52 protein-coding genes (1 of these 52 running past the window's edge) are annotated in these 57,671 nt (G+C 70.2%); 18 read left to right on the forward strand and 34 right to left on the reverse strand.

Translation table 11 applies throughout. The annotated features are described in order from the left end of the window. The 4 genes from HWD93_RS06455 to HWD93_RS06470 all read right to left on the reverse strand — a co-directional run. The coding region (locus HWD93_RS06455) for a hypothetical protein (RefSeq protein ID WP_261646394.1) at positions 1 to 430 on the reverse strand (430 nt) is incomplete at its 3' end. Beyond that, positions 427 to 795, reverse strand: coding sequence for a hypothetical protein (locus HWD93_RS06460; RefSeq protein ID WP_071294428.1), 369 nt, complete (start codon positions 793 to 795; stop codon positions 427 to 429). The genes HWD93_RS06460 and HWD93_RS06455, both read right to left, overlap by 4 nt. Next, positions 792 to 983: a hypothetical protein gene (locus HWD93_RS06465; protein ID WP_070417057.1), complete on the reverse strand. Its 192-nt coding sequence runs from the start codon at positions 981 to 983 to the stop codon at positions 792 to 794. The genes HWD93_RS06460 and HWD93_RS06465 overlap by 4 nt, the downstream gene beginning before the upstream one ends. After that, positions 980 to 1,426, reverse strand: a complete 447-nt coding sequence (locus HWD93_RS06470; RefSeq protein WP_070419251.1) for an Asp23/Gls24 family envelope stress response protein — start codon at positions 1,424 to 1,426, stop codon at positions 980 to 982. The genes HWD93_RS06465 and HWD93_RS06470 overlap by 4 nt, the downstream gene beginning before the upstream one ends. 143 nt (positions 1,427 to 1,569) lie before the next feature. Between HWD93_RS06470 and HWD93_RS06475 the strand changes: the two genes are divergently transcribed. Continuing rightward, complete coding sequence (locus tag HWD93_RS06475) at positions 1,570 to 2,406, forward strand: exodeoxyribonuclease III (RefSeq protein ID WP_070417058.1); 837 nt, start codon at positions 1,570 to 1,572, stop codon at positions 2,404 to 2,406. A gap of 96 nt (positions 2,407 to 2,502) precedes the next feature. Next, positions 2,503 to 2,760, forward strand: coding sequence for a hypothetical protein (locus HWD93_RS06480; protein ID WP_070417059.1), 258 nt, complete (start codon positions 2,503 to 2,505; stop codon positions 2,758 to 2,760). A 4-nt stretch (positions 2,761 to 2,764) separates the two neighbouring features. On the opposite strand, the gene HWD93_RS06485 is transcribed toward HWD93_RS06480, so the two are convergent. Further along, positions 2,765 to 3,172 carry an aldehyde dehydrogenase gene (locus tag HWD93_RS06485; RefSeq protein WP_071294427.1) on the reverse strand — a complete coding sequence of 136 codons (408 nt, stop codon included), beginning with the start codon at positions 3,170 to 3,172 and terminating at the stop codon, positions 2,765 to 2,767. A 62-nt stretch (positions 3,173 to 3,234) separates the two neighbouring features. After that, complete coding sequence (locus HWD93_RS06490; protein WP_070419252.1) at positions 3,235 to 4,158, reverse strand: AEC family transporter; 924 nt, start codon at positions 4,156 to 4,158, stop codon at positions 3,235 to 3,237. 73 nt (positions 4,159 to 4,231) lie between these two features. On the opposite strand from HWD93_RS06490, the gene HWD93_RS06495 reads away from it, so the two are divergent. The 3 genes from HWD93_RS06495 (at position 4,232) to HWD93_RS06505 (ending at position 6,180) form a co-directional block, all read left to right on the forward strand. Further along, a complete protein-coding gene (locus tag HWD93_RS06495; protein WP_229085370.1) occupies positions 4,232 to 4,828 on the forward strand; it encodes a nitroreductase family protein in 597 nt (198 codons plus the stop codon). A 78-nt stretch (positions 4,829 to 4,906) separates the two neighbouring features. After that, entirely contained in the window at positions 4,907 to 5,341 is a 435-nt protein-coding gene (locus HWD93_RS06500; RefSeq protein WP_083295084.1) for an acyl-CoA thioesterase, read from the forward strand. Positions 5,342 to 5,421: 80 nt separating this feature from the next. Next, entirely contained in the window at positions 5,422 to 6,180 is a 759-nt protein-coding gene (locus tag HWD93_RS06505) for an HAD-IIB family hydrolase (protein WP_071294424.1), read from the forward strand. Positions 6,181 to 6,212: 32 nt separating this feature from the next. Here HWD93_RS06505 and HWD93_RS06510 read toward each other — a convergent pair whose 3' ends face one another. Together HWD93_RS06510 and HWD93_RS06515 are read right to left on the reverse strand one after the other, a co-directional pair. After that, positions 6,213 to 6,836, reverse strand: coding sequence for a phosphoribosylanthranilate isomerase (locus tag HWD93_RS06510; protein WP_070417063.1), 624 nt, complete (start codon positions 6,834 to 6,836; stop codon positions 6,213 to 6,215). 76 nt (positions 6,837 to 6,912) lie between these two features. Next, entirely contained in the window at positions 6,913 to 7,965 is a 1,053-nt protein-coding gene (locus HWD93_RS06515) for a serine/threonine-protein kinase (protein ID WP_071294423.1), read from the reverse strand. Between the two features lie 198 nt (positions 7,966 to 8,163). On the opposite strand from HWD93_RS06515, the gene HWD93_RS06520 reads away from it, so the two are divergent. Next, complete coding sequence (locus HWD93_RS06520; protein WP_070417065.1) at positions 8,164 to 8,367, forward strand: DUF2945 domain-containing protein; 204 nt, start codon at positions 8,164 to 8,166, stop codon at positions 8,365 to 8,367. 4 nt (positions 8,368 to 8,371) lie between these two features. On the opposite strand, the gene HWD93_RS06525 is transcribed toward HWD93_RS06520, so the two are convergent. Together HWD93_RS06525 and HWD93_RS06530 are read right to left on the reverse strand one after the other, a co-directional pair. Further along, positions 8,372 to 9,121, reverse strand: a complete 750-nt coding sequence (locus HWD93_RS06525; RefSeq protein WP_254789382.1) for a DedA family protein — start codon at positions 9,119 to 9,121, stop codon at positions 8,372 to 8,374. 51 nt (positions 9,122 to 9,172) lie between these two features. Next, entirely contained in the window at positions 9,173 to 10,315 is a 1,143-nt protein-coding gene (locus HWD93_RS06530; RefSeq protein WP_261646395.1) for an ROK family transcriptional regulator, read from the reverse strand. A 36-nt stretch (positions 10,316 to 10,351) separates the two neighbouring features. On the opposite strand from HWD93_RS06530, the gene HWD93_RS06535 reads away from it, so the two are divergent. After that, positions 10,352 to 12,064, forward strand: coding sequence for a beta-N-acetylhexosaminidase (locus HWD93_RS06535; RefSeq protein ID WP_261646396.1), 1,713 nt, complete (start codon positions 10,352 to 10,354; stop codon positions 12,062 to 12,064). A 249-nt stretch (positions 12,065 to 12,313) separates the two neighbouring features. Here the strand turns inward: HWD93_RS06535 and HWD93_RS06540 are convergent, their stop codons facing one another. The 3 genes from HWD93_RS06540 to HWD93_RS06550 form a co-directional block, all read right to left on the reverse strand. Then, the gene (locus tag HWD93_RS06540) at positions 12,314 to 14,440 is read right to left on the reverse strand and encodes a fructose-specific PTS transporter subunit EIIC (protein ID WP_092384662.1); all 2,127 of its coding nucleotides are present in this window, start codon (positions 14,438 to 14,440) and stop codon (positions 12,314 to 12,316) included. 68 nt (positions 14,441 to 14,508) lie between these two features. Beyond that, entirely contained in the window at positions 14,509 to 15,531 is a 1,023-nt protein-coding gene (locus tag HWD93_RS06545; RefSeq protein ID WP_261646397.1) for a 1-phosphofructokinase family hexose kinase, read from the reverse strand. After that, a complete protein-coding gene (locus tag HWD93_RS06550) occupies positions 15,528 to 16,316 on the reverse strand; it encodes a DeoR/GlpR family DNA-binding transcription regulator (protein WP_070417069.1) in 789 nt (262 codons plus the stop codon). The genes HWD93_RS06545 and HWD93_RS06550 overlap by 4 nt, the downstream gene beginning before the upstream one ends. A gap of 103 nt (positions 16,317 to 16,419) precedes the next feature. Between HWD93_RS06550 and HWD93_RS06555 the strand changes: the two genes are divergently transcribed. Further along, positions 16,420 to 18,429, forward strand: coding sequence for an acyltransferase family protein (locus HWD93_RS06555; protein WP_071294418.1), 2,010 nt, complete (start codon positions 16,420 to 16,422; stop codon positions 18,427 to 18,429). A gap of 7 nt (positions 18,430 to 18,436) precedes the next feature. On the opposite strand, the gene HWD93_RS06560 is transcribed toward HWD93_RS06555, so the two are convergent. The 9 genes from HWD93_RS06560 to HWD93_RS06600 form a co-directional block, all read right to left on the reverse strand. Beyond that, complete coding sequence (locus HWD93_RS06560; protein WP_254790681.1) at positions 18,437 to 19,240, reverse strand: carbohydrate ABC transporter permease; 804 nt, start codon at positions 19,238 to 19,240, stop codon at positions 18,437 to 18,439. 131 nt (positions 19,241 to 19,371) lie between these two features. Further along, positions 19,372 to 20,382 (reverse strand): carbohydrate ABC transporter permease, encoded by a 1,011-nt coding sequence (locus HWD93_RS06565; protein WP_083295087.1) that lies wholly within the window; start codon positions 20,380 to 20,382, stop codon positions 19,372 to 19,374. A 4-nt stretch (positions 20,383 to 20,386) separates the two neighbouring features. Beyond that, positions 20,387 to 21,712: a sugar ABC transporter substrate-binding protein gene (locus tag HWD93_RS06570; RefSeq protein ID WP_071294417.1), complete on the reverse strand. Its 1,326-nt coding sequence runs from the start codon at positions 21,710 to 21,712 to the stop codon at positions 20,387 to 20,389. A gap of 199 nt (positions 21,713 to 21,911) precedes the next feature. Continuing rightward, entirely contained in the window at positions 21,912 to 22,466 is a 555-nt protein-coding gene (locus HWD93_RS06575) for a DUF2231 domain-containing protein (RefSeq protein WP_071294416.1), read from the reverse strand. A gap of 83 nt (positions 22,467 to 22,549) precedes the next feature. Then, the gene (locus HWD93_RS06580; protein WP_083403134.1) at positions 22,550 to 24,718 is read right to left on the reverse strand and encodes an ATP-dependent Clp protease ATP-binding subunit; all 2,169 of its coding nucleotides are present in this window, start codon (positions 24,716 to 24,718) and stop codon (positions 22,550 to 22,552) included. A gap of 48 nt (positions 24,719 to 24,766) precedes the next feature. Beyond that, a complete protein-coding gene (locus HWD93_RS06585) occupies positions 24,767 to 26,185 on the reverse strand; it encodes an MFS transporter (protein ID WP_071294415.1) in 1,419 nt (472 codons plus the stop codon). Positions 26,186 to 26,315: 130 nt separating this feature from the next. Further along, the gene (tatA, locus tag HWD93_RS06590) at positions 26,316 to 26,591 is read right to left on the reverse strand and encodes a twin-arginine translocase TatA/TatE family subunit (protein WP_306577014.1); all 276 of its coding nucleotides are present in this window, start codon (positions 26,589 to 26,591) and stop codon (positions 26,316 to 26,318) included. 205 nt (positions 26,592 to 26,796) lie between these two features. Then, a complete protein-coding gene (locus tag HWD93_RS06595) occupies positions 26,797 to 28,284 on the reverse strand; it encodes a sugar transferase (protein WP_071294414.1) in 1,488 nt (495 codons plus the stop codon). Positions 28,285 to 28,392: 108 nt separating this feature from the next. Next, positions 28,393 to 31,176, reverse strand: coding sequence for a glycoside hydrolase family 2 protein (locus HWD93_RS06600; RefSeq protein WP_261646398.1), 2,784 nt, complete (start codon positions 31,174 to 31,176; stop codon positions 28,393 to 28,395). A gap of 218 nt (positions 31,177 to 31,394) precedes the next feature. On the opposite strand from HWD93_RS06600, the gene HWD93_RS06605 reads away from it, so the two are divergent. Both HWD93_RS06605 and HWD93_RS06610 read left to right on the forward strand, forming a co-directional pair. Beyond that, positions 31,395 to 31,793 carry a pilus assembly protein CpaE gene (locus HWD93_RS06605; protein WP_261646399.1) on the forward strand — a complete coding sequence of 133 codons (399 nt, stop codon included), beginning with the start codon at positions 31,395 to 31,397 and terminating at the stop codon, positions 31,791 to 31,793. An 82-nt stretch (positions 31,794 to 31,875) separates the two neighbouring features. Beyond that, positions 31,876 to 32,706: an aldo/keto reductase gene (locus tag HWD93_RS06610; RefSeq protein ID WP_071294412.1), complete on the forward strand. Its 831-nt coding sequence runs from the start codon at positions 31,876 to 31,878 to the stop codon at positions 32,704 to 32,706. An 80-nt stretch (positions 32,707 to 32,786) separates the two neighbouring features. Here the strand turns inward: HWD93_RS06610 and HWD93_RS06615 are convergent, their stop codons facing one another. Further along, positions 32,787 to 35,282 (reverse strand): hypothetical protein, encoded by a 2,496-nt coding sequence (locus tag HWD93_RS06615; RefSeq protein WP_306577016.1) that lies wholly within the window; start codon positions 35,280 to 35,282, stop codon positions 32,787 to 32,789. A 181-nt stretch (positions 35,283 to 35,463) separates the two neighbouring features. Between HWD93_RS06615 and dnaK the strand changes: the two genes are divergently transcribed. The 7 genes from dnaK to HWD93_RS06650 all read left to right on the forward strand — a co-directional run bounded on the left by dnaK (position 35,464) and on the right by HWD93_RS06650 (position 42,593). Further along, entirely contained in the window at positions 35,464 to 37,326 is a 1,863-nt protein-coding gene (gene dnaK, locus HWD93_RS06620; protein WP_070417079.1) for a molecular chaperone DnaK, read from the forward strand. 2 nt (positions 37,327 to 37,328) lie between these two features. Further along, complete coding sequence (locus HWD93_RS06625; protein ID WP_083295090.1) at positions 37,329 to 37,988, forward strand: nucleotide exchange factor GrpE; 660 nt, start codon at positions 37,329 to 37,331, stop codon at positions 37,986 to 37,988. A 23-nt stretch (positions 37,989 to 38,011) separates the two neighbouring features. Further along, a complete protein-coding gene (locus HWD93_RS06630) occupies positions 38,012 to 39,016 on the forward strand; it encodes a DnaJ C-terminal domain-containing protein (protein WP_261646400.1) in 1,005 nt (334 codons plus the stop codon). A gap of 126 nt (positions 39,017 to 39,142) precedes the next feature. Beyond that, the gene (locus HWD93_RS06635) at positions 39,143 to 39,553 is read left to right on the forward strand and encodes a heat shock protein transcriptional repressor HspR (RefSeq protein ID WP_070419260.1); all 411 of its coding nucleotides are present in this window, start codon (positions 39,143 to 39,145) and stop codon (positions 39,551 to 39,553) included. Between the two features lie 35 nt (positions 39,554 to 39,588). Beyond that, positions 39,589 to 40,731: a class I SAM-dependent methyltransferase gene (locus tag HWD93_RS19430; protein WP_071294409.1), complete on the forward strand. Its 1,143-nt coding sequence runs from the start codon at positions 39,589 to 39,591 to the stop codon at positions 40,729 to 40,731. 179 nt (positions 40,732 to 40,910) lie between these two features. Beyond that, positions 40,911 to 42,125: an acyltransferase gene (locus HWD93_RS06645; RefSeq protein WP_071294408.1), complete on the forward strand. Its 1,215-nt coding sequence runs from the start codon at positions 40,911 to 40,913 to the stop codon at positions 42,123 to 42,125. Between the two features lie 42 nt (positions 42,126 to 42,167). Then, on the forward strand, positions 42,168 to 42,593 hold the full coding sequence (locus HWD93_RS06650; RefSeq protein ID WP_071294407.1) for a DUF3060 domain-containing protein: 426 nt from the start codon (positions 42,168 to 42,170) through the stop codon (positions 42,591 to 42,593). 56 nt (positions 42,594 to 42,649) lie between these two features. On the opposite strand, the gene HWD93_RS06655 is transcribed toward HWD93_RS06650, so the two are convergent. Genes HWD93_RS06655 through HWD93_RS06670 form a run of 4 tightly spaced genes read right to left on the reverse strand, consistent with a single transcriptional unit; the run spans position 42,650 to position 48,251 of the window. Further along, the gene (locus tag HWD93_RS06655) at positions 42,650 to 43,930 is read right to left on the reverse strand and encodes a hypothetical protein (protein ID WP_071294406.1); all 1,281 of its coding nucleotides are present in this window, start codon (positions 43,928 to 43,930) and stop codon (positions 42,650 to 42,652) included. 57 nt (positions 43,931 to 43,987) lie between these two features. Continuing rightward, a complete protein-coding gene (locus HWD93_RS06660) occupies positions 43,988 to 45,409 on the reverse strand; it encodes a polysaccharide biosynthesis tyrosine autokinase (RefSeq protein ID WP_071294405.1) in 1,422 nt (473 codons plus the stop codon). Positions 45,410 to 45,465: 56 nt separating this feature from the next. Then, positions 45,466 to 46,926, reverse strand: coding sequence for a hypothetical protein (locus HWD93_RS06665; RefSeq protein WP_071294404.1), 1,461 nt, complete (start codon positions 46,924 to 46,926; stop codon positions 45,466 to 45,468). Beyond that, entirely contained in the window at positions 46,923 to 48,251 is a 1,329-nt protein-coding gene (locus HWD93_RS06670) for a lipopolysaccharide biosynthesis protein (protein WP_261646401.1), read from the reverse strand. The genes HWD93_RS06665 and HWD93_RS06670 overlap by 4 nt, the downstream gene beginning before the upstream one ends. 67 nt (positions 48,252 to 48,318) lie before the next feature. Here HWD93_RS06670 and HWD93_RS06675 point away from each other — a divergent pair, with 67 nt between their 5' ends. Then, entirely contained in the window at positions 48,319 to 49,215 is an 897-nt protein-coding gene (locus HWD93_RS06675) for a hypothetical protein (protein WP_261646402.1), read from the forward strand. 62 nt (positions 49,216 to 49,277) lie between these two features. Here HWD93_RS06675 and HWD93_RS06680 read toward each other — a convergent pair whose 3' ends face one another. The 7 genes from HWD93_RS06680 to HWD93_RS06710 form a co-directional block, all read right to left on the reverse strand. After that, complete coding sequence (locus HWD93_RS06680; protein WP_374115147.1) at positions 49,278 to 50,465, reverse strand: glycoside hydrolase family 1 protein; 1,188 nt, start codon at positions 50,463 to 50,465, stop codon at positions 49,278 to 49,280. Positions 50,466 to 50,473: 8 nt separating this feature from the next. After that, complete coding sequence (locus tag HWD93_RS06685; protein WP_261646403.1) at positions 50,474 to 51,346, reverse strand: alpha/beta fold hydrolase; 873 nt, start codon at positions 51,344 to 51,346, stop codon at positions 50,474 to 50,476. Beyond that, positions 51,343 to 53,127, reverse strand: a complete 1,785-nt coding sequence (locus HWD93_RS06690; RefSeq protein WP_261646404.1) for an ABC transporter ATP-binding protein — start codon at positions 53,125 to 53,127, stop codon at positions 51,343 to 51,345. Before HWD93_RS06690 ends, HWD93_RS06685 begins: the two co-directional genes overlap by 4 nt. Next, complete coding sequence (locus tag HWD93_RS06695) at positions 53,124 to 54,056, reverse strand: ABC transporter permease (protein ID WP_070417090.1); 933 nt, start codon at positions 54,054 to 54,056, stop codon at positions 53,124 to 53,126. Before HWD93_RS06695 ends, HWD93_RS06690 begins: the two co-directional genes overlap by 4 nt. After that, on the reverse strand, positions 54,053 to 55,033 hold the full coding sequence (locus tag HWD93_RS06700; RefSeq protein WP_070417091.1) for an ABC transporter permease: 981 nt from the start codon (positions 55,031 to 55,033) through the stop codon (positions 54,053 to 54,055). The genes HWD93_RS06695 and HWD93_RS06700 overlap by 4 nt, the downstream gene beginning before the upstream one ends. Further along, entirely contained in the window at positions 55,030 to 56,760 is a 1,731-nt protein-coding gene (locus HWD93_RS06705; protein ID WP_254789384.1) for an ABC transporter substrate-binding protein, read from the reverse strand. Before HWD93_RS06705 ends, HWD93_RS06700 begins: the two co-directional genes overlap by 4 nt. A gap of 262 nt (positions 56,761 to 57,022) precedes the next feature. Then, on the reverse strand, positions 57,023 to 57,671 hold the 3' portion of the coding sequence (locus tag HWD93_RS06710) for a LacI family DNA-binding transcriptional regulator (RefSeq protein ID WP_261646405.1). It continues 458 nt past the right edge of the window; only the last 649 of its 1,107 coding nucleotides appear in the window; its start codon lies off the right edge, out of view; the stop codon is at positions 57,023 to 57,025.

Raw genomic sequence — 57,671 nt, forward strand, 5'->3', positions numbered from 1 at the left:
CGTCCGGACCGAGCCGGGTGGCCGACCGCGCGGCCCGCGCGGCGGCCGACGCGAGCACCTCGTCGTCGACGACCACGGCGAGCCGCGACGACGACATCGCGTGCCGGGGCCGACGCTGCGGCAGGAGGCCCTGCGCGAGGAACACGAGACCGACCAGCGCGACGATCGCCGCGATGCCGACCACGACGGTCGCGTCGAGTCCGCGGGGCGCCCGGGCGGCGGCGTCCACGACCGCGCGGGGGTCGACACCGAGCGCACGCTGGTCGAGGAACACGAGTGCGGCGGCGAACACGGCGGCCGCGGCGAGCACGAGGGTGACGAGCATCGCCACGACGACCGCTCCCGACCGCGAGGCGTTCGTCTCGCGGCGGACGATCCGGCGGTACACCCGGTCGTGGGTCGGGCCGGGCGGCAGGGAACGCTCGGTCACCGGACCCTCCTCGGGGTGTCGACGACGGACGACGAGAACGTCACGGTCACCCGTTCGACCTGTCGGCCGGTGATGGTGCGGAGCCGCTCGGCGATCGTGCCGCGGGCGCGGTGCGCCGAGGTGGTGACGGGTTCGTCGGGGACCGCGTGGCTCCCCAGTACGGGCACGGCGAGCGGTGCGGTGATCTCGACCGCCAGCCCACCGCGGCCGTCGTCGGCGACCCGGGCACGCGCCTCCTGGAACGGCACCCGGAGCGCTTCCGCAGCGACCGCCTGCGCGGTGTGCACGAGGGCTGCCGAACCGATCCGGTCGGAGCCGGGGACCCGTCCGCCGCTGCCGGGACCGGCGACGGCGGGCGTGCTCACGACGAGCTCCGGCGTCCGCGCAGCACGTCGAGGAGTCGGCGCACGTCGACGTCGCCGGTGACGATGCGGGCGACGATCCCGCCCACGAGCATGCAGACGGCGACCACGACGAACGCCCAGGCGCCGAGCGTCACGGCGACGATCGCGAGCAGTGCGCCGACGCCCATGCCGACGACGGTGGCGTTCACCGGACGCGGCCCTCGGCGTCGTCGGCGACACCGTTGAGGGCAGGGATGTTCACGTCGTTGATGGCGATGTTGACCTCGGTGACCTCGAGCCCGACGAGCTCGGTGACCGCGGTCGTGACGGCCGCGCGCACCGCGGTGGCGACGTCCATCATCGGCGTCGGGTAGTCCACGACGATCGTCAGGTCGACCGCGACCTGTGTCTCGCCGACCTCGACGCGGACGCCCTGGCCGAGCGCGCTCGAGCCGATCGCGTCACGGATCGCGCCGAACGCCCGGGCCGCGTTGCCGCCGAGCGCGAAGACGCCGGGGACGTCCCGGGCGGCGATGCCGGCGACCTTCGCGACGACCGTGTCGTCGATGATCGTCCGACCCTTGGTGGTGACCTGCGTCGTCGTGGTGCCGGTCGTCGCGGTCCCGTCGACGCGGTTCGTCGTCGATGCCATGAGTGCCTCCGATGCAGTCTCGTCCTGGTGTCCAGCGAACACCATCGTGCCGTGCTCCGCCCGGGAGCACGGCCCGGCGCGCGGAGCCCCGCCGGGCCGGCGCGGGGAGCCCCGCCGGGCCGGCGCACGGTAGGTTCGGACCCATGCGCGTGGCGACCTGGAACGTGAACTCCGTCCGCACCCGAGTGGGTCGGATCGTCGACTGGCTGGTGCGCGAGGACGTCGACGTCCTCGGCATGCAGGAGATCAAGTGCAAGCCGGAGCAGTTCCCGGTCGAGGCGTTCGAGGCCGCTGGGTACCAGGTCGAGGCGCACGGCCTGAACCAGTGGAACGGGGTGGCCTTCGCCAGCCGACTCCCGCTCGAGGACGTCACCCGCGACTTCCCCGGCCAGCCCGGGTTCCTCAAGGGGCACGAGGGGCCCGACCTCCCGGTGGAGGCCCGCGCCCTCGGTGTCACGGTCGACGGCGTCCGCCTGTGGAGCCTCTACGTGCCGAACGGGCGCGAGGTCGGCGACCCGCACTACACGTACAAGCTCGACTGGCTCGGGCAGTTGGCCGACCGCACCTCGGAGTGGCTCACGGCGCACCCCGAGCAGCCGCTCGCGCTGATGGGCGACTGGAACGTGGCGCCGCTCGACTCCGACGTGTGGGACGTCTCGGTCTTCGAGGGGCACACGCACGTCACCGAACCCGAGCGCGCGGCCTTCCGGGAGTTCGAGGCGCGTGGGCTGCAGGACGTCGTCCGCCCGATCGTGCCGGACGGCTACACCTACTGGGACTACAAGTCCCTGCGCTTCCCCCGCAACGAGGGCATGCGCATCGACTTCATCATGGGCTCGCAGGCGTTCTCGGACGTCGTGACGGACGCCCGCATCCACCGCGACGAGCGGAAGGGTGACGCGCCGAGCGACCACGTCCCGGTGTCGGTCGACCTCGACCTCGAGACCTCGCTCGACGACGACCGGCCGATGATCTTCTGACGCATTCTGTTACTCCCCGCGTCCGCCCTCGTTGAGCGGGGCGGACCCAGCGACGTACGTTGCCTGCACCGAACCCCTTCGAGAGCAGGTGAAGCCATGTCCCGCACGACCCCGTCGACGATCCTTCCGATCCAGCGCGTCATGGCCGACGCCACGCCCCGCGCCTGGAGGGACGGCATCGTCGTCGAGACACGCCCCGCCGACGTGGTGGTCGCGTTCCTCGACGGCGGCGTGACGCAGCTGCGGGTGGCGGACGCCGACACGCTCGTGTCGGTCGGCGACCCGGTCGCCCACCACCCGGCCGCGGAGATCCTCAGCGCCGGCGGTCGGAAGACCACCGCGCGCACCGCGTGACGCGTCAGGCGGTCATCGAGGCCATCATCGCCTCGCACTTCGCGACCATCTCGTCGCACGCCATCGCGCAGTAGCGGCACGACTCGTCCATGTCCGCGTGGCTGCGGCACTCGGCTGCACACGCCGTGCCCATCGCGACGCAGGCCGTGAGCATCGCGCGCATGCTGTCGGCGTCCATGCCCATCGGACGCATCATCATCCGCATGCCGGTGTCGGCCATCATCGCCGTGTTCGAGCACATCGCGGCACAGGTGGCCATGTCGGCACCCATCTGCATGTCGCTCGCGGAGCACATCGTCGCGGCCATCGACGCGGCGTTCATCGCCATCATCGTGTCCTGCATGAGCTCAGCGTCCATCGCCACGGGCATCTCGCTCGTGGACATGGTCTTCATCATCGCCATGGTGTCCATCGGGGACCTCCTCTTCCGTTCGGTGGCGCCCACGGTACGCGCCGCCCCGATGCGTCACGCGACTACGGGTGCAGGAGCGCGGCGACCGCGACCAGCACCGGCACGGAACCGATCGTCGAGATGAGCACCACGTCCCGCGCGACCGGCACCGCCGCCCCGTACCGCTGCGCGTAGTTGAAGACGTTCTGCGCTGCCGGCAGCGCCCCGAGGGTCGTGAGCACGAAGACGTCCTGGTCCCCCAGCCCGAACACGAACCGGGCGAACACGAACGCCACGGCCGGCATCACGACGAGCTTGATCGCCGACGCGACGATGACGTCCGTCCGGATCGCCGGGTCGCGGAGCGGGGTCGCACCGTGCAGGCTCATCCCGAAGGACAGCAGGACCACGGGCACGGCGGCTGCCCCGACGAGCGAGAACGGCTCGAGCACGGGCGTCGGCAGGTCGATGCCCGTCGCCGAGAAGACCAGGCCCACGAGCGAGGCGATGATGATCGGGTTCCGGAACGGCCCCGAGACCCGGCGCCACCAGCTCCCGCCCGCCGAGGTCGCGGTGTCCAGGATCGTCAGCGCGATCGGCGCGAGCACGATGAGCTGCAGCAGGATGACCGGCACGACCGCGGTGGCCTGCCCGAGGACGTACACGGCGACCGGCAGCCCGATGTTGTTCGCGTTGACGTAGCTCGCGGCGAGCGCCCCGACCGTCGTGGTCGTGAGCGGCCGGCGCAGGACGACCCGGAAGACCACGCCGGCGCCGATGGCCACCACGACCGCGCTGAGCAGGGACACCCACAGCATCGGCGACAGCAGGACGTGGATGTCCGCCGTGGCGATCGTGTGGAAGAGCAGGCAGGGCATGAGCACGAAGAACGCGAGTCGGCTCATCACGAACTGGGCGTGCTGGCCGAGCAGTCCGATGCGTCCGACGACGTACCCGGCGGCGATGATCGCGCCGATGATCGCGAACCCGGTCAACACGCCACCCATCGGCTCCATCCTTGCACCATGTGACGTTGCTCAGGCCGGAAATGCGAACGCATCGAATACCGTTGTGCCCACCATGACCTCGACGAACTCCAGCACGCTCACGCGTTCGACCGACTCCAGCCAGCCCCTCGTCCCCCTGCTCGAGGAGCGGTGGAGCCCCCGTTCGTACGACGAGACCGCGACGATCGACGACGCGGCGTACGACGCGGTCCTCGAAGCCGCTCGCTGGGCCCCGTCGGCCATGAACTTCCAGCCGCGCCGCTTCGTCGCCGGCCGCCGTGGCACGGAGACGTTCCGGAAGATCAACGAGAACCTGCTGGGCTTCAACGCCGCCTGGGCCTTCCGCGCCAGCGCCCTGGTCGTCGGTGTGCTCGAGACCGTGACCGAGGACGGCGACGAGCGTCCCTTCGCCCAGTACGACCTCGGCCAGTCCCTCGCGGCCCTGACCGTCCAGGCGCACGCCGAGGGTCTGCACGTGCACCAGATGGCGGGCATCGACGCCGAGGGCCTCCGTGCCGCGTTCGACCTGCCGGAGCGGTTCCTGCCCTACACGGTCACCGCGATCGGCACCGTGGCGGACCCGTCGCAGCTCGACGACAAGGCCGCCGAGCGCGAGGTCGCCCCGCGCACCCGTCTCCCCCTCGACGAGGTCGTGCTCGTCAAGGAGTAGTCCTGCACCACCGCACGCGGCCGCATCCCACCGGGGTGCGGCCGCTGCCGTGTGCGGCGGGGCGTAGCATGTACTGACATGCAGCACGACGCGAACACCCCCGGCCCCGAGATGAACTTCTACACCCGCAAGTGGGTCCGTCCGGAGGACCTCAACGCCAACGGCACCCTGTTCGGCGGCAGCCTCCTCCGCTGGATCGACGAGGAAGCCGCCGTCTACGCGATCATCCAGCTCGGCAACGGCAAGGTCGTCACGAAGTACATGTCCGAGATCGTGTTCGTGTCGTCGGCGCGCGAGGGCGACATCGTCGAGATCGGTCTCGTCGCCACCCGCTTCGGCCGCACCTCGCTGACGATGCGGGCCGAGGCACGGAACCTCTTCACGCACCGCAGCATCCTCACCATCGACGAGGTCGTGTTCGTCAACCTCGACGAGGACGGCTCCCCGGCGCCGCACGGCTACACCGACATCACGTACGACCGCGACCGGGTGCCCGCCACGCACCGCGCGTGACACCGCAGACATCGCGCAGCGCCGTCCGGGCAGGGCATCGCACCCGGCATGTGATCGGGGGCCTCTGGCAGGATCGGGGCATGACCACGCCCCGCCTCGTCGCCTTCGACCTGGACGACACCCTCGCCCCCTCGAAGTCCGCGCTCGACCCCCGGATGCTCGAGACCTTCGCGTCCCTGCTCGAGGTCGTGCCGGTCGCGGTGATCTCCGGCGGCAACTTCCAGCAGTTCGAGCAGCAGCTCGTTGCACCCCTGCGGCGTCGCGACGGGCTCGTGCTCGACGACCTGCACCTCCTGCCGACCTGCGGCACCGCCTACTACCGGTGGACCGGCGACGACTGGGCGCTCCAGTACGCCGAGGACCTCACCGACGAGCAGAAGGCGCGCGCCCTGGCCGCGGTCGAGGCCGAGGCAAAGGCCGCCGGCTTCTGGGAGTCCGAGACGTGGGGCCCCATCCTCGAGGACCGCGGGTCCCAGATCACGTTCTCCGCGCTCGGGCAGTCCGCTCCGGTCGACGTGAAGAAGCAGTGGGACCCGACGGGCGCGAAGAAGGACGAGCTCCGTCGGCGCGTCCAGGCCGAGCTGCCCGACCTCGAGGTCCGTTCCGGTGGCTCGACGAGCGTCGACATCACCCGCAAGGGCATCGACAAGGCGTACGGCATGCAGCGCCTGGCCGAGATCACGAGCGTCGCGCTCGACGACATGCTGTTCGTCGGCGACCGCCTCGACCCCGAGGGCAACGACTACCCGGTGAAGGCCCTCGGCGTCCCCTGCCACGCGGTCGAGGGCTGGGAGGACACCGACGCGTTCCTCACGGAGCTGATCCCCACCCTGCGCTGACGCGCCGACGGACGGGAGGCGCGGCGAACCACTCAGGGGATGCTGCGGACCGCCTCGACGAACGCCCGGATCTTCGCCTCGTCCTTCACGCCGCGCTCGGACTCGACACCGCTCGACACGTCCACGCCGTCCGGGTCGAGCGACTCGATCGCCGCGACAACGTTGGCCGGCGTCAGCCCGCCCGCGAGGATCCACGCTTCGTCGACCTTCCCCGTGATCGAGGCGGGGTCGATGAGCCGCCCACTGCCCGGCACCGCGGCGTCGAGCAGGAGCAGGTCGTGGTCGTAGGACGCGCGCTGTTCCGGCGTCTCGGCCAGGTAGTCCTCGGCCGCGACCGCCCGGATCGTGAAGAACCCGGCGTCACGGGCGCGCGCGAAGTCCGTGGCTGACTCGCCGCCGTGCAGCTGCAGCGTGGTGAGCCCCACGGCCGAGGCGATGCCGACGACCTCGTCGATCTCCTGGTCACGGAAGACCCCGACCGCGTCGATGCCGTCCGGCACCCGTTCGACGAGCTCCTTCGCGAGGTCCGCCGTCACGGTCCGGGGGCTGCCGGCGGCGAAGACGAACCCGACCGCGTCCGCACCCGCGTCGATGGCGGCGTCCACGGTCGCAGGGGTCGACAGTCCGCAGATCTTGATCCATCGCTGGTCGGTCATGCCGTCCATCCTGCCAGGGACCCCGGAGGTGCGGAGCGGCCGCCGGTACGGGGTGCGCGGCGGCCGTGCGACCGGCCTAGTGCAGGGTGCCGGCGACGTAGGACGCCCCGCAGGCGACCAGGACGCCGAAGGCCGCGAACGACCCGACGAGCACGTTCCGCCGCCGCCAGCGCCGCACGGTGACGAACGTCCCGCGCTTGGCGTGCCGGTGCGCGGCACGGTGCAGGCGGTGGTCGCGCTTGTGCTTCACGCGCTGCGGTCCCAGCGGCACCGGACCGGTGATCTGGGCCGAACCACCGCGGAGGGCGTTCGCGATCGCCACCGCGGTCGGGCGGCGGTCGGGGTTGCGCGCGGTCATCTTCGCGAGGAGGTCCCGCCACTCCGGCGCGATGCCGTCCGGGATCTCGGGGTCGTGGCGGAGCCGTGCGAGTGCCGCCTCGATGAGGGTGCCGGAGTACTCCTGCTTGCCGGTGAGGGCCTCGAGCAGCACCAGTCCGAGCGAGTAGACGTCGGTGGCGAAGCCGATCGGTTCCCCGGCGACCTGCTCGGGGCTGAGGTACGCGGCCGTGCCGATGATGGTGCCGTCGTTCGTCAGGCGCGAGCCGTCGACGAAGTGGGCGACGCCGAAGTCGGTGAGCTTCACGGTGCGCGCGAAGCCCGACGAGCCCTCGTCGCTGATGAGGATGTTCGCTGGCTTGACGTCGCGGTGGACGATGCCGCGCGAGTGCACGTACGCCAGCGCGTCGGCCAGCTGGGCCCCGAGGTCGGCCACCTCGTAGTTGTGCAGGGCGCCCCCGGCGAGCCGACGCAGGAGCGTGGTGTCCGCGATGAGCTCCATCACGATGTACCGGTGCGGACCGTCCTCGAAGTCGTGGGTGCCGGCGTCGTACAACGGGATGAGCCCCGGGTGCGACAGCATGCTGAGCAGCCGGATCTCGCGCTCTTGGCGGACCCGGTCGGCCGTGGTCATCGACTCGGGCGTGGCGAAGAGCTTCACGGCGACGGCACGGTAGGTGTGCTCGTCACGTGCTTCGTAGACGGATCCCATGCCGCCCGTGCCGATGAGCTTCACGAGGCGGTAGCGGCCCGAGAGGACCGTTTCCGACCGTGTGTCGTTCAGCAGGGTCATGGCTGATGTCGTTCCGTCCGGAGCCGGTGTTCCGTGGCAGTTGCCAACGTGGTGACTCACCCACTACGGTACGCGGCCGCCCCGTGATCCGCGCGGACGTTATGACATCGTGATCGGCCTACTTCCCTGTGTTCATGCGGATGCATCGGGGTACAGTCCGACGTCCGAACAGGTGCGCGATCACGCAAGGAGGACACCATGGCGCTGTCGAAGGGCGACACCGTGCACTGGAACACGTCGCAGGGGAAGACGACCGGCACGCTCGTGCAGAAGCGGGTCTCGGACTTCGAGTTCGACGGCCAGTCGTTCAAGCCGAGCGACGACGACCCGTACTGGATCGTCGAGTCGGAGAAGTCCGGCAAGCGCGCCGCCCACAAGGAGTCGGCGCTGACGAAGGCGTGAGCGCTCAGTCGCCGGCGGGCTCGGCGCGACGACGGCCTCGGGCAGCCACTGCGCCGTGCTCGGTGCGCTGGTTCCGCTCGGCCCGGATGCGTCGGACCCGCCGGACGACGAACGTCACCACGACCACGGCGATCGCCACGTAGAGGACCCGGTCGATCCACTCGGTGTACTGCTCGACCTTGTCGTACTGGGTCCCGAAGGCCGCTCCGAGCAGCACCAGGGCGCTGTTCCAGATCCCGCTCGCGATGATCGTGAACACCGAGAACGTCCCGAGGTGCATCCGGTCCGCTCCGGCCGGCAGCGAGATGAGGCTGCGGACGATCGGGACGAACCGGCCGAAGAAGACCGCGCTCTTGCCGTGCCGGTGGAACCAGTCCGCCGCCTTGCGGAAGTCGTCCTCGTCGACGAGGGGCAGCTTGCCGAGCCAGCGCGTCGTCCGCTCGAAGCCGATGACGGCGCCGAGCCAGTACAGCACCAGCGCGCCGAGGTAGGAGCCGAGCGTCGCGAGCAGGAGGACCAGCACGAGGTTCATCCGGCCGGCACCCGCCAGGAACCCGGCCAACGGCAGGATCACCTCGGACGGGATCGGCGGGAAGACCGTCTCGACGAAGAGCATCAGCGCGACGCCCCACTCCCCCAGGGCGTCGATGAGCTGCAGCACGAGGCCGGAGAGCCCGCCCATCTCGGGGTCCGCGGCGGAGTCGCCGGCGGCGACGGTCATGGTGTGGGCAGGCGCAGCCACGGCAGTCGTCATCCCCCGATGGTGCCTGAGTGCCCTGTCAGGACCCGGCACGCAGCCTGGACGTCAGCCGAGTCCCATGTGCGTCGTCCGGACGTGGGTCAGGGAACGGGCGAGGGCGCCGCGGGCCACGGCGTCGCGGCCGACCGTCGACGGGACGATCTCGACGGGGTGCCGGAGCTGCGGCGTGACGATCTCGGTCAGGGCCTCGCAGAACACCGGGGCCGCGGGCAGGACCTCGCCCCCGACGACGACCACCTCGGGGTCGATCGTCGCGATGAGCTGCACGACCCCGGGCGCGACGTCCGCGGCGAGCGCCCGCACGGCCGCGGCGGCGTCCGGGTCGCCTTGCCCGGCCGACGCCATGACGGACTCGACGTCCGTACCGGGGGCGATCCGCGCCTCCAGTCGGGCGGGTGCGCCGGGCCAGCCGGTCGATGCCAGGCCGCCCATCTCGCCGGCCGCCCCGCGCGCACCGCGTGCGAGGGAGCCGTCGACCAGGTAGGCCGCGCCGATCTGGCGACCCATCACCAGGTACAGGCCGTCCCGCACGCCGCGGAAGCGTCCCCACATCGCCTCGGCGGTGGCGGCGAGCTTGGCGTCGTTGTCGAAGAACGTGGTGGCCGTGGGGAACAGGTCGCCGATCCGGCCGGGGACCCGTCGCTCGACCCACTGCGGGACCGCGACGGTGTAGTCGATCTCGCCGGAACGGTCCACGACGGCCGGGACCCCGAAGGTGGCGGCGAGGAGCCGTGACGGGTCGGTGCCCTCGACCAGACGACGGACGACGTCCTGCACGCTCTCCCACGCCTGCTCGGCGGAGGCGAGGTCGGTGTAGACCTCCTCGACCCGGGCGAGCTGCCGACCGCGGAGGTCCGAGCGGAGCCCCACGATGCCGTGCAGCCCGAGGTCGACCCCGAGCACCGACCCGGCCCCGGCGTCCGCGCGGAACCGCTTCGCGCGGCGACCCGCCTTGTTCGGCGTGGCGATCGCCTCGGCCTCGGTGACCCACCCCTCGTCGACGAGGTCGGCCAGCGCCGCCTCGACCGTGGGGCGTGACAGGCCCACGGTCTGCCCGAGCTCGGTGACGGTGTGCGAGCCGTCGTCACGGAAGAGCTCCGCGAGGAGCGCACGCGAGTTGATGAGTCGGAGCATCCCCGGTGTGCTGCCGACGACACCGTTCGGAAGCGTTGACACGGTCTCGTCCACGGCCATAGCCTCCATATTACGAAAGATCATTGAGGAATGGTGGACTCCGACATGCTCATCCCACGGCCGCGCCGCACCGAACCGGGTGCCGGCGCCTTCGCGATCACCCCGTCGACCCGCATCGCCGCAGACGCCGCGAGCGAGTCGGTCCGACTGTACCTGCAGCAGACCCTGCGGGGGTCGACCGGGCTGCCGGTGCGCGACGCCGACGACGCGGCCGGGGTCGACACCGTGCGCACGGACGTGATCGCACTCCGTGTCGCCGACGACGACACGCTCCCCACCGGACCGGCCGGTGACCGCTCCGAGTCGTTCCGGCTGCTGGTCACGGCCGACCGCGTCGAGATCACCGGCGGGGGCCCGGCGGGCGTGTTCTACGGCGTCCAGGCGCTCCTGCAGTCGCTGCCGGCCGACGTCTACCGCAAGGGCCGGGTCGGCACCGGCCCGTGGACGGTCCCGGCGGTCACCGTCGAGGACGCCCCCGCGTTCGCCTGGCGCGGCGTCATGCTCGACGTCGCCCGGCACTTCCGCACCAAGCACGAGGTCATGCGGGTGATCGACCAGCTCGCCGCGCACCGGCTCAACCGACTGCACTTCCACCTCACCGAGGACCAGGGGTGGCGCATCGAGATCCGGAAGTACCCGCGCCTGACCGAGGTCGGCTCGTGGCGGAAGGAGTCGCAGGTCGGGGCGCACGTGCCGGACGCCGACGGGGTGCTGCACCCGGCGGCGTTCGACGGCCGTCCGCACGGCGGCTACTACACCCAGGACGACATCCGCGAGATCGTCGCCTACGCGGCCGACCGGTTCGTCACCGTCGTCCCCGAGATCGAGACGCCCGGGCACGTCCGCGCCGCCCTCGCCGCCTACCCGTCGCTCGGCGTCTCGGGCGAGCCGATCGACGTGTGGACGGAGTGGGGCATCGCCGAGGACGTCCTCAACGCCGAGGAGTCCACGATCACCTTCTTCCAGGACGTCCTCGACGAGGTCATCGCCCTGTTCCCCTCCGAGTACATCGGCGTCGGCGGCGACGAGTGCCCCAAGGTCCAGTGGGAGGACGACCCCCGCACGCAGGAACGCATCCGCGAGCTCGGCCTCGACGACGAGGAGCAGCTCCAGGCGTGGATCATCGGCCGGCTCGCCGCGCACGTCGAGTCGCACGGGCGGCGGGCGTTCGGGTGGGACGAGATCCTCGAGGGCGGCACGCTCTCGAAGTCCGCGACCGTGCTCTCGTGGCGCGGGCTCACCGGCGCCCGGACCGCGGCGAAGCGGGGCCACGACGTGATCTCCGCCCCGGACGACCAGGTGTACCTCGACTACCGACAGAGCGACCTCGAGACCGAGCCCATCCCGGTGTCGATCGTCCTGTCCGTCGACGACGTGTTCGCCTTCGACCCGGTGCCGGCGGACCTCACCGACGCCGAGCGCGCCCACGTGATCGGCGGCCAGGGCAACATGTGGACCGAGCACGTGGACACCGCCCGCAAGCTCGACTACCAGCTCTTCCCGCGGGTCGCCGCCCTCGCCGAGGCGCTCTGGTCGGCCGACGTCACCGGGCCCCGAGACGTCGCCGAGTTCCGCGGGCGGCTCGCCGAGCACCTCGCACGGCTCGAGGCGATGGGGATCGAGTACCGGCACGACGCCGGGCCGTTCCCGTGGGAGCAGCGGCCGGGGGTGCCGGGGCGGCCGCACTCGCGCGAGGAGCGTGCGGCCTACATCGACGCCGTCACGGCGAACATCGCGGACTGAGGCCCGGCCGCCCGCGCAGGCGCGCTGGCGCGCGCTGGCGCGCGCTGCGTTTCGTGAGCAGAAACGGTCGGGTCCCGCCTGCCCACCCGACCATTCCTGCTCACGAAGTGCGGTGGTCGCGACCACGGATGGACGGGAGGCGCGGTGCCAGCCGGCACCCCTCCCTCGCAGGCTCGGTCGGCGCGCCCCGCGCAACGCTTCGCGTTGCCGCTGAGCGGGGCGCGCCCGTCAATCAGGCGGTGACGACCACTACACGGCGACGGCCACGCGGTCGTCCGCCGTCTCGGACACGGCGGCGTCGGCCGCCGGCGCCCGCCGCACCCACTTCTTCAGCCCGACGAGCACGAGCGCCGACACCACGGTGCCCGCGAGGATCGCGACGATGAACATCGCCACGTCCCCGATCGCGAAGAACACGAAGATCCCACCGTGCGGCGCCCGCGAGGTCACGCCGGCAGCCATCGAGATCGCTCCAGTGACCGCAGCACCGACCATCGACGCCGGGATGACGCGCAGCGGGTCGGCGGCGGCGAACGGGATCGCACCCTCGGAGATGAACGAGGCACCGAGCAGCCACGCGGCCTTGCCGTTCTCGCGCTCGGGCTTCGTGAACCCCTTGCGGTAGAGCACGGTCGAGGCGAGCGCCAGGGCCAGCGGCGGGACCATGCCCGCGGCCATCACGGCCGCCATGATCTCGAACGGGACGACGTTCGTCGCGGATCCGGCGCCGAGGCCGGCGACGGCGAACGCGTACGCCACCTTGTTGACCGGGCCGCCGAGGTCGAATGCCATCATCAGGCCGAGGATGATGCCGAGCAGGATCGCCGAGGCACCGGACAGCGAGTTGAGGAACTCGGTCAGCTGGGTCATCAGCCAGGCGATGGGACCGCCGAGCACGAGCAGCATGAGCCCCGAGGCGATGATCGACGCGAACAGCGGGATGATCACGACGGGCATCAGGCCACGCAGCCAACGCCAGGTCGGGATGCGGCCGATCCAGTAGGCGGCGGCACCGGCGATGAGACCACCGATCAGGCCACCGAGGAACCCGGCGTTCATGAAGACGGCGATCGAACCGGCGACGAAGCCGGGCGCGATGCCGGGTCGGTCGGCCATGGCGTAGGCGATGTACCCGGCGAGCGCTGCCACCAGGAACCCGAGCGACACGCCACCGATCTGGAACGCGGCGGCACCGAGGTAGTACGCCAGACCCTCCGGCGGCAGGTTCAGGAGCGTGTAGTTCGTCAGCGTGTAGACCGCGTTGTTCTGCCCCGAGTCACCGTGGGTCAGCGCGATGCCGTACCCGGCGAGCAGGAAGCCGAGCGCGATGAGCAGCCCGCCGCCCGCGACGAACGGGATCATGTAGCTCACACCCGTGAGCAGCCAGCGCTTGAGCGCCTGCCCGAAGTGCTCGTCCTTGGCGGTGCTCGAGCCGGCCTCGGCCGCGTTGCCGTGCACGCGTGCGGCGTTCGGGTCGTCGGCGGCACGGAGGGCCTCGGCGATCATCTTGTCCGGCTCGTCGACACCGCGCTTGACCGGGCCGGCCACGAGGGGCTTGCCGGCGAAGCGGCCACGGTCGCGGACGTCCACGTCGACCGCGAAGACGACGGCGTCGGCACGGGCGATGAGGGCCGGGTCGAGCGGCTCGACCTGCGAGGACCCCTGCGTCTCGATGTGCATCTCGGCACCCGCGCGCTGGGCCGCGGCGACGAGGGCGTCGGCTGCCATGTAGGTGTGCGCGATGCCGGTCGGGCAGGCGGTGACGCCGACGAGCACCTTGCGTGCTCCGGCGGTGGACCCGGCCGCGTCGCCGTCCGCGGCGTGCGTGGCGGCGGCGGGTCGCGCCTCCTGGCCGGTGGCGGTCGCACTGGAGGCGCTGCTCGCGGTGCCGACGCCGGCCTGCGCGACCTCACCGCTCACCTCGCGGTCGACGAGGTCCACGATCTCCTGCGGGGTGGCGGCGGCGCGGAGGGCGGCGGTGAAGTCCTCGCGGATGAGCGCACGGGCCAGGGTCGAGAGGACCGTGAGGTGGTCCTTGTCGGCCCCTTCGGGCACGGCGATCATGAAGACGATGTCGGCGTCGCCGTCCGGGGCGCCGAACGACACCGTGCGGGCGAGGCGGCTCATCGCCAGGGTCGGCTCGGAGACCGACGCGGACCGGGCGTGCGGGATCGCGATGCCACCGGGGACGCCGGTGCCGACGCTGGCCTCGCGCTTGATCGCGTCAGCGGCGAGGGACGCCCCGTCCGCCGCGCGGCCGGTCGCGGCGACGCGGTCGGCGAGGACGCGGATGACGTCGCTCGAGGTGGCGCCGAGGTCCTCGTCGAGACCGACGAGCTGGACGCTGATGAGGCGTGGACTCGTGTTGACGGACATGGGTTGCTCCTTTGCAATGGCGCTGGGGGCGCGGGTGCTGCGGGGTTGAGTGTGTGTGCGGGGGTGGGTCAGGCGGGTTCGGGCGCTCGCTCGAGCGCTCGGACCTCGATGCCCGACGGGTCGGTGTGGTCGAGGGCGGGGACGTCGCTGCCGGGGAGGGCGGCGGCTGCCGCTCCGGTGGCGACGGCCTGGGCGAGGCGCTGCTCGGGCGACTGCCCGGCGACCTCGGCGAGCAGGTAGCCGGCGAGGGAGGAGTCCCCCGCGCCGACGGTCGAGCGCGCCACGATCCGGGGTGCTGCGGCCGCGTAGCTCCCGTCCTCCGTCACGAGGACGGCTCCGGCGCTGCCGAGCGTCAGGAGCACGGTGCCGACGTTCTTGTCACGAAGGCGCTGCGCCGCGATCGCTGCCGCGTCGACGTCCCGCTCGAACTCGTCCGGGTCGCCGCCGACGACCTCGGCGAGCTCCTCGGCGTTCGGCTTCACGAGGTCGATCCGCTCGCCGGACTGCAGCAGCGCGGTGAAGGGCACGCCCGAGGAGTCGACCGCGATCCGGACGTCGCCGCCGTGGCGCTGCCGGACGGCTCGGACGAGGACCGCGAGGGCATCGTCCGGCAGCCCCGGGGGCAGGGAGCCGGCGAGGACCACCCAGCGTGCGACGGGTCCGGTCGCGGTGGCACCGGCGGTGTCGGCGACGAGTGCCGCGAGGTCCTCGAGGCGACCCGCGAGCGACGGACCGGGCTCGTTGAGCTTCGTCGTCGTGCCGGTCGGCTCGGTCACCGTGACGTTCGAGCGGAGCGGTGCACCGATCGGGAGTGCCGCGGTCGGGATCCCGCGCGTCGCGAGGCCGAGCAGCACCGGGTCGAGCTCGTCGCCGGGCAGCACCGCCACGGTGTCGCCGCCGCTCGCGACGACGACGCGGGAGACGTTGACGCCCTTGCCGCCGGGCTCGGCCGTGGAGCGGGTGGCGCGCTGGACGGCGCCGCGCTGGAGTTCGCCGGCGAGCTCGATCGTGCGGTCGAGGCTCGGGTTCGGGGTGACCGTGACGATGCGGGTGCTCATGGTGCTGCGTGTCGTGTTCGTGTTCGTGGTCATGCGACGACCACCTCGACGTCGGCTTCGGCGAGCGCTCCGGCGAGGTCGGCCGGCGGCTCCTGGTCGGTGACGATCGTGTCGATCTCGTCGAGCCGGGCGAACCGCATGAGCGCCTCGACCCCGTGCTTCGCCGCGTCCGCGAGCACCACGCTGCGCCGGGCCGCGAGGACGTACGCCCCCTTCACCGCCGCCTCGTACTCGTCCGGCGTGCTCAGGCCGAAGCCCGCGGACAGGCCGTTCGTCCCGACGAAGGCGATGTCCGGACGCAGCGCGCCGATCTGCTCGACCGTGGCCGTCCCGACGGCGGCGCTCGTCACCCCGCGGACACGGCCGCCGAGCAGGTGCAGCTCGACGTGCTCGCTGTGCTGCAGGGTCGCGGCGATCGGGACCGAGTTCGTGATGACCGTGAGGGTCGCCCCGGCCGTCGCGGGCTCCCACCGGGCGAGCTCGGCGGCGACCGCGGCGCAGGTGGTGCCGGCGTCGAGGGCGATCGAGCCGGTGAAGGTCGGCGGGACGAGGCGCATCGCGGCCCGGGCGATGGCGGACTTGGCGGAGTTGTGCTGCCCCTCGCGCTCGGCGACGGAGAGTTCGACGACGCTCGATCGGCCGACCGGGACCGCTCCCCCGTGCACGCGGCGCAGGAGGCCGGCGGACTCGAGGGCGTCGAGGTCACGGCGGACGGTCTCGGTCGTGACGTCGAAGTGCTCGGCGAGGTCGGCCACGGACACGCGGCCGGCGTCCTGCAACGCTGCTGCGATCGCGTCGTGCCGCTCGGTTGCGTACATGCCCGAACTCCTTCGTTCCCGTGGGTTTTGAGAAGCGTACGTCCGGATGCCACACAAACGCAACCATGCTTGTCAGTATTTCAACATTTGATATGCTGTTATTATGCACGCACCTGCAGGCACCCATTGGCGGACGGACATCCAGGGCCTCCGCGCCGTCGCCGTGCTCGGCGTCGTGCTCTTCCACGCAGGTGTGCCGTGGCTGGACGGCGGCTACACCGGAGTCGACGTGTTCTTCGTCATCTCCGGGTTCCTCATCACCCAGAACCTCCTCCGGGAGCGCGCGGGCTCGGGCACCATCCGTCTCGGTCGGTTCTTCGTCGGGCGCCTGGTGCGCCTCGGCCCGGCGGCTGCGGCCACGGTGCTGTGCACGGTCCTCGCCGTCCACTTCCTCCTTCCGCCGCTCGACCGGACCGGCGCGCGGACGAGCGCCTGGGCCGCGCTGTTCGGGGCCGAGAACCTCAAGCTCGCCGCGACCGGCACGGACTACCTCGCCGCGCACGCACCGAGTCCGTTCCAGCAGTTCTGGTCGCTCGGCGTCGAGGAGCAGTTCTACGTCGGGTGGGCGCTCGTGCTCGCCCTCCTCTGCTCGGTCCCGGTGCTCCGCCGCGTCCTGCTGCCGATCGCCGTCCTCCTCTTCGTCCTGAGCTTCGTCACGATGATCGTGGTGAGCGACATCAGCGGCCCCTGGGCGTTCTTCGGCGTGCACACGCGGACGTGGGAACTCGGTGCGGGAGCGCTCACCGCGATCGTCGCTCGTTCCGGCCGCCGTCGGGCCAGCGGGGACGCACGACTCCCCCGCTGGGCGGGTCGTCTCGCCCGGCCCGTCGGGCTCCTCGCGATCGTGGTCTCGTACGTCGGGTTCGACGAAGCGACCCCCTTCCCCAGCGCTTGGACCCTACTCCCGGTCCTCGGAGCAGTCCTCGTGGTGGCACCGCTCCCGGCGGACCGCACGGCGGCGCTCCTCTCGACCGCCCCGCTGCGATGGCTCGGAGACCGCTCGTACTCCCTGTACCTGTGGCACTGGCCGGTCCTCCTGCTCCCGACCCTCGCCTGGGGGCGGCCGCTCCGTCCGTTCGAGGTGGTCGCGGCGTGCGCCGTCACCGTCGCGCTCGGCTGGAGCAGCCACCTGCTGCTCGAACGCTGGACCAGTCACTGGGCTCGGCGCACCCGACTCCGTCCGGTCGCGCTCGTTGCGGGAACCGTCGTCGTCGCTGCTGCAGTGGCGCCGCTCACCGCACTCCCGACGCTCCGCGGCGAAGTGGTGGCGAGTACGCCGTCACCCACCGACGTGCTCGGCGGGCCGCGATCACCCGCGGGCGTCCCAGCCAACCTGACGCCCGCCGTGGCATCCGCGGAGGACGACCTCCCGGCGCTCTACGCGGACGGCTGTCATGCAGAATCGACCGCCACCGCACCCACGTCCTGCACGTACGGCGACGACGACAGCAGCCGGACGATCGTGCTCTTGGGAGACTCCCACGCCGCACAGTGGTTCACGCCGGTCGTCGAAGCGGCCGATGCCTCGGGCGCACGTGTCGTACCGATGACGAAGTCCGCCTGCCCCGCGGCGAGCATCCCCGTGACCTCCGAAGCACTGGGCCGCGAGTACCGCGAGTGCGATCAGTGGCGAGCAGCCGCACTCGAGCGGATCGCCGAGCTGGAGCCGGACCTCGTCGTGCTGTCCAGTGCGGCCGCCGGCTACGAACCGACACGGATCGGCACCGGTTCGTTCGAGCGAGCATGGGAAGACGGACTCCGCCGGACGATGTCGACGATCACCGAGCGCACCGGCGCTCGGATCCTCCTCGTCCACGACACCCCTCGGTGGACGGAGAGCCCGAACCGATGTCTGTCCGGAGCGATCGACGACGTCGGCTCGTGCGCCCGCTCGCAGGTCGACCTGCACCGCCCGGAGATCGCCGAAGCCGAGCGTCGTGCCGTGAGCGCGGTGGGCGGCACCGCGGTCGACCCGTTCCCCTGGCTGTGCACAACGACGTGCTCCCCGGTGGTGTGGAACGTGCTCGCTTACCGTGACGCCGACCACATCACGGACACCGTCGCGACCGTGCTCACGCCGAGGGTCGCCGAGGCGATCGGCTCGGCGGGCTGAGCCTGCGTCAGCCCTTGACGGCCCCCGCGGTCATCCCGCTCACGAGCCGCCGCTGCACGATGAGGAAGAACATCACCACCGGGATCGAGAACAGCACACTCGCCGCCATGAGCCCGCCGAAGTCCGTCCCCTTGTTCGTCGAGAACCCCGCGAGCCACACCGGCAGCGTGTACATCCCCTGGTCCTTGAGCATCACGTAGGCCGTCAGGTAGTCGTTCCACGCAGCGATGAAGGCGAACACACTCGTGGCGATGACCCCCGGCATCACCAGCGGGAACAGCACGCTCCACAGGATCCGGAACGTCCCCGCACCGTCGACCTTCGCGGCTTCCTCGATCTCGACCGGCACCGCGACGAAGAACCCCCGCATGACCCAGATCGAGAACGGCAGCACGCTCGCGACGTAGGCGAGGATCAGCCCGATGTAGCTGTTGAGCAGCCCGAGCGACTGGAACGACAGGAACAGCGGGATGAGCAGAGCACCCGACGGGATCATCTGCACGAAGAGGATCGCCACGAGGATCGCCCGCCGGCCACGGAACCGGAAGCGCGACAGCGCCGCCGACGCCAGGAACCCGACGACGATCGACAGCAGCACGGCCGCCACGACCACGATCGCGGAGTTCCGCAGGTACACGAGGAACCCGTCCTGCGTCAGCGCCCGCGTGAAGTTCTCGAGCGTCGGCCGCAGCGGCAGCCAGATCGGCGTGAGGGTCGTCACTTCGTCCGACGGCTTGAACGCCGTGTTCACCATCCAGTAGATCGGGAACACCCAGACCAGGCAGAAGACCACCGCGATCGTGTTCGCCACGACCCGCGGCCTGCGTCGGCGCGCGCGCACCGGCGCGATCGGACCGGGCCTGGAGGCGCGACCCGCCCCCGTCACGTCCGGTTGCGTCTCGGAAGCGGTCGCCCCGGTGACACCGGGGGTGGTCGTCGTCGTCACAGGTCTTCCTCCCCGCTCCGGACGAGCCGGCGGATGTAGTAGCTGGTGAGCGCCCCGAGGATCAGCGTCGAGATGACGGCGATCGCCGCGCCCTGCCCGTACGCGTTCGACACGAAGGACTTCACGAACGTCCAGATGCCGAGGGTGAGCGTGGTGTCCTCGGGGCCGCCCTTGGTGAGCAGCCAGATCTGGTTGAAGACGTTGAAGTCCCAGATCACCGAGAGGATCGTGACGAGCAGCAGCGTCGGCACGAGCGCCGGCAGGGTGATCGAGCGGTACATCGCCCACGCGGACGCCCCGTCGAGCGCCCCGGCCTCGTAGTACTCGGGCGCGATCTGGGACTGCGCGGCGTACAGCGTCAGCGCGACGAACGGCACCGCCTGCCAGATCACGAGCGAGAGCACGATCGTCAGCGCCTGCCCGGGGCTCGACGCCCAGTTGTCCTGCGTGTGGTCGCCGAACACCCCGAGTTGAGTGATGAGCCAGTTGAGCACGCCGTAGAAGGGCTGGAAGAGCCATTGCCAGACCAGGCTCGACGCGACGTTCGGCATCGCCCACGCCAGCACGAGCACGACACTCACGACCGTGCGCATGACGACACCGAGCCGGGTCAGCAGCTGGGACACCGCCATGCCGATGCCGATGGTCCCGATCACCATCGCGCCCGTGACGAGCACGGTGCGCAGCATGACCGGCCAGAAGCTGGCGTCGGTGAGGACGTTCGTGTAGTTCGTGAAGCCGGCGAACCCGGCCTGCCCGGTGAAGATCGCCCGCAGCCCGTAGTCCTGGAAGGAGATGACGACCAGGCGGACGAGCGGGTAGACGACGAGCGCGAGGAGCAGCAGCGCAGCCGGTGCGAGCAGGACCAGCGGCGCTCGTGACGAGGTGAGCGATCGACGTCCTGCGCGGCCGCCCGGCCCGGTGGGACCGCGACGCCCCGTCGACCCACGCCGGGTCCCCGGCTCGGCCTGCGCCGAACCGGGGACCCGCTCCGCAGTGGAGGTCATCGAACTACTGCTGCGCGTTGAGCGCGGTCGTGAGGTGCTCCGAGAAGCCCTCGGCTGCCTGCTTCGGCGTCTTCCGACCGGTGGCGACGTCCGCGAACATCGTCTGGAACGTCGAGTCGCCTTCGATCGTCGCCCAGCCCGGGGTCGCCGGCGTCGGACGGCTGGTGGAAGCGGCCGCGAAGTACGGCTTGTGGAGCTCGTCCACGTCACCGGCGACCGCGTCGAGCAGCTGCGTGGAGTTCGGCTCCCAGCCGTCGACCCCGAACACCTGGTCCTGCTGGAACTTCTTCGAGGTGAGGATCTTCGTGTAGTACAGCGCGAGGTCCTGGTTGGCGGACTTCGACGGGATGCCGAGGTCCGAGCCACCGAGGAACACCGGCTGCGTCTTGCCCGCGGTGCTCGACGGCATCGCGAAGGTGCCGATCTGGTCCTTGAGCTCGGGCTTCGCCGTGGTGATCGAACCGATCTCCCACGCGGACCCGAGGATCGCCGAGGTGTTGCCCTGTGCGAAGACGTCGGACTCGGCCGGCTTGTCGGTGTTGATGTCCTGCGTGGACTTCGCCGAGTACGAGTTCTGGAAGTCCTTCCACGCGGTGAGGCCCTTCACGGCGTCGGCGGAGTCGATCGCGCCCTTCCACTTGCCGTCCTTCTCGGTGGCGATCTGCCCACCGGCGTCCCACACCCACTGCAGCCCGCCGTACCAGTACTGCCCCGGCATGTAGAACGCCGAGAAGTCCGCTTGCGGGTTCTTCGCCTTGACCTTGTCGAGGTCGGCCGTGAGCTCGTCGTAGGACTTCGGGACGTCGGTCACCCCGGCGTCGGCCCACATCTTCTTGTTGTAGATCACCGCACGGTTGCCGGCGAAGAGCGGGGCGCCGTACAGCTTGCCGTCCACGGTCGCCGGGCCCTCGAGCCCGGAGAGCCACGTCTGCCCGTCGGCCAGCTCGTCCTTGTACGGCGAGAGGTCCATCAGGCCACCTGTCGCCGCGTACACCGGTACCTGCGTGTTGCCGAGGTCGACCACGTCCGGCGCGTCCTTCTGTGCGAGGGCCGTGGTGAGCTTCGTGGTGATGCCGTCCCACTGCTGGAGCTGCAGCTTCACCTTGGCGCCGGTGGCCTTGGTGAACTGCTTCTCGGCGACGTCGAGGATCTTCGGGCTGAGGTCGCCGTTCATGATCCAGACGGTGAGGGTCTTGCCCTTGCCATCGGGTGTGCCGATGGACTTCGTGCCGCCGTCGGAAGCTCCGTTGCTTCCGGCGGAGCACCCGGTGAGGGCGAGCGCGCCTGCGAGGGCGAGCGCACCGAGTGCGGCGAAACGCGTGCGTGTCACGTTGACTCCCTTGGTCCGACCTTTATGAAAGGACGTTGCGTAATGGTGAGTAAAGACCCATCACGCGGGGATGTCAACCACGAACCGGCAGGCTGTGGACAATCGCGATCCGCATGTTTCCGGGGGATCACGGATGTGGAACGGATGATCGACGGCGCTTGACGAACTGGTCATGACCAGGCATGATCAGCACCCGCGCTCAGGCGTCGAACGGCACCTCGCCGTGCTTGCTCACACCCGCACGCTGCCGGTGGGCCAGGTGCCCACCGAGGTACCCGCCGACGCCGACGACCGCGAGCCCCGCGAACCCGAGGAGCTTGCCTGCCCCGTGGTTCCCGGACTTCCGTTGCATCCACGACAGCCCGTACAGCGAGATGCCCACCCAGTTCACGGCCTGGTGCACCCAACCGGTGCGGAGTTGCTCACGATCGAGCTCCGACCAGTCGACGTAGCCGGCCACCGAGGCGCTGCCCGACGACACCAGCCCCACACCGACGAGGGTCTTCGCCGCCCGCGCGTTCCCCTTCCCGCCGATCAGGTCGAGCACCGCCGCCGAGATCCACGCACCCAGCGGTACCTGCACCATGAGCGGGTGCAGCGGGTGCCCGAACGGCACGCCGTGGAGCAGCTGGCGCAGTGCCTTCGGCTTCGCGAGGGCGTTCACCACGGAACGATCGATGTCGACAGCCTTGTCGAGCACGCTCGCGTGCTCGACGGCGTCGGTGAGGCGACGGAACGCTCGGATCCCAGGCATGCCCTGGACGGTAGGCCTGGAGGCGCGGTACCGGTCCCAGGAACCGGCACCGCACCTCCAGGCCGTCACGTCCAGTGCGCCGCCTACTCCTCGACGATCTCCGCGAGTTCGAACGGCTCCACCGTCAGCTCATCGCCGCCTGCGGCGACGTCGACGCGGACGGTGTCCCCGTCACGCACGTCACCGGCGAGGATCGCCCGCGCCAACCGGTCGTCGATCTGCCGCTGCATGAGCCGACGGAGCGGACGCGCTCCGTACACCGGGTCGTACCCGCGCTCGGCGAGCCAGGCCCGGGCGTCCGGGGTGACGGCCAGCTCCAGTCGGCGGTCGGTCAGCCGGCGTGCGAGCCGGTCGACGTAGAGCGACACGATCTGGCCGAGGTCCTCTTGCGTGAGCGCCTGGAACACCACGATGTCGTCGAGTCGGTTGATGAACTCGGGGCGGAAGGCCTGCTGGACGAGCTCGCGGACAGCCTCCTCGCGCTGCACGTCGGTGATCGACTGGTCGGTCATGAACTGCGACCCGAGGTTCGACGTCAGGATGAGGATCGTGTTCCGGAAGTCCACCGTCCGGCCCTGGCCGTCGGTCAGGCGGCCGTCGTCGAGGACCTGCAGGAGCACGTCGAAGACCTCGGGGTGGGCTTTCTCGATCTCGTCGAGCAGCACCACGGAGTACGGGCGACGCCGGACGGTCTCGGTGAGCTGCCCGCCGGCCTCGTAGCCGACGTACCCGGGCGGGGCGCCGATGAGCCGCGCGACCGAGTGCTTCTCGCCGTACTCGCTCATGTCGATCCGGACGAGTGCCTTCTCGTCGTCGAACAGGAACTCGGCGAGCGCCTTGGCCAGCTCGGTCTTGCCGACGCCGGTGGGGCCCAGGAACAGGAACGAGCCCGTCGGACGGTCCGGGTCGGAGATGCCCGCGCGGGTGCGACGGACCGCTTCCGACACGGTCGAGACGGCGGAGCGCTGCCCGATGATCCGGCGGCCGAGTTCGTTCTCGAGGTGCAGGAGCTTCTCGGTCTCGCCCTGCAGCAGGCGCCCGAGGGGAATGCCCGTCCACTGCGCGATCACGGCGGCGATGTCCTCGTCGGTGACGCTGTCGTTCACCATCCGGTCGGCCTGCTCAGCTTGTTCGGCGGCGGCGAGCTCGGCCTCGATCCGGGGCTTCTCGCTGTACTCGATGCGCGACACGAGTTCGTAGTCGGCCTCGCGCTGTGCCCGCTGCGAGCGCATGTTGAGGTCGTCGAGCTGCTGCTTCAGTTCACCGATGCGGTTGAGGCTGGCGCGTTCGGCCTGCCACCGCTGCTCGAGTTCGCCGAGCAGGGTCTCGCGGCTCGCGAGCTCGGCCCGCAGCGTCTCCAGCCGAGCCTTCGACGCGTCGTCCTTCTCCTGCTTCAGCGCGAACTCCTCGACGCGCAACCGGTCCACGGTGCGCTTGAGCTCGTCGATCTCGACCGGGCTCGAGTCGATCTCCATCCGGAGCCGGCTCGCGGCTTCGTCGATGAGGTCGATCGCCTTGTCGGGCAGCTGCCGCCCGGAGATGTACCGGTTCGACAGGCTCGACGCGGCCACGAGCGCGGAGTCGTTGATCGTGACCTTGTGGTGCGCCTCGTAGCGCTCCTTGAGGCCGCGGAGGATCGCCACGGTGTCCTCGACGCTGGGCTCCCCCACGAAGACCTGCTGGAAGCGCCGCTCAAGGGCGGCGTCCTTCTCGATGTACTCGCGGTACTCGTCGAGCGTCGTCGCGCCGATGAGCCGGAGTTCACCGCGCGCGAGCATCGGCTTGAGCATGTTCGACGCGGCCACGGACCCTTCGCCCCCACCGGCGCCCATGAGGGTGTGCAGCTCGTCGATGAACGTGATGACCTGCCCGTCAGAGTCGTTGATCTCCTTGAGCACGGCCTTGAGCCGCTCCTCGAACTCGCCGCGGTACTTCGCGCCGGCGATGAGGGCGGACATGTCGAGCGACACGAGCCGCTTGTCCTTGAGGGAGTCGGCGACGTCACCCGCGACGATCCGCTGGGCGAGTCCTTCGACGACGGCCGTCTTGCCGACGCCGGGTTCCCCGATGAGCACGGGGTTGTTCTTGGTGCGACGCGTCAGCACCTGGGAGACGCGCCGGATCTCGGCGTCCCGCCCGATCACCGGGTCGAGCTTGCCGTTGCGGGCGATCGCCGTGAGGTCGACGCCGTACTGCTCGAGGGCGGTCTTCTGTCGCTCTTGCGAGTCAGGAGCGCCCTGGAGGTTCGCCATGCGTTCCGTCCTTTCGTTGCGGTGGTCCTGTAGTTGAGTCTACTCCACTCAACTTGCGTTCGCAGCGGGAGATTCCCGCCGCGGGTTCCGGATGCCGACGGCACTCACGAGTGCGCCGGCGAGGAGCAGCAGCGCCATCACGACCATCGCGCGGTGCAGTCCCTCGACGCTCACGGCACCGCCGAGGACGATCCCGGCGAGCGCGACCATGACGAGCCCGGCGATCCGCGCGATCGCGTTGTTGACGGCCGAGCCCGCACCCGCCTCCGACTGCGGGACCGACCCGAGGACCGCACTCGTCAGCGGCGTCACCATCAACGCGATCCCCGCTCCGACGAGCACCAGACCGGGGAGCACCGACCACCAGTACCCGATCGGCTCGTCACCGGCGAAGAGCAGCAGGAGCGCCCCGACCGCGGCGATCGCGGGACCGGCGGCCATGAACCACCGCGGACCCCAGCGGCCGGCCAACGACCCGACCGTGGTGGAGAGGAGCAGGAGCATCACGGTCGGGGGCAGCGTCGCGAGGCCGGCGAGCCAGGCCGGGAACCGCCAGACCTCTTGCAGGAACAGCGTCACGACGAAGAACACCATCCCGAGGGCCCCGTAGATCGACAGCGTCGCGAGGTTGCCGACGGTGAAGTTCCGCGCACGGAAGAGCTCGAGCGGGACCAGGGGTGCACCGTGCCTGCGGGTGACGCGGAGCTCCCACGGCACGAACGCCACGAGCGCTGCCCCGCCGAGCACCAGCGCGGCGAGGACGACCGGCGCGCCCCACCCGAGACGCTCCTGCTCGATCAACCCGAGGACGACACCACCGACGCCCACGACCGCCAGCACGGCGCCGACCACGTCCACGTGCGCCCGCGGCCCCACCCGGACGTCCGCCGAGATCCGCGACACGAGCGGGATCGTCACCGCGATCGGCACGGCCGTCAGCACGAAGATCCACCGCCAGCCGATGCCGTCCACGACGAGGCCGCCGACGACCGGCCCGAGGATCGTCGCCGCGCTCGACCACGCCGTCCACGTGCCGATCGCCTTCGCCTGCGCCGCACCGCGGAACGCCGCCACGATGAGCGCGAGGGCACTCGGGGTCACGAGCGCACCACCGACGCCCTGCAGCGCCCGGGCGACGATGAGGACCTCGCCCGTGGGGGCGATCGCGCACACGATCGAGGCGATCCCGAAGACCACGAGGCCCCACGTGATGATGCGGACGCGGCCGAACAGGTCGGACAGACTGCCGGCCACGAGGATGAGCGAACCGAGCGTCACGAGGTACGCGTCCACCGTCCACTGCTGCACGACCAGTCCCCCGCCGAGTTCGTCGCGGATGGCGGGGAGCGCCACGTTCACGACGCTCGAGTCGAGTCCCACGACGAAGGACGACAGGATCGCGACGACGAGCACGACACGGCGGTCGTCGCGGAGCGGGGCCGTGGCCGCCGGGGCTGGGGTCGTCATGTGCCCATCCTCCGCCACCGCGCGCGGTCCCGCCTGCCCCCGGGAGGACCTGTGGACAACTCGCCGGACACGACGAAGCCCCCGCGACCGATGGGGTCGCGGGGGCTGCCGACAGGACGGGGCTGGGGTCCTAGTTCCTGGAGTCCGAGTTCGGCTGGACCGACGGGCCGGGGTTGACGACCGGCTGCGGAGCCGGCTCGGCCGCGGTGTTCGTCACGGTCGTGGTCTGCACGCCGGGGTCGGTGCCCTTGGCCTTCTTCTCGTCGTCGCCCATCTCCTTCTTGAAGATGTTGATCGACTGCCCGAGGCCCTTGGCGAGTGCCGGGAGCTTGGTCGCACCGAACAGCAGGATGACGATCCCGAGGATGATCAGCAGGTGTACGCCACCGAGGTTTCCGAGCATCATGACTCCTTGAATCTGGATCTGGTCGCCGTCTCCGAGTCACCGTCGACGCGTGCGGCGGAAGTCCGTCGTGCACCCATCGTAACTCGCACCGGTCGGGAAACCCAGGCCGGGCACCCGAACGGACACCGTTCGCACAGGCAGCACCCCCGGACTGCCGTTGCAGCCCGGGGGTGCGCGTGCCGGTCGCGGGTCAGGCGCGACCGGGTCAGTAGGCGCCTCGGGAGCGCAGCACGGACGGGATGGTCCGGGCGAGGATGACGACGTCGTGGACGAAGGACCAGTTCTCGACGTAGTGCAGGTCGAGTCGGACACCGTCGGCCCAGTCGAGGTCCGAGCGGCCGCTCACCTGCCAGAGCCCGGTGATGCCCGGGGTCACGAGCAGCCGACGGTCGGCGAAGTCCTCGTACAGGGCGACCTCGCGCGGGAGGGCGGGTCGGGGGCCCACCAGGCTCATCGAACCGGTCAGGACGTTCCACAGCTGCGGCAGCTCGTCGAGGGACGTCCGACGCAGGAACGCACCGGCCCGGGTGATGCGCGGGTCGTGCTTCATCTTGAAGAGCGGCCCCGCGCCCTCGTTCTCCTGCTCGAGCGCGGCCATCCGGGCTTCGGCGTCGACGCACATCGTACGGAACTTGAGGATCGGGAACTCCCGCCCGTCGCGCCCCACGCGGGTCTGGCGGAAGAACACGGGGCCACGGTCGTCCGCGCGGATGACCAGGGCGATGACGGCGAACACCGGCGCGAGGAGCAGCAGACCGATGCCGGCGCCGACGACGTCGAGCGTCCGCTTGCCGATCCGCCGCCGGTAGTCGGGCGTCTCGACGTGCATGAGCGGCAGGCCGTCGACGGGTCGTTCGTGCACCCGGCCGGCGGCGATGTCCGCCAGCGGCGAGGAGACCACGAGTTCGACGCCGTGCGCTTCCAGTTGCCATCCGAGCCGCCGGAGTCGCTCGTGCCCGCCCCGGATCGCGCCGGCGACCACCACGGCGGCCACCGGTTCGCTCTGGGCCCGGTCGAGGACGGCGTCGACCCCGTCGATCACCGGGACGCTCGTGTCCCCGAGCGGTACCCGGGACCCGGCCCGGACGCAGTCGGAGATGATCGCCCGGACGCGGTACCCCGCGGCGGGGGTGGCCGCGATGCGCCGTCCGACGTAGGTCACGTCGTCGAGGTCGCCGACGAGCAGGACGTCCTGCAGCCCCTCGCCCCGGCAGCGACGTCGAGCGAGCACGGTCCGGACGGCCTTCCGACCGATCGCGAGGAGGAGCAGCCCGAGCGGGAACGCGATGGCGACGTAGCCACGGGCGAGGTCGACCTGGACGGCGTACGCGACCCCGGCCACCGTCGCGACGGTGACGAGGCTCGCGGTGATGAGTCGCCGGAACTCGTCGCCGCCGACGCCGACGATGCGCGGGTCTCGGCTGCGGGACACCGTGAGCAGGACCATCCAGGCCACGATCATCACGGGGGCGACCACGAACTCGGTCCACCCGGCAGCGCTCGAACCCGCGGGGAGCTCACCGGGGAACCGGACCACGTGGGCGACGGCGAACGCGACGAGCAACAACCCCAGGTCGAGCCCCGCCAGGCCGAAGCCCGTCGCACGGCTGCGGCGGGTCCGGCTGCGGGTCGGACGCCCGACGACCTCGACGGAACGGGACACCGCGCTCAGCGGTCGCATCGCGAGTGACATCGGGAGCCCTCCAGTCGGCCACCGGCCGGGGGGACCGACCGGGTGCCGCCGTCATGCGAGAGGACGGAACGGCACTCCGATCAGAATATCACGCTGGAGTTCTGCATATCAATGGTCGAGCACGTCCGCGAGCGTCCACGCCACGGGAGCCGCAGTGAGCGCCGGGATGTCTGCCTCGGTCACGCCGCGCAGTCGGTAGGCGACACGCTCCCCCGGCAGCAGGGTCATGAACCCGCGGTCGACCGTGCCCCCGGGTGCGACCCGGTCGGGCTGGAAGAGGAGGTCCCGCACGAGGCCCTCCGCCTCGACGACGAGGTCGAGGCCGTCGCCGTCGGGAGCCGCGGTGAAGGCGGTCCGGTACCGTGCCGGCTCCCAGCGCATGTCCTTGTCGGGTCCCGGGGTCCACACCGCCCGACGCCAGTCCATGTCCGCGACGACGAGCTCGTTCGTCGGGTCGTCCACCACACCGACCGACTCCGGCAGTGCCACCACGGCGACACCGGCGGCGGACAGGCGGACGGGCAGCGACGCCTCGGCGAGGACCGTCCCCGCGAGGGTGACCCGCCGCACGCGGACGACGCTGTCGTGCCCCGTGCGGGTCGAGCGGACGGCGACCTCGATGGGCGCGTTGCCGAACGCCCCGGGCGACACCCCGAGCGAGAGCGTGTCCGCCAGATCGCCCAGATCGGCCGTCTCACCGACGGAGGCCGACGTGGTCGGGCGATCCGCGCCTCCTGGCTGCCCCGACGGCTCGCCCGCAGAACCGGACGCGCCCGCCGGACCGGACGCAGCAGCCGGAGCGGACCCGCCCGCCGGAGCGGACCCGACCGCCGGACCGGACCCGCCCGACGGACCGGACGCGACCGCAGCCGCGACCGAGGACACCGGACGGATCGTCAGCAGCACGTCGTCGTAGAGCCGACGCAGCTCGTGCGCCAGCGGCTTCAGCCGCCCGGCCGAGTCGATCGCCGACCACGACGAGACCGGCCAGAGGTCGTTCAGCTGCCACACGACGACCCCGGTGTTCCGGGGCCAGTGCGTCCGCCAGTGCTCGACGCCCGTCGCGATGGCGCGCGCCTGCTGCAGCTGCGTCAGGTAGTGCCACCGGTCGAACTCGGCCGGCGCCACGGAGCCGAACCGCGGCGCGAGGCCCCGCGCGAGCTTCCCCATGCCGTCCGCGGCCTTCTGGTGGTGGACGACACCGGGCGAGTCCACCGCGAGCGGCGAGTCCCGCACCGCGTCGCGCAGCGTCCGCCAGGCGGGCGGCGCCTGCCAGCCGAACTCCGAGACGAACCGCGGCACCGAGTCGCGGTAGGCGGTGTCCGGGAGCCGGTTCCAGACGTCCCACGAGTGGTGCGTCTCGTGGTCGACGTCGTTCGCGGGGAGCGACTCGGAGCCCGACCACGGCGAGGCGACCGTGTAGAAGCGCGAGGGGTCGACCGCGTCGACGATCGTCGGCAGGAGGTCGAGGTAGTAGTCCAGGCCCCAGCCGCGGCCCTCGAGCGAGGCCTCCCAGCCGTCGACCTCGTGCAGCCAGATGTTCTCGTTGTTGCCGTTCCAGAGCACGAGCGAGGGGTGCCGTGCGAGCCGGGCGACGTTGTCCCGGGCCTCGGCGATGACCTCGCTGCGGATCGGCTCGCCCTCGGGGTAGGCCGAGCAGGCGAACGGGAAGTCCTGCCAGACGAGCAGTCCGAGCTCGTCGCAGACCTCGTAGAAGTCGTTCGACTCGTAGACCCCGCCGCCCCAGACCCGCACGAGGTTGACGTTGAGGTCCGCTGCCGCGCGCAGACGGTCCTCGACCCGGTCGCGCGACACCCGCGAGACGATGACGTCGTCCGGGATCCAGTTCACGCCGCGGACGTCGATGAGCGTGCCGTTGACGTGCACGTTGAAGGGCTTGCCGATGCTGTCGGACGTCGTCTCGATGCGCGTCGAGCGGAAACCGGTGCGGAACGTCGAGCGGTCGAGGACCTCGCCGTCGACCGTCTGCAGCTCGACCACGACGTCGTACAGGTCCTGAGCGCCGTAGCCACGCGGCCACCACCGCTGGACCTCCGGCACCCGCACGGTGACCACGGTCTCGTCGTCGCGCGGGGTCAGCTGTGCGCGCGAGCGCTGGCGGGTGGTGCCACCCTCGGCCGTCGCTCCGCTGACCGTCACGACGAGCACGAGGTCGTCGTCCTCGCCGTCCTGGTCGAGGTCGTTCAGCCCGGAGCGCTCGACGGTGATGTGCGCGTCGAGCACGCCCTCACCCGCCTCGACGTCGACCAGGGGCCGGACGTCGCGCAGCCTGGCTGTGGACCAGCGCTCGATCGCGACCGGTCGCCACGGACCGCTCGTGACCGCCGTCAGCCCCCAGTCCCACCCGAAGTTCGACGCCATCTTTCGGAGGTACGGGAACGGTTCGTCGTACGGACCGGGCATGCTGCCGGCCTTCGCCGCGACGCGTCCGGCCTCACGGTAGGGCGACTCGAACAGGAGCTCGAGCGTCTTCTCCCCGCGGCCGACGCCGCCGGTGCTGTCCCGGGCGTCGAACCGGTAGCGGCGGTGCATGTTCCGCGTCGTCCCCACCACGACGCCGTCGAGGCTGAGCTCGGCGACGGTGTCGAGCCCGTCGCACACGAGGTCCACGCGCTCGAAGCCCCGCGGGTCGACGTCGACGGTGCGCTGGTACGACCAGTCGGCCCGGCCGACCCACTTGGCGCCGTCCTCGTTCCGGTCGAACGTGGGGTCCGCCAGCAGCCCCTCGCGCTCGAGGTCGGTGTGGACCTGCCCCGGCACGGTGGCGCCGATGGTCCGGCCCACGACGTCGGCCGGCGCGCCTGCTGGCGGCGCCTCACCCGCCATGGTCACGGTCCAGCCGTCGCGGAGTTCCTCGCGTTCGAGGGTCATGCGGGTCCTTCTCTTCGGCGGACGGGTTGGTGTCCGCTGCGGTCGGGACGCCGGCCGGGGGCCCGCCTCGTGGCCGGGTTCTCGGCCGGGAGGCGCGGCACCGGTTGCCCGGGCGTCGTCGCGTCGCGCGCGCGGAACGCTGGTGCGGTCGCGCGTCGGGGTGCTCGGCGATGCTAGTACGGCGACCTTGCAGGACTGCGAGTGGCAGGCTGGAAGACGTGATCAGTGTTGCACTCGCCACCGCCCTGCGTGACGCCGGCCTGCGGTGGCACCCGACGACCGGTGACCGGTTCGTGATCGACAAGCCGGGCGTCGACGACGACGTCTACACGGTGTCCGAGATGACCGTGGAGCGGCACGACTACCCCTCGGGGACGGTGCTCGGCTTCAACGGGACGACCGAGTGGGCGCTCGACTCGGTCGACGCCGCGGAGTCCCTCTGGCTCCCGCGCGAGGACCAGCTGCGTGGGCTGCTCGGCCCGGCGTTCGTGTCCATGTCGGCGGGGTTCACGGTGGTCGCGACGGTCGACGGCGCTGATCGTTCCTTCACGTCCGACGACGCTGCGGAGGCGTACGGGCTGGCCCTGCAGGCGTACATCACGGCGGCGCTGGCGTAGCGGGGTACGCCGGGCGGCGACGGCTCGCCCGGGCTGAACGTTGCCGGAATGCCTGCTGGGTGGCCTTTGGTTGACTCGGACCATGACCGTTCCGAACATCACCCTGAACGACGGCAAGACCATCCCGCAGCTCGGCTTCGGCGTCTTCCAGATCGACCCCTCCGAGACGAAGGAAGCGACGCTCGCGGCGCTCGAGGTCGGCTACCGCCACATCGACACCGCCGAGATGTACGGCAACGAGAAGGAGGTCGGCGAGGCCATCGCTTCGTCGGGCATCCCGCGCGAGGAGATCTTCGTCACGTCGAAGCTCAACAACGGCTTCCACGACCCCGAGGCAGCGCTGGAGAACGGCAAGAAGTCGGCCGACCTGCTCGGCGGCTACACCGACCTCTTCCTCATCCACTGGCCGCTGCCCACCGTGTCGGACTTCGTGCCGACGTGGAAGGCGATGGAGGAGCTCTACCGCGGCGGCACCGCCCGCTCGATCGGCGTGAGCAACTTCCAGGCCCACCACCTCAACCGCCTCGCCGCCGAGACCACGATCACCCCGGCCGTGAACCAGATCGAGGTGCACCCGTACCTCACGCAGGACGAGCTCCGCGCCTACGACCGCGAGCACGGCATCGCGACCGAGGCCTGGTCGCCCATCGCGCAGGGCCTCGTGCTCGACGACGAGACGATCACCCGCATCGCCGGCAACGTCGGCAAGTCCGCGGCGCAGGTCGTCCTCCGCTGGCACATCCAGCGCGGCGACATCGTCTTCCCGAAGTCGGTCACCCGTGCCCGCGTCGACGAGAACTTCGCGATCTTCGACTTCGAGCTCTCCGACGAGGACATGACGGCGATCTCGTCGCTCGACAAGGGGCACCGGACGGGTCCGGACCCGGACACGTTCGACTACGTCCCGGCCTGATTCGGTCACCGCGTGAGGAAGGCCCCCGTCACCTGTTGGTGGCGGGGGCCTTCCTCGTCTTCAGTTGTGCTTGCTGGTGATCAGCGAAGGGTGAGTCGAACCGTCTCCGACTCGGCCGCGATGGCGCCCTGCTTGTGGTACACGACGAAGTCGTGCGTACCCGCGCCGATCGCAGTGGTCTGCAGCGTCCAGGTGCCGTTCTCGACCGTGGCGGTGCCACGGGACTTCCCGTTCACGAACACGGAAACCGTGGTGCCCTCCTTGCCGACGCCGGTGAACGTCACCGGCCCCGCGGCGACGGTGTCACCGTTCGCCGGGGACTCGATCGCGAAGTCGGCCGCCGGCGCCTGCACGATCAGGTTCAGGCGCACCTGCTGCGCCTGGGACCCACCGACCGGCTTGTGGAACACGGTGACCTCCTGCTCGCCGTAGTTCAGCGTGCCCGTAAGCGACCACTTGCCCTTGCTGTCGACCAGGCCCTCGGCGAGGGTCGCGTTGCCCTTCTTGATGACGACCTTGCCGCCACCGGCACCCTGGCCGGTGAACGTGACCGACTTGTCCGCGGTCTCGACCACCGAGTCGTTCGCCGGCGAGGTCACCTCGAACGGCAGCACGACCGAGCCGTCCGTGACCGTGACGGTCAGCGGGCTCGACACTGCCGACGAACCGGGCATCTTCTTGTAGTACGCGGTCAGGTTGTGCTTGTTGAAGCTCAGCTCACCGGTGAAGGCCCACTTGCCGTCAGCGCCGACCTCGGCCGTCCCGACGGTATTCGTGCCCTTCTTAATCGTCACGACACCGCCCGTAGTGCCCGTGCCCTCGAACGAGACCTGGTTGTCCGGTGCGGTCACGGTCGAGTTGTGCTTCGGGGCAGTGATCTCGAACGGAGCGTTCTGCTCGTTGTTGGTCACCGTGATGTGCAGCGGCACCTTGTTGGTCACCGCACCCGTTGGGATCTTCTTGTAGTAGACCTCGAGGTCGTACTCGGTGTACGCCATGAGCGACGTGAAGGACCACTTGCCGTCCGCGTCCACGATCGCAGAACCGATGGGCTTGTTGCCGTTCAGGACGGACACCTTGCCGCCCGGGTTCCCCAGACCGGTAAAGGTCACCGACTTGTCGGCGGTGCGGATCACGTCGTTGTTCTGCGGGCTCGTCAGCTCGAACCCGGTCGCAACGACGCGGATGTCCTTCGACACCGCGTCCACACGCTCACCGCCCACGTACTGCACGAACTCGACCGTGTTCGCGCCAGCCTTCAGGCCCGACACGCGCCCGCTCCACGAACCATCCGCGGCAGCGGTCGCGACGACCGTGCTCCCGACACGGATCTGCGCACCAGCAGTCGCCGTGCCCGACACCAGCGCCGTCCGCGCATCGTTGTCGACCGAGTCAACGTTCACCGAGAGGGCGTCGTTCGCCGACTCGCCCGGGTTGACCACGACCGTCGAAGTCGTCGTGTTCGCACCCTTCGACTTCTGCGTGGCCCCGATCGTGTTTTCACCCTTGCGGATGTTCACGGCCTTGGTCCACGTGCCGTTGTCCTTCACCGTCACGGGCGCGACGTCCGTACCGTTCACCACGACGGTGACCTCGGAACCAGCCTCACCCTTGCCCTCGACCGTGATCGGCGAGTCTGACACCTCGGACTGGTCCGCGGGCGAAGTGATCGAGACCTGCGAATACTGCAGTGCGGCGGATCCGACAGCTGAAACATTTCCGGCGACGTTCTGCGTAGCGGTGAAAGTCAGTCGCTCGCCGCTGTTGGGTGCCGCGACTTTGTACGTGAAGAGCCCCTTTGTATCGGCGTTACCGGAGGCGACAACTGCACCCTTATGCAAAACTTCGATTTTCGCATTCGCGCGGCCTCGCACCTCAATGCGAGCCAACTCCTCGCGATCGTCCAGAAAGACCCCAGTAACGGTGGGTGCAGACGGCACATCGAGCGCCGAAATGTAGATGCTACTCCCTGCAGTCGCGTGATAACCCGGGCCAGCTGCGCTTCCATTAGGGGCCAACCCGAGCGTACGACCACCCGAAATCAGGTATCCACCCGAAGTGCGCCACTCGTTCTTGACATCACACGTGCCCCAAACCCAGTGTCCGTGAGACCAAGTCGACAGGCACGAGTTGCCTGCTCGAACAGTTCCAACCTCACCTTCCGCAGGTACCGTCGCAAGGACTCCCGCATTCGGCGAGAGAGATGCCGTTGCATTAATCCACTGCGTGTTGTTGGACCACCAGGTGAAGTTTGTGCCGGTGATTGAGCCGTTTGGCCCCTGCAGCCGCACGGTCTTTGTTCGGGGCGTGACCTGACTCGTACCCTCTTGGGAATGTAGCTGGACGCCTTCTCCAGTAGATGCCGACGCCGCCGTTGCACCGAGGGGAGCGAAAGCGAGGCCGGAGGCGAGGGTCGCGACGGCGAGGGCACTGGCACCCAGGCCCTTCGCGATGCGCTTCTTCTTGCTTGACATGGTGTGGTCCCTTTCGAGGGATCGGGCCGCGCGCTCTCGTTCGGGACGATCGGGTCGCCCGCGGCTCGCGGTCATCGTGGTCGCGGGACACCCCGCTGCCATACCAAAATATCAAACACTGACGTGAAATACAACACTGTGCGATGAGATCACCTTGAGCCATTCGGACGCAACTTTCAGCTCCCAGAGTTGACGCGCCTCCAGTCCTGAGTAGAGTTGAGTCCATCGGACGCAAGTCCAACGACTTCAGCAGTACCCGCACCAACAGAAGGAGCACCCACACATGGGACGTGCAGTAGGCATCGACCTCGGAACCACCAACTCGGTCGTCAGCGTGCTCGAGGGCGGTGAGCCCACGGTCATCGCCAACGCCGAGGGCATGCGCACCACGCCGTCGATCGTCGCCTTCACCAAGGACGGCGAGGTGCTGGTCGGCGAGACCGCCAAGCGCCAGGCCGTCACGAACGTCGACCGCACCATCGCATCGGTCAAGCGCCACATCGGCACCGACTGGACGACGGACATCGACGGCAAGAAGTACACGCCGCAGGAGATCTCGGCCCGCATCCTGGGCAAGCTCAAGCGCGACGCCGAGCAGTACCTCGGTGAAGACGTGACCGACGCGGTCATCACCGTGCCGGCGTACTTCAACGACGCCGAGCGCCAGGCCACCAAGGACGCCGGTGAGATCGCCGGCCTGAACGTCCTCCGCATCATCAACGAGCCGACCGCCGCAGCACTGGCGTACGGCCTCGACAAGGGCAAGGAAGACGAGCTCATCCTGGTCTTCGACCTCGGTGGTGGCACGTTCGACGTCTCGCTGCTCGAGGTGGGCAAGGACGACGACTTCTCCACGATCCAGGTCCGTGCGACCTCCGGTGACAACCGCCTCGGTGGTGACGACTGGGACCAGCGCATCGTCGACTACCTCGTGAAGAAGTTCAAGGACGAGCACGGCGTCGACCTCTCGACGGACAAGATCGCCAAGCAGCGCCTCAAGGAAGCCGCCGAGCAGGCGAAGAAGGAACTGTCGTCGCAGATGTCGGCGAGCATCCAGCTCCCGTACCTGACGCTGACGGCCGACGGTCCGCTCAACCTCGACGAGACCATCTCGCGCGCCCAGTTCGAGCAGATGACCTCCGACCTGCTCGACCGCACGAAGAAGCCGTTCAACGACGTCATCAAGGAAGCCGGTGTCTCCGTCAACGACATCGCGCACGTGGTGCTCGTCGGTGGCTCGACCCGCATGCCCGCCGTGGCCGAGGTCGTCAAGTCGCTGACCGGCGGCAAGTCCCCGAACCAGGGCGTCAACCCGGACGAGGTCGTGGCCGTCGGCGCCGCGCTGCAGGCCGGTGTCCTGAAGGGCGAGCGCAAGGACGTCCTCCTCATCGACGTCACGCCGCTGTCGCTCGGCATCGAGACCAAGGGCGGCCTGATGACGAAGCTCATCGACCGCAACACCGCGATCCCGACCAAGCGCAGCGAGACCTTCACGACCGCTGACGACAACCAGCCGTCGGTCGCGATCCAGGTCTTCCAGGGCGAGCGCGAGTTCACCCGCGACAACAAGCCACTCGGCACCTTCGAGCTCACCGGCATCGCGCCGGCTCCCCGTGGCGTCCCGCAGGTCGAGGTCACCTTCGACATCGACGCCAACGGCATCGTGCACGTGTCCGCGAAGGACAAGGGCACCGGCAAGGAGCAGTCGATGGTCATCTCCGGGGGCTCGTCGCTGCCGAAGGAGGACATCGAGCGCATGGTCCGCGAAGCCGAGGAGCACGCGGCCGAGGACAAGGCCCGCCGCGAGGCCAACGAGCGTCGCAACCAGGCCGAGCAGCTCGTCTACTCGATCGAGAAGCTCATCAAGGAGAACGACGAGAAGCTCCCCGCGGACGTCAAGTCCGAGGTGCAGGCCGACGTCGACGCCCTCAAGTCCGCGCTCGCCGGCGAGGACGACGAGGCCGTGAAGACCGCCTTCGACAAGCTCAACGAGTCGCAGGGCAAGCTCGGCCAGGCCATCTACGCCCAGCAGGACGCAGGCGCCCCGGCCGGTGAGCAGCCCACCGCCGACCAGGCAGCGCAGGACGACGAGGACATCGTCGACGCCGAGGTCGTGGACGACGAGGACGACAAGGACAAGAAGTAACGATGACGGATCCCAAGGACAACGTGCCGAACGAGGACGAGCCCCAGGTCGAGGGCGATGCCACGAACGCGGCCGAGCCCGAGGACCTCATCGAGGCGGAGGGGCCCGACGTCGAAGTACCGACCGACGGCCCCGCCGCCGGGGGCCCGGCGGCGGACGCCGCGAACGACCTCTCCCCGGAGGACGAGGCACTCCTCGCCGACGCCGCCCGTGGCATCGCGGAGGACAAGCTCAGCACGGAGGACCGCGACCTGGTCGCCGAGATGCGTGCGGACATGCTCCGTGCGCAGGCCGAGCTGGTGAACTTCCGGAAGCGCGTCGAGCGCGACCGCGAGGCCAACCGCGAGGTCGCCATCGCCGAGGTCGTCCGGGCACTCCTGCCGGCGCTCGACGACCTCACCCGCGCCGAGGCGCACGGTGACCTCGCCGAGGGCCCCATGCAGGTCATCGGGCAGAAGATCCGCGGCGGCTTCGAGAAGTTCAAGCTCGTGCAGATCGGCGAGAAGGGTGAGTCCTTCGACCCGAACATCCACGAGGCGATCGTGCAGCTGCCGACACCGGGCGCCACCGGCCAGACCGTGGCGGACGTCGTCGAGCCGGGCTACAAGCTCGGTGAGCGCGTCCTCCGTGCGGCCAAGGTCGCGGTGGCGGTCCCGGCCTGAGCGCGGGGAGGAGGTAGGGATTCATGGCCAGTCAGGACTGGTTCGACAAGGACTTCTACAAGGTCCTCGGCATCGACAAGACGGCGAGTGACGCTGAGCTGAAGAAGACCTACCGGAAGCTCGCGCGGCAGTACCACCCGGACTCCAACCCGGGCGACGCCGCCGCCGAGAACCGCTTCAAGGAGATCAGCGAGGCGTACTCGGTGCTCTCCGACAAGGAGCAGCGCCAGGAGTACGACCAGGTCCGCGCCATGGGCTCCGGCGCCCGCTTCACCGCGGGTGGCCCGGGCCAGGGCGGCGGCTTCGAGGACGTCTTCGGCGGCATGTTCGGCCAGGGCGGGGGCGGACAGCGTGTCCGCTTCGGCCAGGGCGGAGCAGGTGGCGCCGGCGGCTTCGAGGACATCCTCGGCGGGATGTTCGGCGGTGGCGGCGGCTTCGGCCAGACCACCGGCGGCTACCGCGGCTTCGGTGGGCCGACGAAGGGCCGCGACGTCACCGCGACGACGACCCTCGACTTCACCACCGCGATCGCCGGCGACACCGTCAAGCTCTCGCAGGGCAACGGCCGTCCGGTGAACGTCCGCATCCCCGCGGGGGTCGCGGACGGGCAGAAGATCCGGCTGCGTGGGCGCGGCGAACCCTCGCCCGACGGCGGAGAGGCCGGTGACCTCGTGGTCACCGTCACCGTCCGCAAGCACCCGGTGTTCGAGCGCGACGGGCAGAACCTGCGGCTGGACGTCCCCGTGACGTTCGTCGAGGCGGCGCTCGGCGCGACGATCGAGGTCCCGACGCTCGGCGGCTCCACCGTCAAGCTGAAGGTCGCACCCGGCACGCCGTCGGGTCGCGTCCTCCGTGTCAAGGGCCGCGGCGTCGCCACCAAGAACGGGACGGGCGACCTGCTCGCGACCGTCCAGGTCGCGGTGCCGTCGCACCTGACGGACAAGCAGCGGGAAGCGGTCGAGGCCCTCGCCGAGGCCCTGCCCGACGAGGACCCCCGAGCGGACCTCCTCGCCAAGGCGCGCAGCTAGCGCTCCGCGACCACAGCAGTAGACCGGGTCTGGAGGCACGGCGCGGCTCCGTCAGGAATGCGCGCCGTGCCTCCAGTCTGGTTTCCGGACCATGCGAACGACGGAAAGGAACACGCCATGACCGACATGGACGAGAACTCGCCCGTCTTCGCGATCGCGATGGCGGCGGAGCTCGCCGAGATGCACCCACAGACGCTGCGGCAGTACGACCGGCTCGGCCTGGTCGTGCCCGGCCGCACGCGCGGCGGGTCGCGCCGGTACTCGATGCACGACGTCGCGCAGCTGCGCGAGATCGCACGCCTCGGGTCCGAGGGCGTCTCGCTCGAGGGGATCCGCCGCGTCCTCGAACTCGAGAACGAGAACCGCGCGCTCCGTGCGCGCGTCAGCGAGCTGGAGACGGCCCTCGCCGACCAGCTCATCAGCCGGCCGGGCGCCCGCGTGTTCGCGGCGACCACCACCGGCGGAGCAGTGCCGCTCCGTGCCGGCATGCGGCCGCAGCGGAACACGCAGATCGTGCTCTACCGCGGGCCGCGCTGACCCGTCCCCACCGGGACCATCGGTACGCTGGCGCCGTGCCACCGGACTTCGCCGACTTCTTCCGCCGCCGCGACGACGACGCGCCGGACCTCATCGCGATCGACGGTACGGACCGCTTCATCCTCGACGAGGCGCCGCACGTGCACGGCGACGCGCTCCGGCAGCCCGGCGAGGTCGCCGTCGTCGACGACCGGTACGGCGTGCTGACCCTCGGGGCGATCACGGTGCACGGTGCGTCGGACGTCCGGGTCGTGCAGGACTCCCTCGTCGGGGTGCGTGCGCTCGAGGCCAATGCCGGCACCTTCGGACGCCGGGGCTTCCACCACCCCTCGTCGCTCGAGCAGGCGTTCCGGGACGTCCGGCTCGTGCTGCTCCGGCTGTCGAAGTCGAACGACCGGCTCGACGAGCTCGCCCGCGCCGTCGCCCGGTTCGCCGCGCCCGACGTCGTGCTGCTGTGCGGCGGGGTGTCGAAGCACATGAACCTCTCGCAGAACGACGTCCTGCGCCGGTACTTCGGCGACGTGACGGCGTCCCGCGGCCGTGGGAAGTCGCGGCTGCTGATCGCGCAGGACCCGCTCCGCGCCCAGGCGACCCGGGCGGACGCGACGAACCCGTGGCCGCGGTCGGTGCACGTCGACGACCTCGGGATGACGCTCGTCGCGCACGGCGGGGTGTTCGCCGGGACCTCGCTCGACCAGGGCACCCGGGTGCTGCTCGACGCGATGGACGATGCGGTACCCGGCGCTCGGACCGCCGTCGACCTCGGCTGCGGGAACGGGGTGATCGCCACCGCTCTCGCGCGGCGTCGACCGGGCATCCGGGTGATCGCCACGGACGTGTCGCAGATCGCCGTGGCGTCGACGATCGCCACGGCCGAGGCGAACGGCGTGGCGGACCGGGTGCTCGTCGTCCGGAGTGACGCCGGCGACGAACTCGACGAGGGCTCCGCGCAGCTCGTGCTCTGCAACCCGCCGTTCCACGCGGACACGACCGTGACCACGGACGCGGCCGAGGCGATGTTCCGGAACGCGGCCACGATCCTCCAGTCCGGCGGGGAACTGTGGTGCGTCTGGAACTCGCACCTGCGGTACCGGCCGGTGCTGGAGCGGTTCGTGGGGGCGACGCGGCAGGTGGTGCGGACGCCGAAGTTCACGGTGACGGCGTCGCGGCGGGCGTGACCGCGAGCAGAATGCAACATGTTTAGCAGGCGGTTCCCGGCGTCCGTAGCGTCTCGACGTCCGCCGGGGTTCCTCCCTCACAGCGACGTCGATCCGCCAGCACTCCACACCTGACCACTGCGACGTAGCCACGACCCCGCGCGGGCTGTACACACAGTCCGAACCGTTGGAGTCGCCCCTTGGCACACCTCGCCAGCCCCACCCGCGCACGCCCCCAGCTCGACTTCCTCGACGGATTCCGCGGAGCCCTCGTCCTGCTCGTCGTCACCGGTCACGCGATCGGCTACAGCGGTCTCCGTGGAGAGATCGCCGGAGCCGATCCGGCCCTCGGTCAGTTCCTCGTCGCGGTCGAGCTGCGCGTCCCGATGTTCTTCGTGCTGTCCGGGTACGTCCTGATGATCGCCGTTGCGCGCGATCCCGAACTCAGACTGCGCGGCGGGATGGCCGGGCACGTCCGCCGCCGCGCCCGACGACTCCTCTTGCCCTACTTCGCAGCGCTCGCCCTCTCCCTCGGCCTGATCGCCACCGTTCCACTCCTGCAGATTCCGGCAGGTACCGCCTGGGACCCTCGGATCCCCGTGACGTGGGAGAGCGTCGTCACGCATGCGCTCCTGGTGCACAACTTCCTCCCCGAGGGGTTCTTCCGCATCAACGCACCGCTGTGGACGATGGCCGTGGAATGGCAGCTCGGCTTGCTCATGCCACTGCTCCTCGTGTTCTGGCGTCGGAGGTCTCCCCTGGTGGTCATCCTGCTCCTGCTCCTGCTCGCGGGCGCCTCCAGCGCCACGGGCGTGATGGACTGGTCCGCGCCGATCCTGCTGCCGCTCTTCGCCCTCGGCATGTACGCGGCGCACGTCACCCACCGCGACGACGTTGCCGATCCGGTGACCACGGCGATCCTCGGCCGTCGCTGGCTGGGGATGACGTGTTGCACGGTGCTGATCGTCGGCGCCGTGCTGGTCGGGATGCTCGAGGCGTCGATGCTGCGCGGCCTGCCGACGATCGCGTTGCGGTGGGCACTCGCCGGATCGGCCGCCGCGATCTTCCTCGCGCTCGTCACCCACCGGCAGTCGGTTTCGGCGCACTCACCGACCACGGCACTCGCCCACGACGTCCTTGCCTGGGCGCCGCTGCGGCACGTCGGGTTGATCTCCTACAGCGCGTACCTCATCCACAGCCCGATCCTCGCGATCGCGAACCTCGTGATGATCGGGACCGGTCTCCCGACTGCGTTGATCGTGGTGCTGCAGCTCCTCGTCACGACGCCCGTCGTGTTCGTCGTCGGCCTGCTGTTCGCCGTGTGCTTCGAACGGCCCGTGATGAGCGCACGGCAACGGGCAGCGCTCGACCGACTCCTGCCAGGTCGTCCCTACCGATCTGTCGACAGTATTTGATATACTGAAGGTGATGTCACGATCAACCCGAAGGGAACCACCATGAAGCGCCTCCTCCTCACCACGATGATCGCCGCCGCAGCGGTTTCGCTCGCAGGATGCACCTCCGGCGCGCCGGAGCCCCACGAGAAGGTCGCCGAGTCGACGCCGAAGGCAACGATCACATCGACCCCAGTCCCTGGGTACACACCGCCCACCGGAACCTGCGACGACGGCACCGCGACCATCATCGCCGACGTCGAGGAGATCGCACTGCCGGACGGCTGCGCGAACGTACGGATCGTCAGCAGCGCGTCGACGATCACGCTCGGACCGGTCGAGCACCTGCAGATCGAGGGCAACGACAACAGCGTCACCGTGGCGTCTGTGGACGAGATCGCAGTGTTCGGCGATCGGAACGACATCGGACACGGCGGCGAACCGACGGTGGACGACGAGGGCGCCGAGAACACGATTGCTGCGAAGTAGTCCCCAGTGACGACGAAGGGCCCCGCTCGACGAGCGGGGCCCTTCGCGTCTGCGCGCTACCCGACGGTCGTGCGGAGTGCTTCGAGGTACCCGAAGCCGTCCTGGGCGTTCGGGATCAGCCCCGGCCCGCCCTCTGCCCACTCGGAGACGTTGTACACGGTGATCATGCGTGGCAGCCCCTGCTGGTCGATCGCGCTGACTGTCTTCCGGAGGAGTCGGCGGAACGACTCCGGCGAAGCACCGGCGACGGCGTACGACGACGGATGGGGCTTGACGGTCTCGAGGGACGTGAAGACACCGGGGACGGTGTTCTGCCGGCCGAACGCAGTCGTCGTGTCCAACGAGTCGACGTAGGCGTCGTACCCGTCGTTCGTCGTCGCGCCGGCGTACTTGCCGTCGTACGACGAGAAGTACACGTTGACGTGGTCGTCTCGGAGCGAGTCGGCGTTCGCGGCGATCACACCGCCGTTGCGGGCGAGCACGGTCACACCGTCGTACCCGATCGATCGAAAACGATCGGCGAGATCTCGGAGGAACGCCGTCGACTTCGCACTTCCCTGGTAGTTGTCGAAGTTGCCGCGGAGCGCCTCGAGGTCCCAGACGTTGACCACGGCGTAGCGTCCGCCGTCCACTGCTTCGGTGTGAGCCCACGGATGGGCTGCCACGAACGCGACGAGCTCCTGCGCCCGCCGGCTGATCTCGGCGGCACCACCCTTGTTCGCGAGCGGGAGGACGTAGCCGAGAGCCTTCGCGTTCGGGGTCTCCTCGAAGTAGGCGTGCGACCAGGTGCCGTCCTTCGACCAGGACGAGGAGAAGCCGGCGGCGTTCGGGAAGCTGACCGCGTCGACGCCGCCCGATGCCAACCAGTAGGCGATCCAGCCCAGGACATCGGGGTCGTCACCACGGTAGTTGCCGATCAGCGGAGCCCGCGACGGGTCCCAGCCCGGCGCGGCCACGCCGTCGCCGGTGTTGTCGGGCTTGTTCCACCGCCAGTCGTACCAGCCGTTCCAGTCCGACGACGCCAACGAGGTCTCGTTGCCGAACCCCTGGTACCAGTGCGCGACGACGTCGATGCCGGAGTCGATCGTGGCTGCGGGCGGACTGTCGAGTCGCCCGAAGTCGAACGGCACGTCGCTGACCGCGCAGGCGGCGTTCTGGGGCGTCCCGAAGTCCGTGCGGTAGGGAACATCCGCCGCCGGAGTCGTCGGCCACGAACACCCCGGATGCTCGCTCGCCTGGGTGGGGCCGCCCGCGACGATGCGGTGGAGCACGAGAATCGAGGCGAGGACGACAGGGAGGGAACGAAGGGCGAGCCGGACCGGCTTGGTGAACTGCATGGCGAGAGGGTAGCTCCGGCCGGTATGTCGTCACGAGGAATATGTATGCATGCGATATCAGGCTCGCCGACGCGCCGCCCCCTGGACACTGACGGGCCCCGTGGCGACAGCCGGCGCGTCGCCGTAGTAGCCGCCGTAGACACCGTAGGAGAAGTCGCCACCACGGCGGGCCGGCAGCATGGTCAGGACCACGCCGAGGATGCGCGCCTCGATCTTCTCGAGACGGTCGAGGGCTGCGCGGAGATGTGCCTTGCGCCCTGACCGGGCGGACGCCGCGACGATGACACCGCTGCAGACCTTCGACAGGACCGCGGCATCGGTGACCGGCAGCAGTGGGGGCGCGTCGACGACGATGAGGTCGTACGTGCGGCCGAACTCCTCCATGAGGACTTGCATGCTCTGGGATCCGAGTAGCTCGCTCGGGTTCGGCGGGATCCGACCCGCGGGCAGGATGTGCAGGCCACCGTCGCCCCATTGCTGGACGACGTCACTCGGCTCAGCACGCCCGACCAGGACATCGGAGAGACCGGCGGCGCCCTCGAGGTCGAACACCTGGGCGACCCGCGGCCGGCGGAGGTCCGCGTCGATGAGCAGCACGCGGGCATCCGAGTCGGCCATCGCGATCGCGAGGTTGGTCGACGTGGTGGTCTTGCCCTCCGACTGCATGGCGGACGTCACCATGACCGTCTGCATCTCTGCGTGACCGGCGAGGTAGGCGATGTTGGTGCGCAGGTCGCGGATCGCCTCACCCAGCGCGCCGCGGGGTGCGTGCCGCATGAACAACGACTGGGTCTCGTGGTCGGGGTTGAAGCCGATCGCGCCGAGGACGGGCAGGTCGGCCACCGCCGCCACGTCCGAAGCGGTCCGGATCCTCGTGTCGAGCATCGAGCGGATGAAGAGCGCGGCGATGGCGAGTGCGAGGCCGAGGAGCGTCCCGAGCGCGAGGTTGAAGGACGGCCGCGGATCGATCGGGCCGGTCGGCTGCGTCGCCGGCTGGAGGGTGGTCACCTTGACCGGGCTGCTGCCGTCGGCGAGCGGCTGCTCGAGATCCTCGACGACGGCGCCGATGCTCGTACCGATCGTGTTCGCGATCCGGGTCACCTGCGCCGCATCGTGCCCCTGCACGGACACGTCGAGCAGCTGCGAACCCTTCGGCGTCGAGACCGACACGTCGGACGCCAGCGCCTTCGGCGTCCGATCGAGACCGAGTTCGCGCACGACCGGCTCGAGGACCGGAGCGCTCGTGACGACCGGGACGTAGCCGAGCACCTTCGCCTGGGCGGCACTCGAGCCCTGGTTGAGCTCGGACGCGCTCTGCGACTGGCCGGTCTGCACTGCGACGTAGAGGCGCGTGGTCGCCTGGTACGACGGCGTGCTTACCACAGTGAGGGCGACCCCACCCGCGGCACCGAGCAGGGCACCGAGGAGCAGGAGCCACCAGCCGGAGCGGAGCAGACGCATCGCGTTCGAGAAGTCCATGGGTACTCGTCTCGTTGAAGGAGGTGGTTGGCTCAATGATATATCACATGTGATTGTCATTCAAGGGTGCGACGCTTCGCGGTGCCGAGGATCATTCCGAGCGCCACGAAGTACGGCGCGGCCGAGTTCGGACTGAGGGCGACCTCGTTGAAGGTCGCGTTGGCGAGGAACCCGAGGATGAGCGCGAGCGCGCCGAGTCGCAGGCGCGCATCGGCGAGGTGGCGGGCATGCGCGATCACCGACCAGAAGAACACGGCGTAGAGGAGGATCCCGGGGATGCCGAGCTGTGCGATGATCACGCCGACGCCGGACTCCTGGACCTCGGATTCACTCCCGCCGTCGAAGAGCCCGGCGAGCACACCGACGTTCCCGACGCCGCGTCCGAGCGGATGCCCGGGCAGCTCGACGAAGGCCGCGGTGAACCCACCGACGTGTGCCGCCGTCGAGCCACTCGAGTTGTCCAGGGTGAAGAGGTAGAACCCGGCGCCGGCCCCCACGACGACGATGATCGACAGCACGCGCACGACCGGGTGCGCGTAGACCTGCGCCCAGAGCGCGACGAGGATCAACACCGACAGGAAGAAGCCCTTGCTCACCGTCATCACGGCACCGACGGCGGTCAACAGCATGACGAGCCGGCTCCGGACGAGCATGGCGGCGGTGAACGCGGCGAAGAGGAAGGTCCCGAAGTTCACGGGGTCGGCGAACGACGACACCATCCGACGGACGATCTCGCCGTCGAACTCCTCGGACGAGTAGAAGTTGGCGGGGAGCGGACGGACGTCGGCGATGCCGAGACCCTTCGCTTCCCACAGGTGGCGCAGACCTGCTCGCTCCCAGAACTGCGGCGCACTCAGCTCGAAGAAGCCGAACAGTACGGTGCACGCCCCCAGCACCGCCAGTGCCCCGAGGTAGCGGTTCACCCGCGTCTGGGTCGACGCCAACAATCCGATGAGCAGGAAGAGCATCGGCGTCACCAGGTTGCGGAACGAGGCGACGGCAGCGACGGGTTCCGCGCGGAAGAGCACGAGCCCGAGCGCGGTGAAGACGAGGAGCCCGGCGATCACCAGGACAGATCGGCGGACGAGCACCGTCCGGCTGTCGGCGACCGGGTCGGGGACCGCGGCCGTGGACGCGCGAGGGCGACACACGGCGAGGATCGCCACGAGCAGCACGGCATCGACGAAGTTGAGGATGATGATGACCTGGAGGGCGCTCGGCGCCACGTCGTCGGCGACGAGCAGGAGGTACAGGTTCTGGGTGGCAGAGATGACGGTGGGCACGAGCACGAAGCCCGACATGTCCGCTCCGCTCCGCACAGCGTGGATCGCCGGGACCACGAGCAGCGCGAGGAGGAAGGTGCCCACTGCTGCGAGCTGGAGCGCACCGTCGAGTGCGCTCGACGCGAGCACCCCGGCGACGAAGACCGCGAGCAACAGGATCGGGAAGAGCAGGCCGGGACGCGGGGCTCCGACCGACGACGCGATGCGCGCAGGCGACGACACGAGGGCACTCACGCGGCACCTCCGGGGAGACGTCGCACCACTGCGGCCCTGACGACGACGAGATCCGAGCGTCGCAGGCCGACGAGGCGCCGCGGGTCGTAGCCGAGTACGCGGTGCAGTGCGATCGCGTTCACGAGTGCGATCGCGACGCCGCCGCAGAGCGTCGAGACCGCCGCGGCCATGACCCCGATCGCCGGGGTCAGCACGAGCAGGACGGCGATGTTCACGAGGCAGCCGAGCACGAATGCCAGACTGCGCACACCGGGCCGTCCGCGCGCGATGAGCGCCGAACCTCCGATCGTGGACGCGCTTCCGATGCACGTCGCGACCAGCAGGACGAGCACGAGCGGGACGGCACCGACGAAGTCGTCGCCGAACGCGACGGGGACGAGCAGCGGTGCGGCGAACGCGAGGACGACGGACACGACGAGCACCGCGCTCGAGGCGATGCGCGCAGTCCGTGCCAGGCGCTCGTCGGACCGATCAGCGGCGTCGGCACTGAACGAGACGTCGCGCGCCGCGTCGCTGATCACTCGTGGGAGTTCGGCGACGGTGACCGCGACGACGTAGAGCCCGAGCGCCTCGACGCCGACCAACGGTGTCAGGAGGGCCTGGTCGAGCCGGAGCAGGAGCGCGCCCGAGACGCTCCCGATCCACACCCGCGCGCCGTACCCGAGCATCGATCCCATCGTCGGGCCGGTGCCCGGAGCAGCGGCTGCGCTCGGACGAATGGCCGTGCGCCGGAGGAGACCGAGGTAGGCGAAGCCGCCCAGGACGGGCGACAGCGCGAGCACCGCCACCGCCAGCTCGATCGAGAGCGAGCCCGCCATGGCCGCCCCGCCGATGCCGCAGAGCCGGACGGCGGCCGTGATGAACCGCTCCACGGCGACGAGTCGCCAGCGACCGGAGCCCCCTGCGGCCGCCTGCAGGACCAGGACGACGAGACTCGGCAGGACGGCGCACGCGGCGATCGAGACCAGACGTGCGAGCGGCGCGTCGCCGCCGGCGAACCAGTCGCTCAGCATGACGAGGGCGACCGTCACCAGCACGGCGACGACCGCGACGAGCAGCGCCCCCCGGAGGACCAGCCGCCCGAGTGGACCAGTCCGTCGGGCCGCGTGGAAGGTGACGGACGCCGGGACACCGATCGTCCCGATCGTCGTGGCCAGCAGCAGCGGCGCCGTGACGGATGCGACAGCCCCCCGACCGTCGAGTGACAGCCCGTGCGCGAGGATCGGTGCCGTCGCGAGCGCCGCGAGCGGAGCGAAGGCGCTCCCCGCGATCGTGATGAGCGTGTCCGAGCCGTGGCGGCGGGACGGTGTCGGGTCAGTGGTCACGCAACTAATATAACAAATGCTAGGTATTGAGCGCCAGACTTCCCCCGCACCCGCTAAGGTCGTCATCGTGCGATGGAGTCGAGTGGGCTGGCCCGCCGTCGGGTACGTCTCCCTCGAGGACGTCGACGGCTACCCCGAACACCTCGCACGCCTGGTGACCGACGCCCCGCCGTCCGTGGCCGCCCTCGCGTCCGTCACGTGGAGCGAGTCCCGCATCCAGAACTGGCGCATCGAGGAGGCCGGCCGCCACGGTGACGCCGGCGTCGACGCGACACCGACCCACACCGTCCACGCCGTGTTCGTCGTCCGCAACGACGAGGTGCTCGACACCCCGGACGGCCTCTGGCGCCGGTGGAACCACGCGCGGGTGTCCCTCCGCTTCGACCGTGCCGTGCTCGATCCGTCCGACACGGAGGCGCTCGACCTGCTGGCCGGTGACGTCCACGTCTCCCGCGGTGAGATCGCACACGTGGACGCCGACGTCTGGGAGCTCCGCCTGCTCGTCTCCCCCACCGGCGAGCTCGCGATCCACTTCCGCGACGTCGTGATCGAGGTGCGGCCGGTCGACGAAGAGGACTGGGCAGCGCTCGAGTCACGCCCTGCCCACGGCTGGCACGGCCCGGTCCCGGACGGCTGGGTCGAGTGGGCGACCCCGGCGGTGCGGGCTGCGGCGCACGGAGACGTCGGCGGCCTCTCGCTGGCGCTCGACGGCATCGGTCAGGACCCCGCCGGCATCGACGAGGTCGACCCGCGGTGGGGCTTCGCGCCGCTGCACGCGGCCGTCTGGTTCGACAACCGCGGCACGACCGAGGCACTGCTCGAACGCGGTGCCGACGTCCGGGTCGAGGACGCCGAGGGGCGCACCGCGATGGACATCGCCCACGAGCGCGGCTCACGCCGGGCGGAGGAGATCCTCCTGGCCTGGTTCGACCGGCCGGCTCACGAGCCGACCCAAGGCGACTGACGACCGACGGGAGGCGCGGTGCCAGCTGGCACCGCGCCTCCCGTCCGCCCTCCGGCTGGGTCTCAGACCGTGAGCGCGTTGGCGGCGGCGACCCGCCCGTACCACCGCGCCGAGTCCTTCGGCGTCCGGGCGAACGTCACCGGGTCCCACGACACGAGCCCGAACGTCGGGCGGAAGCCCGACGCCCACTCGTAGTTGTCGAGCAGCGACCAGTGCTGGTAGCCGAGGACCTCGATGCCGTCCTCGATGCAGGCGTGGATCCCCTCGAGGGCACCCTGCGTGTAGGCCACCCGGCGGGAGTCGTCGGCGGTGGCGATCCCGTTCTCGGTGATCATGAGCGGCACGTGCCCGGAGAGCTCCCACGCGCTGCGGAGCCCGTCGGCCGAGGCCTCGGGGTAGAACTCCCACCCGGTCAGGGTCGTCTCGACGTCGTCGGCCACCGGGAGCGGGCCCGACGCTCCGATGAAGGTGCGGGTGTAGGCCTGCACGCCCAGGAAGTCGTCGCCGGCGGCGTTCTCGAGGTACCAGTCGTCGCGCGGGTACCCGTACTCGCGGAGCATCTCGTCGGCGCCGGGCTCCCCGTTCGACCGGAACGCCTGCGTCGCGATGGTCCAGCCGGACTGAAGGCCGGACACCTGCGACAGGACCTCCCGCGAGCGCTTGTGCGAGGCGAGCAGGGCGTCGGCGACCCCGAGGTCCGGGTTGGGCAGGCCGTAGGCGACCAGGTTCGCCGCGTCCTCACCGCCGGCGAGCATCGCCGCGATGTTCGGCTCGTTGATCGTGCAGACGTAGCGGACGCCGTCCTGCACGACGGGGAGCGCGGCCTCGGTGTAGCGGGCGAAGAGGTCGGCGGCGTCGGGGGCGCGCCAGAAGCCGTCGCGTTCGAACCAGCGCGGCACGGTGAAGTGCATGAGCGTGACGATCGGTTCGATGCCGAACTCGTGGCAGGTCTCGACCATGCGGCGGTAGTGGTCGAGCTCGGCCCGGCTGACGAACCCGCGCTCGGGTTCGATCCGCGCCCACTCGATGCTGAACCGGTAGGAGTTCAGGCCGAGGTCGGCCGCGATGCGGATGTCCTCGCGGTACCGGTGGTAGCTGTCGGCGGCGTCACCCGAGGGCTCGACGATGGTGGTGTCGGGCTCGTGCTCGTGCACCCACCAGTTGCTGTTGACGTTGTTGCCCTCGATCTGGTGCGCGGCGGTGGCGGCGCCCCAGAGGAAGCCCTTCGGGAACTGCAGCGTGGTGATGATCGTGCCTTTCAGTGCTGTGACAGGAAGCGGTCGAAGGTGTGGAGCGTCGCCGACGGGTTCTCGACCTGCGGGCCGTGGTAGCTCTCGGGGATGACCTCGTAGACGGCGCCGGTGTCCTCCGCCATCTGCCGCTGCCAGGGGATCGGCCAGGCGCCGTCCCACTCGCCGTGGGTCACGAGCACCGGGAGCCCGGTGGCGCGGAGTGCGGCGGAGGAGTCGGTGTGGTCCTCGAGGATGTGGCCGCCGGCGACGACGCTCGCAGGGTCGTGCGCGTCGAAGCGGTCACGGACGAACCGGGGGTCGTCGGGGAGTTCCTCGTCGGGCCGGTACGCCCAGAGCGGGTTGGTGGAGTCGAACAGCTGGCGGAGGTTGCCGCCGGTGTCGTGCAGGATCGTCAGCTCGGCGACCTTGCGGTAGGGCCAGCCGTACGGTCCGGAGCAGAACTGCACCACGTCGCGGAAGGCGCTCGGGTCGGCGATGGCCGCCTCGCGGACGATCACGCCGCCGAGCGAGTGGCCGATGAGGTGCACGGGTGCGCCGTCGTCGAGCAGTCGTGCGACCCGGACGACGTCGGCGGCCTCTTCCTCGAGTCGGTAGCCGTCCGGCCCCGATGCGCGCGCCGAATCGGCCTGGCCGCGACGGCTGATCGCCACCGCCGTCCAGCCGGCGTCCCGGAGGAGCGGCATGAACGTGCGCCAGTCCTCCTTCGAGCCGGTGTACCCGGGGACGACGAGGACGGTGCCCTTCGACGGCCCGGGAGGCACGACGCGGTAGGCGGTGAGTCGGCCGACGGGGAGGTCGATGCCGACGACGTCGACCCCCTCGGGGGTGGGCAGGTGGCCGAACGGCGGAACGGACGGGAAGTCGCGGAGCGTGCTCATGCCAGCAGCGCCCGTCGTGGGTTCGGCACCGCGTCGAGCAGCGCCACCGTGTAGTCGTCCTGCGGGTGCTGCAGCACCTCGGCCGTGCGACCCCGTTCGACCACGGCGCCGTCGTGCAGCACCATGATGTCGTCCGTGATGAGGCGCGCACTGAGCAGGTCGTGCGTGATGTAGAGGAGCGAGACGCCCCACTGCTCGCGGAGGTCCTCGAGCAGGGCGAGCACCCCGGCACGGAGCGTCACGTCGAGCATCGAGACCGGCTCGTCCGCGATGATCACCTGCGGGTCGGACGCGAGCGCCCGGGCGATGACCACGCGCTGGCGCTGGCCACCCGAGAGCTGGTGCGGGAGCTTCTGCGCGAACTGCTCCACCGGCGTCAGGCCCACGGTCTCGAGCAGCTCGAGCACGCGCTTCCGGGTATCGCGCCCGCGCAGGTTCGTGTAGTTCGCGACGGGGCGGGACAGCGTGTACTCGACCGTGTGCAGCGGGTTGAGCGCGGCGTACGGGTCCTGGAACACCATCTGCACCTCGGAGCGGAGGTCCTTCAGCCCCCGTCTCCCGAGCTTCGCCACATCCGTGTCGCCGAACCGGACGGTGCCGGTCGTCGGCTTCTCGACGCCGGTCAGCATCTTCGCGATCGTCGACTTGCCCGATCCGGACTGGCCGACGAGGGCGAGCGACTGCCCGGGTTCGAGGGTGAACGACACGTCGCGCACCGCCTGCACCGGCTGCTCGCCGCGACGGGGTGCCGGGTAGGTCTTGACGAGGTGCTCGACCACGATCGGGTTGCGGGCGGCGCTGCGCTCGCGGGAGCCGACCGTGCTGAACGACGTCGTGGTCTCCTGGCGGGTCGCCGACGGATCGCGCTGCGACCGGTCCGGGAAGCCTGGCAGGCTCACGACCTCGGCACGCGGGTCGGCGTAGTGCGACAGCAGCATCTGCGTGTACTCGTCCTGCGGGTCGCGGAGGATCTCCTTCGAGCCGCCGTCCTCGACGATGCGGCCCTCGTGCATGACGAGCACGCGTTCGGTCGCTTCGAGGACGATGCCGAGGTCGTGGCTGATCAGGATGGCCGTGAATCCCTCGGACTGCTGCAGCTCGATGATCGTGTCCATCACGGCGTGCTGCACGAGGACGTCGAGCGCGGTGGTCGGCTCGTCGAACACCATGAGCTGCGGCTCGAGCGAGAGCGCCAGGGCGATCGACACGCGCTGCCGCATGCCGCCGGACAGCTCTCCCGGGTACCGGGCGAGCATGGCGGTGGGGAGCTTCACCTTCTCGATGAGCTCCTTCATCCGGGCGTCCCAGCGATCACGCGACACGTGGCCGTGGGCCGTGAAGATGTCGATGAAGTGGTTGCGGATGGTCCGCACCGGGTTGAGCGCGTTCATGCCGGACTGCAGCACCATCGCGAACCCGCCCTGACGCTGCTGCCGGAGGGCTTCCTCGTCGAGGTCGCGGATGTCGTGGCCGCCGAAGAAGATGTTGCCGCCGTTGGTCCGAGCCGGCGGCTTCTGCAGCCGGGTCAGCGCGTAGCCGAGGGTCGACTTGCCGGAACCCGACTCCCCGACCAGGCCGACGAACTCGCCCTTCCGCAGCTGGAAGGACACGTGGTCGACGGCCTGGACGGCCTCCTGGCCGGCCGATTCGTACACGACCGACAGGTCGCGGACGTCGAGCAGCACGTCCTGCGTGGCGCTCGTGGTGTCGGACGGGAGGCGCGTGGCGGCGCCGTCCCGCGCCTCCAGGCCGTCGATCGGTTCGGAACGCGAGCCGCTCATGCGGTGGCCTCCTTGCGCTTGCGACGCGCGCCTTCGCGCAGTCGCGGGTTGGACACGGCGTCGACGCCGAAGTTGATCAGGGTCAGGCTCATCGCGAGGAGTGCGATGCAGAGACCCGGGGCGAACAGCAGGATCCACTGACCGGTCAGCAGGGCGTTCGAGTTCTGCGCCCAGTAGAGGATCGTGCCCCAGCTCACGATGGACGAGTCGCCGAGTCCGAGGAACTCGAGGCCCGCCTCGGCGAGGATCGCGCTCGTGGCCGCGCCGAAGAACGAGCCGACGATGAGGCTCGTCATGTTCGGCAGGATCTCGCGGAACACGATGCGCGTCGCGCCGTCGCCGGAGAACTGGGCCGCGGTCACGAAGTCACGACCGCGGAGGGACTGCGTCTGGCTGCGCAGGACGCGCGCGCCCCAGGCCCAGCCGGTGACCACGATCACCGCGATGATGACCGCGATGCCGCCGTTCTGCAGGTACGCGGCGATGACGATCATGAGCGGCAGGCCGGGGATGACGAGGAAGAGGTTCACGATGAACCCGATGACCTCGGCGATCCAGCCGCGGACGTAGCCCCAGCTCAGGCCGATCGCGACGGCGACGAGCGTGGACAGCAGCCCCGCGACGGCACCGACGAGCACGGAGATCCGGGCGCCGTAGATGATCTGCGACAGGACGTCCTCGCCGGCGGCGGTCGTGCCCATCCAGTGCGCGCCGGTGGCGTCGGCGCTCCGGGCGAACCCGTTCTGGCTCGCGCCGTACGGGGCGAGGAGCGGGGCGAAGATCGCCACGATCACGAAGACGGCGAGGATGATGATGCCGATCCGGGCCTTGGTGTTGCTCCAGACGACGCCGAACTGGCGGGCGGCGGCTCGGAGTTTGCTCGGGGCGGTGGGTTCTTCTGCTTGCGTGCGAACTGCGATCGTGGTCATCGGCGCGTCCTCGGGTCCAGGACGCCGTAGAGGACGTCCACGATGAAGTTGGCGATGAGCACCGACACGGTGATCATCAGGAAGAGGGCCTGCATGAGCGGGTAGTCCTGCCCGATCACGGCGTTGAACAGCAGGTAGCCGATGCCCGGGTAGCCGAACACCTGCTCGACCAGGACCGAACCGCCGACCACACCACCGAGGGCCAGACCGAAGCCGGTCAGGTTCGGCAGGATCGCGTTGCGGGCCGCGTACCGGATCGCCACGGTGCGACCACGGAGGCCGTTCGCCTCAGCGAAGGTCACGTAGTCGTCACCGAGGGTGTTGATCATGGCGTTGCGCATGCCGATGATCCAGCCGCCGAGGCTCGTCACGAGGATCGTGATCGCCGGCAGGACCGCGTGCTGCAGGGCGTCCCCGAGGAACGCACCGTTCAGGCCCGGGGTCGTCGTCGCGGAGTAGGCGCCCGTGGTCGGGAACCAGTGCAGGACGTAGCCGAGGAAGAACAGCAGCAGGAGCGCCGTCCAGAAGTACGGGAACGTCGACATGAACGAGCCCGACAGCGTCGGTAGCGAGTCCAGCCAGGTGCCGCGCTTCCAGGCCGCGCCGACACCGATCAGGGTGCCGAGCACGAACGCCAGGATCGTCACGACGCCGACGAGGATCAGCGTGTACGGCAGGGCCTGGGCGACGAGGTCCCCGACGGGCTGCGGGTAGAACGTGTAGCTCGTGCCGAAGTCGAGGGTGATGACCTGGTGCAGGTAGCTGACGTACTGGTCCCAGAGGTTGCCGCTCGGGACGCCGAGCTGGGCCTCGATGGCCTTCTTGGTGGCGTCGGTCACCGGGCCGTTCTGGCTGAGCTTCGCGAGGGCGGCGTCGGTCGGGCTGCCGGGCATGAGTCGCGGGAGCACGAAGTTCAGCGTGACCGCGGCCCAGAGGGTCAGGACGAAGAGGACGAGTTTCTGGAGGATGTACTTCACTTCTGGTCCTCTTCGGCCTTGATGATCGCCCGGCCGGCTGCGCTGTCGCGGAGCCGCAGCTTCGAGAAGATGAGCAGCGGTGCCGAGTCGTAGTTCTGCGGCGCCATGTAGGGGTCCTCGGCGCTGGGCCAGCCGACGAACTTGCCGGTGTTGAACAGGCCCCAGAGTCCGCCGTAGTACATGCCGATCACGGGCAGGTCGTCGTACACGATCTCCTGCAGCTGGTTCAGGATCTCCTGCTGCTTCGCGGTGTCCGTCGTCGCCTTGTACTCGTCGAGGAGCTTCTGCGTGTCGGCGTTCTGGTACCGCTCGTAGTTGTTCACCGTCGACTTGCCGACCGGCTGGTAGAAGTCGCTCGAGAGCAGGGAGTTGAACGCCTGGTAGACGTCACCGTTGCCCATGCCGCCCATCGCCATGTCGAACTGTCCGTTGTTGAGGTTCGACTGGTAGCCGGCGGGCTGCGGTGCCTGGATCGACACCTTGATGCCGATGGCCGTCAGGTTGCGCTGGACGGTCTGCGCGGCGCGGAGCCAGTCCGAGTAGCCGTTCGCGGTCATGATCGTGATGGACAGCTGCTTGCCGTCCTTCATGATCTTGCCGTCCTGCTCGGTCCAGCCGGACTTCGCGAACGCCTGCTTCGCGGCGTCGACGTCCTGCGCGACCATGCCCTGGTCGGGGATGTCCGGGTTGAGGTACTTCTCCTGGTTCGGCAGGATCAGGCCGGTCTGGCCCGCCGCCGCCAGGTTGCCCTCGGACGCGGTCTCGGCGATGTCGTCGCGGTCCAGGGCGAGGGAGATGCCCTTCCGGACGTTGACGTCGTTGTACGGCGCCTTCGTCAGGTTCGGGATGAGACCGATGACGCCGCCGGCCGGGAACCACCACGTGTTCGTCTTCGACGCCGCTCCCCAGGTGCCCTTCACGTCGGAGATGAAGGAGTACGCCCAGTCGTAGCCGCGCGTGACGGTGTCGAGCTGCGTGTTCGTCGCCGGGAGGATCAGGTGCTTGATGGCGATCTTGTCGGCCTGCCAGTACTTCGGGTTCTTGTCCATCGAGTACTGCTGGTCGGTGTAGTTGCCGAGCACGAACGGACCGGTCCCCACGGGGTTCGGGTCACGCCACGTCGTCGGGTCCTTCACACCGCCGTAGTGCTTCTCGCCGAGGATGTACGTCGCGCCGATGATGTTGAGGCTCGGCACGTCGTCGCCCTTGAGGTGGAAGACGACGTGGCCGTCCGTGCTCTCGATGCTGTCGATGTGCTGCCAGGCGCCCTTGACGTCCATCGCCGGGAACTTCTTGAGCAGGTCGAACGTGAAGACGACGTCCTTCGCGCTGAACGGCGAGCCGTCCGACCACTCGACGCCCTTGCGGATCGTCATGTCGATCGTGCGCGCGTCCGGCTGGTCCCAGCTGCTCGCGAGCCACGGGGTGCCCTTGCCGTCGAGGGGGTTGATCTCGATGAGCGGCTCGTACATCCACTTGCTCGCCGTGCGGGCGTTCGCGATGTACGGGTTGAAGTTGCGGTCGAACAGCGGGTTGCCGTGGTCCGCGTTGATGAGCATCGTGTCCTTGCCGATGCTCGGGTCCGGCTGGGACCGGACCTGGATGCTGCAGCCGGTGGCCGCGAGGGCCACGACCGCGATGCCGGCGATGGCCGCGATGAGGCGGCCTCTCCGTCCCCGGCGGGTGCCCGGGGTGCGCGCTGGGACGCGCTGTGGGGGAAGCGTCATTGCTCGGTCGACCTCCGTGTCGAGTCGGTACGGAGACAATGTATGCGCTTACATCGCGTCGCGCAACCGGGCGGGTTGTTTCGCGGGGCGGCACGTGTGCGGGCGGTCCGGACCGCAGTGTGCGAGGTTCCGACCAGCGTGCGGGGGCGCGAGGGTCCCACGGTGCGCGGAACCTCGCACACTGCGGCGACGCGGCGACGCGGGACCTCGCAGCGGCGAGACGGCGCCGCGGGAGCTCGCACACCGGCGCAGCAGCCGCCACCTACAGCGACGGCGGGCAGCTCTCGCGCAGGAGCACCTCGACCGGCAGACGCATCGCCCGCGGCGGCCCCTCGCGGCGCTCCAGCCGGTCCACGATCGCCCGCACCGCCGCACGCCCGAGCTCCCCCATCGGCTGGTGCACGGTGGTCAGCCGCGGCGACGAGAACCGACCCGCGTCGATGCCGTCGAAGCCCGTCACGACGAGTTCCTCCGGCACCCGCACACCACGCGCCCCCGCGGCGTCGAGCACCCCGAGCGCCGACTGGTCGTTCGAGCAGACGATCGCCCGCGGGACGGCGTCCCCGTCGAGCAGCTGTGCCGCGAGCTCCCGGGCCCGCGCACGCCCGAAGTCGCCGTGCACGACACGCACCGACGACGCCGGCACCCCGTGGTCCTCGAGCGCCTGGCGGAACCCCGCGGAGCGCTCGATGTCGTCCGGCGAGTCGATCGGCCCCGCCAGGTAGACGAGCGACGACCGGATGCCGAGGCGCCCGATCACGTGCGCGCCGAGCGTCCGCATGCCTGCGGCGTTGTCCACGCTCACCGAGTCGAACCCGTGCGAGCGCCGGTCGTCGGCGAGCACCACGACCGGGATCCGTCGGGCGACGTGTTCGAGCAGGTCGTCGGGCACCGTCTGAGCGAGCACCGCG

It is taken from the genome of Curtobacterium sp. C2H10, assembly GCF_025407985.1.
In the GTDB taxonomy this organism is placed as follows: domain Bacteria; phylum Actinomycetota; class Actinomycetes; order Actinomycetales; family Microbacteriaceae; genus Curtobacterium.

Bases quoted from the DNA above. Each gene is read 5' to 3' on its own strand.
- HWD93_RS06480 (WP_070417059.1), top strand. From the start codon at position 2,503: ATGTCCCGCACGACCCCGTCGACGATCCTTCCGATCCAGCGCGTCATG.
- HWD93_RS06485 (WP_071294427.1), bottom strand. From the start codon at position 3,172: ATGGACACCATGGCGATGATGAAGACCATGTCCACGAGCGAGATGCCC.
- tatA (WP_306577014.1), bottom strand. From the start codon at position 26,591: ATGATGCTCGGAAACCTCGGTGGCGTACACCTGCTGATCATCCTCGGG.
- HWD93_RS06525 (WP_254789382.1), bottom strand. From the start codon at position 9,121: ATGACGACTGCCGTGGCTGCGCCTGCCCACACCATGACCGTCGCCGCC.
- HWD93_RS06540 (WP_092384662.1), bottom strand. From the start codon at position 14,440: ATGTCCGTCAACACGAGTCCACGCCTCATCAGCGTCCAGCTCGTCGGT.
- HWD93_RS06705 (WP_254789384.1), bottom strand. From the start codon at position 56,760: ATGACGCTTCCCCCACAGCGCGTCCCAGCGCGCACCCCGGGCACCCGC.
- HWD93_RS06655 (WP_071294406.1), bottom strand. From the start codon at position 43,930: ATGCAGTTCACCAAGCCGGTCCGGCTCGCCCTTCGTTCCCTCCCTGTC.
- HWD93_RS06565 (WP_083295087.1), bottom strand. From the start codon at position 20,382: ATGACCTCCACTGCGGAGCGGGTCCCCGGTTCGGCGCAGGCCGAGCCG.
- HWD93_RS06615 (WP_306577016.1), bottom strand. From the start codon at position 35,282: ATGGCAGCGGGGTGTCCCGCGACCACGATGACCGCGAGCCGCGGGCGA.
- HWD93_RS06495 (WP_229085370.1), top strand. From the start codon at position 4,232: ATGACCTCGACGAACTCCAGCACGCTCACGCGTTCGACCGACTCCAGC.
- HWD93_RS06545 (WP_261646397.1), bottom strand. From the start codon at position 15,531: ATGACCACGAACACGAACACGACACGCAGCACCATGAGCACCCGCATC.
- HWD93_RS06585 (WP_071294415.1), bottom strand. From the start codon at position 26,185: ATGACGACCCCAGCCCCGGCGGCCACGGCCCCGCTCCGCGACGACCGC.
- HWD93_RS06690 (WP_261646404.1), bottom strand. From the start codon at position 53,127: ATGAGCGGCTCGCGTTCCGAACCGATCGACGGCCTGGAGGCGCGGGAC.
- dnaK (WP_070417079.1), top strand. From the start codon at position 35,464: ATGGGACGTGCAGTAGGCATCGACCTCGGAACCACCAACTCGGTCGTC.
- HWD93_RS06550 (WP_070417069.1), bottom strand. From the start codon at position 16,316: ATGTACGCAACCGAGCGGCACGACGCGATCGCAGCAGCGTTGCAGGAC.
- HWD93_RS06505 (WP_071294424.1), top strand. From the start codon at position 5,422: ATGACCACGCCCCGCCTCGTCGCCTTCGACCTGGACGACACCCTCGCC.
- HWD93_RS06595 (WP_071294414.1), bottom strand. From the start codon at position 28,284: ATGTCACTCGCGATGCGACCGCTGAGCGCGGTGTCCCGTTCCGTCGAG.
- HWD93_RS06660 (WP_071294405.1), bottom strand. From the start codon at position 45,409: ATGGACTTCTCGAACGCGATGCGTCTGCTCCGCTCCGGCTGGTGGCTC.
- HWD93_RS06510 (WP_070417063.1), bottom strand. From the start codon at position 6,836: ATGACCGACCAGCGATGGATCAAGATCTGCGGACTGTCGACCCCTGCG.
- HWD93_RS06500 (WP_083295084.1), top strand. From the start codon at position 4,907: ATGCAGCACGACGCGAACACCCCCGGCCCCGAGATGAACTTCTACACC.
- HWD93_RS06695 (WP_070417090.1), bottom strand. From the start codon at position 54,056: ATGACCACGATCGCAGTTCGCACGCAAGCAGAAGAACCCACCGCCCCG.
- HWD93_RS06600 (WP_261646398.1), bottom strand. From the start codon at position 31,176: ATGACCCTCGAACGCGAGGAACTCCGCGACGGCTGGACCGTGACCATG.
- HWD93_RS06685 (WP_261646403.1), bottom strand. From the start codon at position 51,346: ATGAGCACGCTCCGCGACTTCCCGTCCGTTCCGCCGTTCGGCCACCTG.
- HWD93_RS06490 (WP_070419252.1), bottom strand. From the start codon at position 4,158: ATGGGTGGCGTGTTGACCGGGTTCGCGATCATCGGCGCGATCATCGCC.
- HWD93_RS06635 (WP_070419260.1), top strand. From the start codon at position 39,143: ATGGACGAGAACTCGCCCGTCTTCGCGATCGCGATGGCGGCGGAGCTC.
- HWD93_RS06575 (WP_071294416.1), bottom strand. From the start codon at position 22,466: ATGCCTGGGATCCGAGCGTTCCGTCGCCTCACCGACGCCGTCGAGCAC.
- HWD93_RS06625 (WP_083295090.1), top strand. From the start codon at position 37,329: ATGACGGATCCCAAGGACAACGTGCCGAACGAGGACGAGCCCCAGGTC.
- HWD93_RS06515 (WP_071294423.1), bottom strand. From the start codon at position 7,965: ATGACCCTGCTGAACGACACACGGTCGGAAACGGTCCTCTCGGGCCGC.
- HWD93_RS06470 (WP_070419251.1), bottom strand. From the start codon at position 1,426: ATGGCATCGACGACGAACCGCGTCGACGGGACCGCGACGACCGGCACC.
- HWD93_RS06610 (WP_071294412.1), top strand. From the start codon at position 31,876: ATGACCGTTCCGAACATCACCCTGAACGACGGCAAGACCATCCCGCAG.
- HWD93_RS06555 (WP_071294418.1), top strand. From the start codon at position 16,420: ATGCACGCACCTGCAGGCACCCATTGGCGGACGGACATCCAGGGCCTC.
- HWD93_RS06520 (WP_070417065.1), top strand. From the start codon at position 8,164: ATGGCGCTGTCGAAGGGCGACACCGTGCACTGGAACACGTCGCAGGGG.
- HWD93_RS06650 (WP_071294407.1), top strand. From the start codon at position 42,168: ATGAAGCGCCTCCTCCTCACCACGATGATCGCCGCCGCAGCGGTTTCG.
- HWD93_RS06475 (WP_070417058.1), top strand. From the start codon at position 1,570: ATGCGCGTGGCGACCTGGAACGTGAACTCCGTCCGCACCCGAGTGGGT.
- HWD93_RS06580 (WP_083403134.1), bottom strand. From the start codon at position 24,718: ATGGCGAACCTCCAGGGCGCTCCTGACTCGCAAGAGCGACAGAAGACC.
- HWD93_RS06630 (WP_261646400.1), top strand. From the start codon at position 38,012: ATGGCCAGTCAGGACTGGTTCGACAAGGACTTCTACAAGGTCCTCGGC.
- HWD93_RS06535 (WP_261646396.1), top strand. From the start codon at position 10,352: ATGGTGGACTCCGACATGCTCATCCCACGGCCGCGCCGCACCGAACCG.